Source organism: Caulobacter sp. SSI4214 (assembly GCF_012184455.1).
In the GTDB taxonomy this organism is placed as follows: Bacteria; Pseudomonadota; Alphaproteobacteria; order Caulobacterales; family Caulobacteraceae; genus Caulobacter; species Caulobacter vibrioides_E.
In genome coordinates, this window is sequence record NZ_SZWJ01000035.1 from 1 (window position 1) to 44,014 (window position 44,014).

Genomic DNA, 44,014 nt, shown 5'->3' on the forward strand with positions numbered 1-44,014 from the left:
GCCGCGGCGCCGCCGGGGTCTGGGACGGGGCCCTGCCCGCCAGCAGCGCCGCGACCAGAAGAAGGATGAGCGCGGTCCCCCAGACGAGGGCCTGGATGAGGCGCGACGGGGTCATGGCTGGGGCGATCCGCCGTCGGCGCGGCCCATGAAGCGGCCGAACCTGGCCTTGGCGTCGGCCCGCGCGGCGGCCCGATCGGCCGCCTCCAGCGCCTGCGCCCGCCCCTGGGCGGCGACCATGGCGGTGAGGTCGGCCAACTGCTGGGCCTGGAGCGCCAGGAGCTGGTTGCCGGCCTGGGCGGCCTGCAGGGCTCCGCTGGCGCCCTGGCTGGCCTCGACCAGCTGGCTCATCTCGTCGGCCCCGCCGCCAAGACCGCCCATCACCCCGGCCTGGACCTTCAGGGCGTCCTCGAAGGCCGCCACCGACCCGGCCCAGCGCGCGTCGGCCCGGGCGGTCAGCTCGGCGTTGGTCGCGTTCGGCGGCGCGGCGCCATAGCGCCCGACGAAGGCGTCCTGGATCTGGCCGACGTCATAGGCCAGCCCCCGCGCCTGCCCGATCAGCTGGCGGGTCCGGTCGACCTGGACTCGCAGCGTCGCCAGCGACGAATAGGGCAAGCTGGCCAAGTTCCGGGCCTGGCCGATCAGCATCTGCGCCTCGTTCCGCAGCGAGGTGATCTGGTTGTTGATCGTCTCCAGGGCCCGGGCGGCCTGCAGAACGTTCTGGGCGTAGTTGCTGGGGTCGTAGACGGCGATCTGAGCCAAGGCCGGCGGCGGCGCCAGCAGGCCGAGCAGCAGCGCCGCCGCCAGGCGGCGTCGGGAAAACCTCATGGCGAAATCTCCGAAGCGGAAGGTTGGAGGCTGGCCGGATCGGCGTCCGGCGCGGGCAGCAGCTCGGCGGCCCAGGGCAGACCGCGGTGGCGCAGCCAGGCGCGGGCGAAGCCGTCCGGCCCGTGGGCGGCGAGCAGCCCGGCGATGGCGTCCTGATCGGCCTTGGAGGACGCCGCGCAAAAGGCCAGGGCCACCGGCCCCAGGCCCAGCTCGAACAGGCGGTCGCCGTCGCGCGAGCGAACATAGTAGTCGCGCTTGGCCACGGCCCGGGCGAGGATTTCCAGCTGGCGATCGTTGAGCCCGAAGCGCCGGTAGACCGCCGCGCCGAGCGGATCGAGCGCCCAGGCGTTGGGCAGGAAGATCCGGGTCAGGCAGAGCTCGACCAAGGCCGGCGCGATGGCGCTGGCCTCGATCTGCGACAGCGACAGGGTCGAGAAGACCACCGCGCCGTTCTTCTTGCGCACGGTCCCGAGCCAGGTCCGCAGCTGGGAGCCAAAGGCCGGATCATCGAGCGCCAGCCAGCCCTCGTCCACCAGGATGAGGGTCGGCCGGCCGTCCAGCCGCCGCTCGATGCGATGGAAGAGATAGGCCAGGACCGCCGGCGCGGCCGGCGTGCCCAGCAGGCCCTCGGTCTCGAAGGCCTCGACATCGAGATCGACATCGAAGCCGGTCGCGCCGTCCAGCCCCTCATGGTCGGCGTCCAGCAACCGGCCCCAAGGTCCGCCCAAGACATAGGGCGCCAGGGCCGCCTTCAACGACCCGTCGGCCAGCAGGGCCACCAGGCCCGTCAGGGTGCGCTCGCCCACCGGCGCGCCAGCCAGGCTCGCCAGGGCCGACCACAGATGGGCGCGGACCTCGGGGGTGACCGCAACGCCCTCGCGGGCGAGCATGGCCGCCAGCCAATCGGCGGCCCAGCCGCGCTCGGCCTCGTCGTCGATGCGGGCCAGAGGCTGCAGGGCCACCGCCGGCCGCGTCTGGTCGAGCAGCACGCCGCCAAGGTCGTGGAAGGCGCCGCCCATGCCGAGCGCGGCCGCGCGGATCGAGCCGCCGAAGTCGAAGGCCAAGACCCGCGCCCCGTGATAGCGGCGAAACGACAGCGCCATCAGCGCCAGCAGCACGCTCTTGCCCGCGCCAGTCGGGCCCACCACCAGGGTGTGGCCGACATCGCCGACATGCAGGTCCAGCCGGAAGGGCGTGGAGCCCTCGGTGCGCGCCATCAGCAGCGGCGGGCCGCCGAGGTGGCCGTTACGCTCCGGCCCGGCCCAGACCGCCGACAACGGCGCCATGTGGGCCAGATTCAGGGTCGACAGCGGCGGCTGGCGGACATTGGCGTAGGTCTGGCCAGGCAGGGTCCCAAGCCAGGCCTCCACCGCGTTGACCCGCTCGCGGATGACGGTGAAGTCGCGCCCCTGGATGACCTTCTCGGCCTGGGCCAGACGCGCCTGGGCCAGGGCCGGATCGGCGTCCCAGACCACCAGGGTGGCGGTGACATAGGCATAGGCCACCGCGTCGGCGCCGAGATCCTGCAGGGCCGCGTCGGCGTCCAGCGCCTTGTTGGCCGCGTCGTTGTCGACCAGGGCCGACGGCTCCTGGGTCAGGGCCTCCTTGAGCAGCGCGCCGATCGACTTGCGCTTGGCGAACCACTGGCGGCGGATGCGTCCCAGGAGGGCCGTGGCCGCCGTCTTGTCCAGACAGATGGCGCGGGTGGTCCAGCGATAGGGAAAGGCCAGGCGATTAAGGTCGTCGAGCAGACCCGGCCAGGTGGCGCTCGGAAAGCCGACGATGGTCAGGACCCGCAGATGCGCCTCGCCCAGGCGCGGTTCGAGACCGCCGTCCAGCGGCTGGGTGGCCAGCAAGGCGTCCAGCTGCATGGGCGTCTCGGGAACCCGCACGCCCTGGCGATCGGTCGTTACCGCGCCATGCAGGAACGACAGGGTCTCGGCGTCATCGAGCCAGGCGGCCAGCGGCATCAGTCCGTCGAGCAGGGCCAACAATCGGTCGGTCTGGTCGACGAACCCCTTCAGCTCGGCGCGCCAATCAAGCCGCGGGTCGGCCCGCCCCTCGACGAACAGGCCTTCGAGCCGGCCGGCCCGCTCGACCGGCGGCAGATAGACCACGGTCAGGAAGTAGCGGCTCTCGAAGTGGACGCCGTCGGCCTCGAACTGGGCCCGGCGTTCGGCGTCGACCAGACCCGAGACCGGGTCGGCGAACACCCCGTCCGGATAGGCCAGCACCGGATCGCGCCGCGCCTCGACGAACAGCGCCCAGCCCGAGCCCAGCCGCCGCAGGGCGCCGTTCAGTCGCGCCGCGACCGCGGCGACCTCGGCGTCGCCGGCCGAGTCCAGGTCCGGTCCCCGAAAGCGCGCGGTGCGCTGGAAGGACCCGTCCTTGTTCAGCACCACGCCGGGGGCGACCAGGGCCGCCCAGGGCAAGTAGTCGCAGAGCGCCCTGCCCCGGCGATTGTAGTCGCGCAGGTCCAGCATCCTAGACCTCCAGCCGGGCGGGCAGACTCACGTGGCGGCGGGCGACGTCGAAGACCCGCAGGTCGTTGCGCGCGGCCCAGACCGCCAGGCCGTGGCCGATCAGCCAGACGGCCAGGCCCGCGCCCCACAGGCGCAGGCCCACGCCCACCGCCGCGGCCAGGGTGCCGACCACCAGGGCGATGGTCCGCGGCGCGCCGCCCAGCAGCATGGGCTCGGTCAGAGCGCGGCGGACGGGCGCGGAGAACCCCGGGGCCATCAGACCAACGCCCCGCCGCCGAACGAGAAGAACGACAGGAAGAAGCTGGAGGCGGCGAAGGCGATCGACAGGCCAAAGACGATCTGGATCAGCTTGCGCGCCCCGCCGGAGCTGTCGCCGAAGGCCAGGGTCAGGCCCGTGACGATGATGATGATCACCGCGATGATCTTGGCGACCGGCCCCTCGATCGACTCCAGGATCCGCTGCAGCGGTTCCTCCCAGGGCATGGACGAGCCGGCGGCCTGGACCTGGCCGGCGCAAAGGAGCGCAAGGCCGACAAGGCCGATCCGCAAATCGCGCGCGGCCGGCGGCGGCAGGCGACGCGGATCGCGCCCCGCATGACCGGCGCAAGGGGTCGAAGACCGCGCGCGAGCGCGCGGCGGGGTAAGGTTCGTCAACACGAGCCGTCTCCTTCAGGTTTTCAGGGGAAAAGCGTTGGGCGCCAGAGGCTCAGAGCGGAGCGAGCCGGTAGGCGCCGTCGGGGCCCAGACCCGACACGCGCGAAAGGTCCGTCAATCTTCGCTGTCGCCCCCGTCCGGAGAGGACGACGATGACGTCGATGGTGTCGGCGATCAGGGCGCGCGGCACGGTGACCACCGCCTCCTGGATCAGCTGCTCCAGACGCAGCAGAGCGCCCAGGGCCGATCCCGCGTGCAAGGTGCCCACGCCGCCCGGATGGCCCGTGCCCCAGGCCTTGACGAGATCCAGGGCCTCGGGCCCGCGCACCTCGCCGATGATGATCCGGTCGGGTCGCAGGCGCAGGGCCGAGCGGACCAACTCGGCCAGGGACGCCGCCCCCTCCCCGGTCCGCAGGGCCACGAGGTTGGGCGCGGCGCACCGCAGCTCGCGCACGTCCTCGATCATCACCACGCGGTCGCCCCCCGTAGCGACCTCAGCCAACAACGCGTTGACCGGGGTGGTCTTGCCGCTGGAGGTCGGCCCCACCACCAGGATGTTCAGACGCTCCCGCACCGCCCCGGCCAGTTGCTCGGCCTGCGCCCCGCTCATCACCCCGGCGGCGACATAGTCGGCCAGCGCGAAGACCTGGCTGGCCGGCTTGCGCAGGGCGAAGGTCGGCCCGCCGACCAGCGGCGCCAGCAAGCCCTCGACCCGCTCGCCCGTCCCCGGCAACTCGGCGGCCAGACGCGGCCGGCCCGCATGCAGCTCGGCCCCGACATGGTGGGCGACCAGACGCAGGATTCGCTCGCCATCGGCGGCCGACAGCACCAGCCCCGTGTCGACAAGCCCGACATCGAAGCGGTCGACCCAGACCCGGCCGTCCGGGTTCAGCATCACCTCGGCGACGCCGGGATCTTCCAGCCGCGCCAGCAGCAGCGGCCCCAGGGCGGTGCGCAGCATGCGATGGCTGCGCGACATCAGGTCGGATTGGGAGGGTTCCACGGCGATCCCCGTTGCTCTCGGGGATGACTAAGAAGACCCTGTCGGAGCCCATCTCAACAGCCAAATCGGCCGATCGCACCCTGGCGTGGAAAGGCAGGCCCATGTCGGTCTTGCGCCAATAGCTGCCGTTCGCACACCTCCAGGAAGGCGACTTTCAGCGAGCTTGTTAGAGTAGTCGGTCGGATCCGCTCGTCAGCGGCAAGGAATTCGGGGAGTTCGAAAGCAACTGCCTCCGCTTCTGAGGGACGCGAGGTTGATATGCTTGCCGAGGGGGCGGCATTCACCCTAGCGGTAAAGGCGTCGCGTCCCGGTTCGCCTTGCCGCGGCGCCGTAGCTCAGCAGCGACGCCAAGAGCCACGACAGGGCCGCCAAGACAGACCTCGTGACGTCGCAGAGGCTCGGCCGCGAGACGCTCGAAATCCTGTGCCGTGACCGGCTCGTACTCCTCCAGGATCTCGGCGACGTCGAAAGCCACGGCTTGACCAAGATCAGGCGCGTCATCGTTGTGCAGGCCAGGCAGGTGATCAGTCTAGCCCTGACGAAGCGCCTAGCCTAGGTTTGCCCCATGCCCGACAGTCAGCCAGACGCCGCCTTCTTCATCCTCGACCATGACCCGTCGCTCTGGTCTCTGGCCTGGGTGGCGCGAGCGGAGATTGCGCCTGCCGAGGGCGGCCCCGAGGGCGAGAAGCATGTCCGTCTGTGGTTCCGCCGCGGCGAGACCCCCGGCACGGTCTCGTCGGTGGCGCCCAGCGTCCCCGATCGCCCCCACGATCTTGAGGCCTACAACGAAGGCCATGCCCCGCCGACGGTCTTCTGGCACACGCACCCGCGCTTGGAGGCCTACGAGGTCGAGTACGACCAAGACGACGGCGCCAACTGGTGGGCGCGCCTCTGGCTGAAGGCCTGACCGGATGTGCAACCTTTACAGCTTCCAGCGCGGGCAGGCCGAGGTCCTGGCGTTCATCGAGGCCATCGACGGCGTCGGCAACCTGCCTCCCCTTCCCGGTATCTTCCCGGACTACCCCGCCCCGATCGTTCGCCACCTCGCGGACGGCTCTGGCGATGAACTCGTCATGGCGCGATGGGGCCTCCCATCCTCATCTGGCGCGATGTTCAATGCCACTGAAAGGCGGGTCGCCAAGCTCAGAGCCAAGGGGCAGGCGGTCAGCGACGCCCAATTCAAAGAGCTTCTCGCCCAGGAGCCGGACGGCGGCACGACCAACGTCCGAAACACCTCAAGCAAGCACTGGACGCGTTGGCTTGACCCCGAGAACCGGTGCCTCGTCCCGCTGACATCCTTTGCCGAGCCGAACCAGGTGGGCGAGAAGAACAGCGAAAACGTCTGGTTTGCATTGGGTGAAGATCGACCTCTGATGTTCTTCGCTGGCGTCGAAATTCGAGGCTGGACCAGCGTTCGCAAAAAGAGCATCGGCTTTGAGACCCTGGACCTTTTCGCCTTCCTGACGACCGAGGCAAATGGCCTGGTGGGAGCCGTGCACGACAAGGCCATGCCGGTCATCCTGACCACGGCCGAGGAGCGCGACGTCTGGATGCGGGCCCCCTGGGAAGAGGCCAAGGCCCTTCAGCGGCCCTTGCCAGACGACGCCCTGATGATCGTCAGCCGCGGCGTTGGCCAAAGGCAGGATCCTCCCAGGGACGCCGAGGCGATGCTTCTATGATCATGGGCCTTCGCTCCGCTCTATTCTGCGCCAAGGTCGAGATGCATCGCGACGGCCAGGCAGACTATCTGGGCATTCTTGGCGCGGAGATATCCGCAGACAGCCGGCCGGGCGTGGTTCAAGCTTGGCTGACCCTGCAGCTGGAGCTGGATCGCAAGACCACGGTCGGCCGCGTGGTGGTCGAGTGCGAGGGCTTGAAGCAGGACTTTCCGTTCGAGGCTCCCGCCGGCCATGCCGAGGCGGCGACCGCCTTCCCGTTGATGATTCCGGTGCTGAGGGAAGGACCGCTGTGGGTCACCGTGATCGACGACAGCGCCCGGACCAAGCCGATCCGCCAGAAGTGGCGGCTGAAGTTCAGGCCCGACGCCCAGGTTCTCGAAGATCGTGGCGCTGGCCAGCAGATCGCCGACAGCTGCCAGCGCGCCGCTGCAACGGTGGCGGCGGGGTCAAAGCGCGCTGAAGTGGCTCGCCACTAGGCCTTCGGCTCGAGCGGAAAGTAAGGCGCGCCCGCATCCTGGTCTTCGGCGCGGTTCAACACCCTGCCCTCGCGGGCCCGGGCGACGAGCACCTGAACGCCCCGGTAGCGGATCCCCAGGAGAATGTTCGTGCAGCGCATGCCCGCGTCCTTGGGAATGCGCCCCCAGTTGTCTACGCTCAGGCTGATGGATCCCGGCAGAAACGCTTCGTCTGCCTTGTCTTGCGCCTCCTTGGCCATGAGGTCGAGAAGGTGGTCGATGTCTTCAAGGGTCATACGGCAGGCTCTATGACGAGTCGGCGCCGGGACCAGCGCCCCGCCCATGGTCGGGCCAACACGACGCGTCTCCGATCCCCAAATCGCGCCGGCCCCACCTTGACTCTTTTCGGCCCCAGAATGAGAACAAATAAGGAACTTCGGAGCCGCCGCCATGCCATTTCCACGCGTTCAGGAGCGCGCGATGTCGCTTAGCTCCAAGCCAGATGAGGCCACCGGCCATCTGGTGATCAAGCGTCGATGGCTTTGTCAGCTTGGAGGTTCGGAGCGCGGCCAGAGCTCGAAGATCAAGGTCGACGGCGACACCCGGCGCGCCGAGCGATCTCGGTCTGACCTTGGCGAACGGGAACGCCTGCATGACTTCGAGGCCGATGAAGCTTGGCTCGACTTTGGCGCGGTCAGCTTCTGGCGTCGGACCCGCCAAGGGGGGCCGCCGACCGATGCCTGAACTCAGTGAGCAACAATTGCGAAAGATGGTCGAGCTGGAGCCATGGTTCGCCGCTGCCCGCCTTATCGACGCTCTGGAGCGCCGTTGGGAAATACACTTCCGATGCGCAGCCTGCGGAGCGACGAAGACCTGGCGCCGGGACACCATGCTGGGCAGGGCGCGCAGCTTGCTGGGCGCGACGATGGCGGAGGTCCAGCGTCGCGTACCCTGCCCTCGCTGCGGCGCCCGCCTTCCCGCCATGAGCGTCTCCGGCGCGATGGAAGGCGGGCCTGACGCCGACCGTCTGCGCTGGGAACTCATCAACACCTTGATCGACGCAGGTCTGAAGCCGACGGATTACGGCATCGGTTGGCAGCCGCCGACGCGGTCGTAGGCCATGGCCGATATGGACCCTCGCACCGGCAAGCTGAGCGTGCTGACGATCCGTTGCCCGTGCGGCTACTCCGTGACGTGGCCGCGGCAGGCCATCCTGGCTAAGGCCGGTCCATGGCGTAGACCCATGGATCTGGCGCGCGGACTGCGTTGCACGGTCTGCGGTGTGAAGGGCAAGGCACACATCACTGGCGAGAAGCGGTAGATCGTCTGCACCCGATGCTCGAGGGAGGCTTCAGCAACGCGCCAATTGCCGCCGTTGGCGCGCCTCCAGAAAACGGACACTCAGCGTTCTAGGCGCGGCGTTGAGGCCTGGCCAAAAAAGGCCACGGCCTCGTCGCTCCGCGGATAGATCTGGGCCCGGAGCGGCCACACTCCGAGGGACACCAATTCTTCCTTATGCCTAGGTAGGCGCCCGCTGCGTCAGCGCGGCGAGGCGGAGATGACGATCTTGTCTTCCTCCTGCCGTAGGGCGAGGTGGAAGACCTCGTTCATAATGCGCCCAAACGCCTCAGGTTCGTCCGCCCTGAAGCGGCCGCTGACCTGCATGGCGGCCGTGCTTGCTCCCTCGACGACCAGTTGACGCTGATTGTAGCGATTGAACTCGGCCGCCGCCTCGGCCAGGGTCGCGTGGTCGAACGCCAGCATGCCGTCGCGCCAGGCCAAGTCGTTGGCGACCTTCTGCGGCGCGTTCAAAGACAAGCGAGTCCGCTCACCTTCGCTGAGCATGATGTCGCCCGGCAACGCGATCGCCCCGTCCACGCGAACCCGCCCCTCCACCACCGCCACCTCGACCCGCTCGCCGTCGCGGCGAACCGAGAACTTGGTGCCAAGGACAGTGATTGTCTTGGGCCCCGCATGCACCACGAAGGGGCGGGTAGCGTCGTGCGCGACGTCGAAATAAACTTGGCCGGCCTCGAGCCACACCTCGCGCCGCTCCGCGCCGATCTTGGCGCGCACAAGCGTGGCGGTGTCCAGATCAAGCTTGCTGCCGTCTTTGAGCGGGGTGGTCTGCCGCCCCCCCTTGTCGGTGCGATAGGTCTGGGCGCTCAGCGACCAGGGAACCGGTCCAGCGACCATGAACACCAGACTGGCGGCGAGCAAGACCGCCGCGGCGGCCAAGGGCCAGCGCCGGACCGAACCTGACCGCAGTCGCCCAACCTGACTCCAGCTGTGCTCCAGCTCCCAGAAGGTCACCTTGTGCCTGGGGTCGAGCGCCAGCCACGCCTGTAGGCGGGCTTCGTCCTCGAGGCTCCAGTCGGGCTCCTCACGCCGCATGACCCAGACGGCCGCGACCTCTTCGATCTCGCTGGCCTGGCTCATCGGCGAAACACCTTTGGGCTGAGGGTCGTGACCGAAGCCATGCGCTGGATCTTGCCCGATCCGCCGCGCATGAAGTCGTTGAGGGCGCGTATGCCATAGAGCGTCTGCTGCTCCACAGTGTTGACCGTGACGCCGAGCTTCTCAGCGACCTCGCGGGTGGAAAGACCCTCGACCTTACGCAGATAGACCACCTCGCGGCAGCGGGGCGGCAGGCGGCTAAGCCCCTGCTCCAGCCGCCGCAGCTCATCGCGCGCCAGCAAGGTCCGGTCGGGAGTGATGAAGTCGGCCAGGACGGGCGCGCTTTCCAGATCGGTCACGTGGCGCATGGAAACCACATGGGCGCTCTTGGCGATGTCGATCATGTGGTTGCGCGCCACGGCGTAGACGAAGGCCTTGGCCTGGGCCGGCAGGCCCTCGCGGGCGGCCAGATAGACGCGGGCGAAGACTTCTTGGCGCAGGTCGGCGACGTCGGACTCATTGGGCCACTTGCGGCGAATGAAGCGCGTCAGCCCTGGCGCGAGAGGCAGGACCTCGCGCTGAAACCAAGCTTTGATCGCCGCATCCGTGTTCATGCTAGGGGATTAAGACGACAGAGCCGCGCAAACCCCGAACAGAATTTTTCCGTTACCAGTTCGCGTGATCGGCTCGTCTCAGCTCGATGCGGCCATAGGAGGCCGCATCAGAGGGGGACCGAATGCATCGGGGACTTAAGACGGCGCTGATCGCGGGCGCGGCGGCCATGGCGCTGACCAGCGCGGCCTGGGCGCAGACCACCACCTTCAACGTGCCGGCGGGCGAAATGGCCACGGCCTTGGACGCCTTCGCGCGCGCCAGCGGCGCGCCGTTGATCTATCGTCCGCAGGACGTGACGGGCTTGAAGACGGCAGGTCTCAAGGGGAGCTACACGCCCGAGGACGGGCTGCGTCGGCTGGCCGAAGCCGCAGGCTTGGCCGTCACCAAGGACCGCTCCGGAGCGCTCGTGGTGTCGCGCCCCCAGGCCCAAACGGCGGTCGTCGCGACCGCCGCTGAGCCCGAGGCCGTCAGCGAAATCGTCGTCACGGGCTCCAATATTCGCGGCCTGAAGAACCCCACCAGTCCGGTTCTGGTGTTCGACCGAGGCGCGATCGCGGCCACGGGCGCCAGTACCGTGCAGGACTTCATGCGGACCTTGCCGCAGAACTTCATCGGTGGGCCGAGCGGTGCGAGCCAGGATGGCGTTCTGGGTTCGGGCGCTTTGCGCAACACCAACAACGAAGCGGCCAGCGGCGTGAACCTGCGGGGCCTGGGCAACAAGGCGACCCTGGTTTTGCTCGATGGCCATCGGATGGCCCCCTCGGCCTTCGGCGCCTTCGTCGACATCTCGGCGGTTCCCCTCGCGGCGGTCGACCGGATCGACGTGCTGACGGACGGCGCCTCCTCGATCTATGGCGCGGACGCCGTGGGGGGCGTGGTGAATCTGATCCTGCGAAAGGATTACAAGGGCGCGGAGACCTCGGCCCGCATCGGATCGGTGACCAATGGAGGATTGCGCCAGCAGACGATCAGCCAGCTGGCGGGCACGAGCTGGTCGGGCGGCGCGGCGATGGCCAATCTGCAATACGAGCATCAGCATCGCCTTTCGGTGACCGAGCGCAGCTTCACCCAAGCCTCGCCCAGCCCCACCGACATCATGCCGACCTATCAAAAACTCACCGCGATCGTCAGCGCCCATCAGGACCTGACCGATCGGGTGACGGTCTATGGCGACGTGTTGGCGGGCCAAAATCTTCAATGGCGTCAAATCACGTTCGGCCCGACCTCGCGCGACATCAACAAGGCCAGAATCGAGGACACCAACGTCCATGCAGGGGTGCGCGCCGCGTTTGGCGCCTGGCGCGGTGATCTCTCGGGCACGCTCAGCAAACAGGTGCTCTGGAAACGCAACTCGGTGCTCACGCCGCCGCGCGTCGGTTACACCCTGGGCGAGGTTTCCATCAAGAACGCGCAGGATGTCAGGTCGGTCGACCTGAACTTTGATGGGCCGCTGTTCGACCTGCCGGCCGGGACCGTTAGGCTTGCGGTCGGGGCCGGCTACCGGAAAGAGGCCTTCCGAAGCCTCCTGCCCTATTCCACCGTCCCGACGAGCCGACTGCGGACCATGGACCGCACCGTGCGAGCGATCTATGCCGAACTCGCCGCGCCGCTGGTGGGGGACGCCAACGCCCTGCCCTTCGTGCGATCCCTCGATCTATCCGCCGCCATTCGCTACGACCGCTACTCGGCGTTTGGCGGGACGACCAATCCCAAGATCGGCCTGCGCTGGGAGCCGGCTGCGGGCCTGGCGGTGCGGGGGGCGTGGGGCACGTCCTTCCGCGCGCCGGCCGCCGATGAGGTGCTCAACCAAGGCTCGGGCCTGCTGCTGGCTAGCTTCCCCTTCACCAACCCCAATGGCCCCGGCACGATCCCGATCTTCATCGAACAGGGCCAGAGCGCCGACCTTGGGCCAGAGACGGCCGACACCCTCAGTCTTGGCCTCGACTATCAGAGCCAGCGGCTACCCGGCGCGCGCCTGCAGTTCAACTATTACGACGTCGACTACCGAAACCGCATCGTCACCCCGCCGTTCGACACCACCGCCCTCCTCCACCCCAGCACCTATGGCGCCCTGATCAGCACCTTCGCCAGCGACGCCGAGGCGATCGCCTATTGGAAAGCGCGCGAGGCCGATGGCCTTCGGCTCTATGACTACGGAGGGACCACCGGCGCCGGCGTGCGCTACCTCTACCGCGCCAGCACGCTCAACGCGGCCTTGGTCCGACAGAGGGGGCTGGACGGCTCGGCGACCTATCGCTTCGCGCGGGGCGCCGACGCCTACGATCTTGGCCTCAACGCGAGCTGTATCCTCAAGATCACCTCGCGCCTGGCCAAGGGCTCGGACCCGCAGGACGTTCTGAACAATCTGGGCGAGCCCAATCGCTTACGGCTGCAGGGCAATCTGCGCTGGTCACGCGGCGGGTTGTGGGTGAACGGGCTGATCAACCACGTTGGCGCCTATCACAACAGCTTCGTGATCCCCACCGAACGGGTCAAGGCCTGGACCACGGCGGACCTGGTGATCGGCTTCAAGCCGGATGCGGACCGGAACGCGCTTATGCATGGCCTGAGCGTCACCTTGTCGGCGACCAACCTCTTCGACCGCGAGCCGCCCTACGTCAACGCCAGCAGCGTCATGACCACGGGCGTCCACTATGACGCGGCCAACGCCGATCCGCGCGGGCGCTACGTCTCGCTTGAACTTCGCAAGTCGTGGTGATCCGGATGCGTTGGCTTCCTCTCGCCCTCTTCGCGCTGCCGCTGGCCCAGGCGGCCGCGCCCTTTTCTCCCGCCCGAGCCGCCCCGGCGCCCGCGCCGGTCGCGCGTCCCTGGACGATCGCCGACGTCGCCCAGGCGCCCGAGGTCGTTAGCCTGGCCCTCTCGGCCGACGGCCGCGAGGCGCTTTATGTCGTGCGTCGCGGGGACTTGGCGACGAACGAAAAGGTCTCGCGCCTGCGGCTCGTCGACCTGGAGACCGGCCAAGGCCGTGATCTCCTCAAGGCCCGCTGGATCAGCGATGTCCGTCTCCAGCCCGGGAGCCAGCGATGGATGCTGCTGGCCGACGTGGGCGCCGGGACCCAGCTCTACAGCCTTGATCGCACCGGGCGCCTAGAGCCCCTGATCGTCAGCCCCTCCGTCGATCAGGTTGGCGGCGCCATGGAGCGGCTTCGCCCTGTCGGCGTGTCGGCCTATGGCCCCCTGAGCGAGGCGGCGGGCTTCTGGTACGAGCAGCGCTCGGCGCCGGACCCCGAAGCCGTGGTGGTGAATCCGCAGTTCTCGCCGCTGTTGCGGATCTACGGGACAGGCCAACTCCAGTTGCGCCTCCGCTTGGCGGACGGCCAGGACGCCTTGGTCGATCAGATCTCGGCGGCGGACGGTCTGTTCGCCAACCCCATCTGGGATCAGGGCTCAAGGTCCCTGACCTACAGTCGCCTCCTCTGGAAGGAGGGGGTCTGGTCAACCTGGCGATGGGCGAATGGCGAGAAGGCGCAGCGGACAAGCGCCTCGGAGATCGACCGTCTCTACAGCATCCCCCTGGGGCTCGACGGCGGCGAGTTCGTGACCGTCGGTTATGGCGACGCCATGCGGCTGGTGGAAAAGACACCAGACGGCGGACAGGTCGACTATGGCCCGATGAACGTCGTGCTGAACCTCTATTGGTCCTCGGGCGTCTTCGTCGCGCCCGATAGAAAGACAGCCCTGGTCGGCTACCTTGATCGACAAACCGGACGCGCGGGGCTCTTGCGCGTTCACCGCGGCGGCGGCGTGGAACGGATCACCGCCGATGGCAGCCTGACGGGATGCACGGTCGACAAGACCTTCACCAAAGCCGCCTGCATCCTGCAGTCGCGGGAAAGGCCGCCCGTCCTGGTAAGGCTCGATCCGGCGACCGGCCAGATCACGCCCGTCGACCACCTCGCGCCCGATCTGGAGACGATCTCACCGTTGAAGAGCGCGGCGCGGGTCTGGACGACGCGCGACGGCTTCAAGGCTTCAGGCTTTGTTGTCTATCCGCGCGACTATCGTCCGGGCGTTCGCTATCCCACCATTCTCGTCACCCATGGCGGCGATGGCCTCGATCGCTTCGCCGACGCGGCTTTCCAGTGGCAGTATCCCGTCCAGGTCCTGGCCGAGCGCGGCTATCTGGTGGTGGCCGTCAATGATCCCTCGCGGCGCGAGAGCGAGGCGATGGACCAGGCCCACAAGCAATGGTCGGGCGCGAGCGGCCCCCTTGATAAGGCGCGGCTCAGAGACCTCCTCTGGCTAAGCTCCACCCACGCGTTCGAGGACGCGATCCAGTCCCTCGCCAAGGAGGGCCTGGTGGATCTTGGCCGCGTCGGGATCGCTGGTTATAGCCGCGGCTCCCAGGTCACCAACGTGACCATGACCCAGTCCAAGATCTTCAAGGCCGCGTCCAGCGGCGATGGCGGGTATCTCGAGCCCGCCGGCTACTTCTGGGTGGAGCCTTACAAGATCATCTTCGGCGGCTCGCCCTACGACCCCGCCGCCGCGCCGAACTATCAGCAACTTTCACCGACCTTCCGCGCCGCCCAGGCGGCGGGTCCGATCCTGCAGCAGGTCGCCGACAGTCGGGCGCCCTTCATCCAACTCCACGTGGCCTTGCGCGAGGCGGGCGTGCCCTCGGAGACCGTGGTCTATCCGGATGAGAGCCACATCTTCGCCAAGCCCAGCAATCGCGAACGCGCCATGGCGGAGAATGTCGCGTGGTTCGATTTCTGGCTGCGCGACATCACCCAGTCGGCGTTCATATCGCCAGAACAGGCGGAACGTTGGGGAGGTTTGAAGGCGATTTGGGAAGCAAAACGCGCCGCCGAAACCCGACAGCCAAAGTGAGGACAAACTAACCCCAACGGCGCTCCTCTCTCGGCCGGTCACGTCGATAAACTTGGTGACCGGCTCGCGCCAGTAGCTGCCGTTGGCGGATCTTCCCAAAGGCGACGTTCAGAGGTGCGAACCAAGCGACCCCAGCCTGTTCTAAAGATCGACTCAAATGCGCGCGGGACAACGGCTTGGATCTACGGGCGTGGTCCTGAAGAGAAGGGTTGGCGCCTCCTGCGCAAAAGCAGGTTCAACGAACAGCGCAAGCTCCCGGAATTCGACATCGTTGGCGCGACCGAAGAGCCGGGGGTTCTTCTGGTCTGTTCCCGACCAGAAGGCGCGGACAAGGCCATCATCCGCACCTTTGACGCGCGCAACAACGCATTCGGCTCGACGATCTGCCAGCGCGATGACGCGGAAATCACGGATGCTTTTATCGACAAGCGGCGCCGCTTTCTTGCAGGCGTCTACACTCAGGATCGGATCGCTTATGAGTTCGCTGATCCGTCGCTGTCGGCCCACTTCAAAGCGCTGAACACCTATTTCGGCAACCGCTCTAACGTGCGAATCCATGACGTAGACACGGCGCAACAGAGCTTCGTCCTTGCAGTGAGCGGGCCCACTGAACCGACGACCTTCCATCATTACGATCGGCGCTCCCGCAAGGTAACACCGCTGGGATCTTCGCAGCGGCGCCTTAGCGCTGACCGGCTAGCACCTATGCGCACGCTGGACGTAACGACTCGGGACGGCGCGCGGATCACCGCCTACCTCACCACCCCCTTGTCGTCAGCCGGCCCACCTCCGCTTGTCGTCCTCCCTCATGGCGGTCCGGAGGCACGAGATGTGTACGACTGGAACATCTGGGCTCAAGCGCTTGCTTCACAGGGGTGGGCGGTGCTTCAGCCTAATTTTCGCGGCTCTGGGGGTTACGGCAAGGCGTTCGCTGACTTGGGTCGCCGCCAGTGGGGCGGTCGCATGCAGGATGACGTCGAAGACGCTCTATCCCAGGTGCTCTCCCTGCGTCTGGCCGACCCTACTAAGGTTGCGATCTGCGGCCTCAGCTATGGTGGTTACGCCGCACTCGAAGGCGCGGTGCGGAATCCACAGCTCTACAAGGTCGTGGTTTCGATTGCGGGGGACGCCGACCTTATCCAGACTCTCCGCTCGTCACGTGAGGACGACGGAGCCGACTCTCGCGCCTACGAGTACTGGACGAGCTCCATTGGCGACCCCAAGCAGGACGAAGAGATGCTTCGAGCAGCTTCTCCCGCACTGCACGCGGAGCGTATGCAGGCACCAGTCCTCCTCATCCACGGCACTGAAGACGACGTTGTCGATCCCAAGCAGTCGAAGTTGATGGCGAAGGCGCTGGAGACCGCCGGCAAACGCTTTGAATACCTTGAGCTCAAGGGCGAAGGCCACACCGGTTGGTCAGATGACACGCTGAAGCTGGTGCTCAAGACCACCTGTGACTTCATTGCCAAGGCGTTGACCGCATAGCTTAGGTGGCCAAAGTACCCCCGTTATGTAACGGAAGCGTGACCGTTCTGAGCATGCCAGCCTATGGTCGATTGGCCGCCGACCTCTATGAGGTCGACATCACCCGTATTCACATTTCCACGGTAGAGTGCTTGCGCTCCAAGCCTGCGGCTCCAGACCTGCAGCAGCACATGATCCGGGTCGTCGGGCATGGTGTCGATAATCCGCGCCAAGCGGGCCTCGGCTTTGAAGAGATCCTTCTCCTTGCTGAACAAAACGACGGGATCGTTCCCGTCAGCTCCAACTGCAACCAGCCGGCTGCCGGGGGTGCGGATGAAGGAGCCCTTCCAAGCAAATCCAAGCCGTTTTCCGTAAGCGTCTTCCCATACGCGAATTCGCAGCAGCAAGCGGTTCTCGCTGGCCCATGAGATCTGCTCTACATCGTAATTGCCGATTGGCACGACCGTTGGCGGGATGCCGCGGCCTTCCATGGAAAGAACATAAAGGCGCGCTTCTCGCTTATCCCCCAGCTCGACGGCGTGCAGGACGGCCAAGCTCTTTCCGCTCGGGGACAAGCTTGCAGACTTGACTCCTTCAAGCATGAGAAGCTCATCGATGGTCGGCAGCGGCGGTGAACCTCCAGGCGCAGCTACGACCGACACAGGCCAAGCCAGTGCGGCGATGACGAGGCAGCGACGGGTCAACATTCCTGGGATCTCAATGCCTAAAGCTCGATAAAACTAGACCATTCTGGGTTGCCCCATCAATGGGCACAAGCTCCGCGTTCAGCCTGAGCATTGCCGCTCTGTGCCATCCGAAATCCTTCGGGTTTCACCAGCGCTGCGCCAACTACAGACGTTAGCACCCCTCCAGGAATCCGACGCTCGGTCACGAGCCATGGGGACTATCCTAGCCTTTTTAGCGCAGCAATTGGCACCCGCCCCTGCGCACCCGACTGCGGGGTGGAATCGCGCGTTGCCGCGGTTTGCACATCAGACGGTCAGCCCGAGTTCTTCCAGCGCGGGTCGTCTTACGCCAAGGCCTCGCCAGAATGATCCGACGCCGGTGGCCAGGGATCGACATGGGTCATCAGATTGAGCACGCGGTGCCCTTCCAGAACTCGGCGGCGGGCTTCGAGGGCGATGTCATGCCCCTGCGCGACGGTCATGAGAGCGTCGATGTCGAGATGCGCGTCCACCAGGATCATGTCGCCCATCCTGCGTCCTCGTAGGTCGTGGACGCCCATCACGCCAGGGGTGCCGAGTATCGTGGTCTCGATCTGCTTCATCTCCGTCTCGTCGGCCGAGCGGTCCATGAGATCGTGCAGGGCCTCCCACCCGAACTCCCAGCCCATCTTGGTGATCATGGCACCTACGACCAGCGCGGCGATGGGGTCAAGAAGCGGGAAGCCGAGCAGGTTGCCGATGATTCCCACCCCGACCACGAGCGACGAGGCCGCGTCGGAGCGCGCATGCCAGGCGTTGGCGACCAGCATGCTCGACTTCACGCGCCTGGCCGCCGCCAGCATGTAGCGGAAGAGCGTCTCCTTCGCGATCAGCGCGGCCAAGGCGATCCAGAGCGCGACCATGTGGACCCTGGCGATCGTCTCGGGATGCTCAAGCTTGAGCACGGCGGACCAGATCATTCCCAGACCCACGGCCAGCAGGATCAACCCCAGCGCTAGAGACGCCGCAGTTTCGAAACGATGATGCCCATAGGGGTGGTCGGCGTCGGCGTCCTTCTTCGAGTGGGCGCTGACGAACAGGACAATAAAGTCCGCGACCAGGTCGGACAGCGAATGGATGCCATCGGCGATCAGGCCTTGTGACTTAGAAAGCAGTCCTACGGCGATCTGCAGGCTGGTGAGCACAAGGTTCACGACGACACTGACCAGGGTCGAACGCTTTGCCGCCGCCGCCCGCGCCTCCAGGGTGCTCGCGTCGTCTTCGCCGGCCTCTAGAGCGAGCATTTCTCTCACGAAGCTCTCCCTCGCTGACTGTATGGCGCGCGATGTCGCACACCTAACCTGGACCGGTTCGCGTTCAAAGACGCGGCGAGGGTTCATCCCCGCGATGCAAGGCAGGCCCGCGCGTTACAGAACGCGCCCCGCGCGAGCCCGCGCGCCCGGCTACCGGGTCTTGAGCTTGGCCAGCGCGGCCTCGTACTTGGCCTGGTGATCGGCCTCGTCTTCCGCGATCTGGCGGAACATCGCGGCGACCTTCGTATCCCCGGCCTTGTCAGCGGCCCGGGCGAAATCGACATACATGGTCGTGGTCTCGTAGGTTTCACCGGCGATGGCGTCGGCCAGATTGGCCTCGTCGCTGCCAGCCAGTTTAAGGGCGTTGGCCTCGCGGGCGAAATGCTCGTCGCCTTCGACCTTCGCCGCCTGCTCGAAGAGCTTGGCCAGGTCTTGGCGGCCATGAGCGCGGGCGACCTCGGCATAGGCTTGGTATTTCAGATGGGCGAAGGCCTCGCCATGCATGGCGGCCTGCAGATTCGCTCGGGTTTCCGGATTCAGGGCGTCGGCCGCGACGGCGGGGGTCCCCGCAAGGACCAGCGCTGAAAGGCCGGCGGCCAGGGAAAGCTTGACGTTCATGGGACGTCTCCAGATCACCGCCGTTCGCGGCTCGGAGACCTTGACTTTCAAGCCTGACCCAAACCTGACCGACACACGGCTTCGGCGTCAGGTTTGGGTCAGGGCGCGCCTCTATCACCGTTATCACCGGGCTCCGGCCCCAACGGGAACAAGAGGTACAACATGCGCAAGCTGACAATTTCCGCGCTCCTGGCCATGGGTCTTCTGGCGGTCGCCGGCCAGGCCGCCGCCAGTCCGACCTGCACCAAGGAGCCCCAGAGCAAGTGGCTGCCAGAGGCCCAGATGAGAGCCAAGATCGCCAAGATGGGCTACACCGTGAAGGTGTTTCAGATCAGTGGCAGCTGCTACGAGATCTATGGTCGCGCCAAGGACGGCAAGAAGGCGGAAGTCTATTTCAACCCGGTCACCGGCGAGATCGTTCGCAACAACGAGGACGACTAGGCCGATGACGTCGCGCCCTACAGCAGACGCCACGCCGCGCCTTGACCGGAGCGCGCCCCCCGAGGCCCAGCGCGTCAAGGTCTGGGACCCGCTGGTGAGAGTGTTCCACTGGACTCTCGCCTTGGGCTGCATCACCAACCTCACCGTCCTGCGTGACGCCGAAGCCCCCCATCGGTACGTAGGCTATGCGGTGGCGACGGCCCTGGTGGTTCGTCTCCTGTGGGGCGTGATCGGCACGCCCCATGCTCGCTTCGCAGATTTCGTTACGACCCCGCGCCGCCTCCTTGGCTACCTGAAGGCCCTCCTGCGCGGGCGCGAGCCCCGATACATCGGACACAACCCCGCCGGCGCCGTCATGATGCTGGCCTTGATGGGGCTCGGCGCGACCTGCGCGGCGACCGGCTGGATGATGGGGCTGGACGCCTTCTGGGGCGATCGCAGGGTGGAGGCTATCCACGAGGTCGCGGCGAACCTGATCCTGGTCATGGCGGTCGTGCATGTGCTCGCGGCCCTTGTCGAAAGTTGGCGACACCGCGAAAACTTGGTCGGGGCGATGATCACCGGTTTGAAGCGCGCGCCCAGCGGAGATGACGTCGATCATGCGGCTCTTACTCATCGAGGATAATCCGCGCCTTGGCGAAGCGATCGTAGCGGGTTTGAGCCGCGATGGCTTCGCCATCGACTGGAGCCGGTCGATTGAAGAAGCCGACGAGGCGCTCGACCTGACGGACTATGATCTGTTGCTGCTGGACCTTGGCCTGCCGGACGGCGATGGCCTGGATCTGGTGCGCCGGCTCCGGCGGGATCGCGATCCCACGCCCATCCTTGTCCTGACTGCCCGTGGAGAACTTGGGGACCGGGTCAAAGGGCTCGACCTCGGGGCCGACGACTATCTGGTCAAACCGTTCGAACTCTCGGAAGTGGCCGCGCGTTGCCGGGCTTTGATGCGTCGCCCAGGGGCTTGCCTTGGTGCGACCCTTTCTGCGGGCAACCTCAGCTTGGACACCAGCACCCGCACAGTTCGCGTCAACGGTTCGATGGTGGCGCTTCAGAGGCGCGAAACCACCCTGCTCGAGCAGTTGCTGCGCAGGGTCGGGCAGGTCGTGACCAAGCCCTCCCTTGAGGACCAGATCTACGCGATGGATGCCGAGGTTACGCCCAACGCCTTGGAAGCAGTCGTATCCCGCCTGCGACGACGACTGACGGCGGCGGGAGCCGACGCTACCTTGAAGACCGTGCATGGCGTGGGCTACGCGCTGCTGGAGCCACGCGTATCGGGTGGAGCCAATGGCTAGACCAGCGCGAACGGGAGCGGCTTCCTCGACCCTGTTCTCCCAACTCGCGGTGCGCCTGGGCCTGCTCGCGATCTCCTTCGGCGTCTTGAACGCCCTTATCGTCATCGCAAGCTACGCGCTCGATCAGCAGGAGATGGCCGGGGACTTCATCGGCGGCCAGGCCATCCGGCTTGAACGGGTCTGGCGTGAAGGCAGGGGCGACGCGATACCCGCCCCGATGGGCGTCACCCGTTGGGGCTATACCCTGTTGGACCCTCAGGGGCACGTGCTCATGTCCAGCGCGATCGGGGCGCCGCGGTCGGTCGCGCCGGACCTGATCGAGGAGACACGTCGCACCTGGACGGGCGGCCATCTACGGATCAGCGGCGCCCGTCGGCTCGAACATGGCGGGTGGGCGGTGCTCTGGGCCGAGGCCAGCGGCTTTTCGGTTTACCTGCCAGCGATTGGCGGCGAACTCCTCGACCATGTCGCCCTCCCGTTCATACCCCTGACGGGCCTGCTGCTGGCCTTCAACATCATCGTGGTTCGACGGCTGCTGACGCCGCTTCGCCAGGCAGCAGCGGAGGCCGACAGGTTAGACGCTAAGAGCGAGGCCCTGAGGCTGACCGAACCTGAGGGGCCAAAGGAGGTGGCCGCGCTTGTCGCCGCCGTGAATGGCGCTCTGGAGCGTCTGCGCCAGGCCCTTGGGTTGCTAAAGGCCTTCACGGCGGACGCTGCTCATGAACTGCGAACCCCGCTCGCGGTGCTCAAGCTGCGTGTCGGCCAACTGCCCGACAACCCCGTCAAGGAAGAGATTCGCGCGGATCTCAACACCATGACGCGACTGATCAACCAGATGCTCGACCTTTCTCAGGCCGACGCCTTGCAGATGGAGGGCGCGGAAATCCTGAACCTCTCCGACATCGCCACCCAGGTGATCGCCCAGACCGCGCCGCTGGCGTTCTCGGAAGATGTTGACCTTCGCCTCGTTGATCGCTCACCCGCACCCATCCGCGGTCACGCCGACGCCATCGGCCGCGCCCTGCGAAACCTCATTGAGAACGCCGTCAGGCACGGGCGCGGCGCCGGCCCGGTCGATATCACCGTTGGCCCCGGCCCGCTCATCTGCGTGCGCGACCATGGTCCTGGGCTGGCAGGCGCCGACCTTGAGTTCCTATTCCAACGCTTCTGGCGTTCGCGTCGAGATCAAGGTGAGGGCGCGGGCCTGGGCCTTGGGATCGTCAAGAGCATTGTCGAGGCCCATGGCGGATCGGTGAGCGCTCGGGACGCCGAAGGCGGTGGCGCGGAGTTCATCCTGGCATTCCCCGACGCCTCCACATTCCCCTGAGTCAACTTCCCCATCGCTGGGAACCGCGCCGCTCGCTCTCCAGGCTTCCAGGAAACGGACCTTCCCAACGTCAGCGATGAGTCAAACCCCGCCATTCGATAGATCGCTACCGACCTCCTCTCGTAGAAGCTTACCGCTCGCCAATCTGCGCGCCAGCACCTCCAGGAACCGGGCATAGCGTTCCCGCCCAAGGTCACCTGAAGCCTGGTCTTCGGTAGCCAAAGCCGGCGAGTTCCTGAGCCAGGTCCGCACGAACAGCGCCACCGCCTCGTTGGCGATTGTCAGATCCCGCTCCAGCCGCTCGATCTGACGGCTCATCCGGTCCAGCCGCCGCGTGACCGCCGCCTCCCCGGCCTCGGCGCCATCGGCTGACAGATAGGACGCCACCGCCGCCCGCACGATTTCCGATTTCGACCGCCGCAGCCGCCGCGCGGCCTCGTCGAGCTCACGCACGAGATCGCCGGGCAGGAACACCTTGGCCTGGACCTTCGCGCCCGCCGTCACAGCGCGATCCCGTCGTCGGGATCCAGCGAGGCCCGCCGGGCCGCCGCCCGAAATCGCCGCTGAAGATCGGCGGCCTGCAGGATGTCCTCGTCCTCGACCATATCGCCCCCGATCAACGGCTCCGGAGGCGTCGCCGGGCGCTGGGGCTCCAGGTTCAGCTCCGGCGCGATCTGGTGACCGCCGTCATCCGCCTGACCGGCGCGCGGTCCGCCGTCGGCGCTCACCGCCAGCACGGTCGTCCAACCACCCGCCTCCGTCCGGTCCGGCAACCTGCTTACCTTGGGCGGAGGTCCGACCCGGCCGACCAGCGCGTGGTCCAGGAAGTATCGCACCTTGAGGCCCCGGATCGGCGGCGCGCCCGAGACCAGGACCAGGGCCTCGTTCTGCGGTAGCTGCATGACCTCGCCGGGCGTGAGCAGCGGCCGCGCCGTCTCCTGACGGCTGACCATCAGGTGGCCGAGCCACGGCGACAGCCGATGCCCGGCATAGTTCTTCATCGCCCGCATCTCGGTGGCGGTCCCCAGACTGTCGCTGATCCGGCGCGCCGTCCGCTCGTCGTTGGTCGCGAAGGCGACGCGGACGTGGCAGTTGTCAAGGATGGAATTGTTGGGTCCGTAGGCGCGTTCGATCTGGTTCAGACTCTGCGCGATCAGAAAGGCCCGGACGCGGTATCCCGCCATGAAGGCCAAGGCCTGCTCGAAGAAGTCCAGGCGTCCGAGCGCCGGAAACTCGTCCAGCATCAGCAGCAGCCTGCGCCGTGAATGCGCCGCTTCCAGGCCCTCGGTCAGCCGCCGGCCGATCTGGTTGAGGATCAGTCGGATCAGGGGCTTGGTGCGGCTGATGTCCGAAGGCGGCACCACCAGATAGAGGCTGACCGGCCGGTCGGCGTCCACCAGGTCGGCGATACGCCAGTCACAGCGGGCGGTCACGGCCGAGACGACGGGATCGCGATAAAGACCCAGGAAACTCATCGCGGTGGACAGCACCCCTGAGCGCTCGTTGTCCGACTTGTTCAGCAGCTCCCGCGCCGCGCTGGCCACGACCGGGTGGACCGCGTCGCCCAGATGACGGGTGCGCATCATCGCCTGCAGGGTGGCCTCGATCGACCGTTTCGGATCGGCCAGGAAGTTGGCGACACCGGCCAGGGTCTTGTCCGGCTCGGCATAAAGAACGTGGAGGATCACCCCGACCAGCAGGCTGTGGCTGGTCTTCTCCCAGTGGTTCCGCCGCTCCAGCGCCCCCTCCGGGTCAACCAGGATGTCGGCGATGTTCTGCACGTCGCGCACCTCGGTCGGGCCGCGCCGCACTTCCAGCAGTGGGTTGTAGGCGCTGCTGGTCGGGTCGGTTGGATCGAACCGCAGGGCATGGCCGATCCTGGCCCGGCAGGCGGCCGTCAACTGCCAGTTCTCCCCTTTGATATCGTGGATCACCGCCGAGCCCGGCCAAGTCAGCAAGGTCGGCACAACCAGACCGACACCCTTGCCTGAGCGGGTCGGCGCAAAGCACAGGACGTGCTCGGGACCGTCGTGCCGGAGATAATGCTGACCGAACCGGCCCAGCACGACGCCGCCGTCGCCGAGCAGGCCGGCGGCGCGGACCTCCGCCTCCTCGGCCCAGCGCGCCGAGCCGTAGGTCGTCACCCTGCGCGCCTCCCGGGCGCGCCAGACCGACAGAGCGATGGCCACGGCGAAAGCGACCAGGGCCCCGCCAGCGGCGATGAACGCGCCGCGGACGAACACCGACGGCGCATAGGCGTCGTAGACGAACCACCAGACGAAGAACGCCGGCGGCGGATAGATCGGCCAGTCGCCGAGCCAGAACCATGGTGGCCCCAGGCGCGCCTGATAGGCCAGCTGCCAGGCCGTCCACTGGGTCGCGGCCCAGACGCCGGCCAGGGCTAGCAGGCCGACGACCAGAATCTGACCCCAAAGGATCTTCGTGCCGCTCATGATTGGGTCGGGCTCCTCATCGTCCCAGCCCCCGCTTGCGTCCCAAGGTCCAGTCGACGCCGCCGCCCGGCGTCAGCACGCCGCGCACCGGCTGGCCGAGATGCTGGTCCAGCCCCCGGGTCCACGGGACCAGCTGGAAGCCCAAGCCGTCCTCGATCATGGCAAAGCGCCCCGAAACCAGGTCCAGACGGCGGCGATAAACGCCCTCGACCCGATCGCCGGTCCCGCCCTCGATCCGCGCCGCCCCCGTTTCGGCCCTGAGGTTGTCGGAGACGCGCGCCAGCTCGCGCGCCCGCAGCGTGGCGATAAGGTCCTTGGAGAGCACCGTGCGGCCGGCCCCCATGCGCGCCAGCCCCATCGCTTCGAGTCTGGCCCGGCGCTTGCCCAGGGCCACGCGGACCTCCTGCCCGAAGCCCGAGGCGGCGAGATCCTGTGGCTCGCGGGCGACCATCTGCCGATCGAGCCAGGTCGCGCCCTGGGCGCCGACCTGAGCATCGAGGCCAAGGTCCGACCGGTGCACGAGTTCGGCCCTCGGCCTGGCGCCTTCGACCAGACGGGTCCGCACTTCGACGAGCCCACCGATCGGGGTGTCGCCGGTCTCGGCCAAGTCCTGGAACCGGACGTGATGCAGCCGACCGTCGACGCCGTCGACGATCGCGTAGGCCTGGCCGTTCAACTCGTCGTGCAGCCCGCGCTCGACCAGACGCCCGAACACCGGCCAGGCCGGCGCACCGCCGTCTAGGGCGATGGCGGTCGGGTCGCGGCCGGGCCCCATGACCCGGTGCAGGGTCTTGATGATGTCACCTCTTTCGGCCAGGGCGCGCAACCTGGCTTCGAGATCGGGCGCCAGCGTCCACCGCCCCGGCCCATCCGCCTGGACCAGCCCCAGACGCTCAAGCACTTGAGCGCGCCCCACCAGACGCCTGTGATGGTTCTGGTGATGGCCTTGGCCGCGCAGATCGACATGCCCGTCGGGTCCCTCCGCCCGCTCGCGTAGGGCGCGGTCCAGGCTGGTCCAACGATGGGCGGCGACCTCTCGGTCCAGACCAGCCTCGATCTCCTTCTGGCTGCGGGGCCCCAGTTCCAAGGACACCAGCTGCTCGGCCCGCGCCCGCAGGCCACGGGCGATGTAATCGCGGTCGATGACCAGATCGCCCCCGTCGTCGGCGGCGCCGCGCACCAGGACGTGGACGTGGGGGTTGTCGGTGTTCCAGTGGTCGACCGCCACCCAGTCCAGGCGCGTTCCGAGGTCGCGCTCGGCCTGGGCCATCAGATCCCGGGTCGTGGCCCGCACGTCGGCGAGCTGGCCCGCGTCCTCCGGCGAGACGATGAAGCGGAAGTGGTGGCGGTCATCCTCGCAGCGGCCAGCGAAGGCGTCCGGGTCGGCGGCTCCGTCGCGGTCGAACATCTCGCCGAGCGCGCCGTCACGAGAGACCCCCTCGCGCCGCAGGTAGCGAAGGTGTGTCGCCAACGGCGCGGCGCGATAGCGCGCCCCGCGATGCTGGACGATGCGGGCCTTGATGACGACCTTGCGCCCGCTCGATGGGCCGCCCATCAAGGCGGCGCGCCCTCGCCCCAAACGCCCCCGCCCGCTTCGACCGCCAAGATCCAGCGCGCCCTGGCCCGACCGGCGCGCCGCGCGCAGCACCTCGCCGACGAAGCCACGCTCCTTGCCGCCACGGTCGCCGATGCGGCCAAGCCGGGGCCGAAAGTCGTCCTCGCCGCTCAAAGGCCCCTCCAGCGCGAAAGGTCCCGGTCAAGTCGTTGTCGCCGCTGCGTATTTCGTCCGGCGCGGGACCCGCCCGCTCCGCGAGGTCCCGGAAATTCTCCAGCACCACCAATGACATGGGCCTGAAAGGTCCCTGTCCTTTTATCTTGCCGTCGTCCCCTGCCCGACGTTCCGGCATCCCCGCCCCACTCCTGGCGATTCATCGCCGCGGCTCCGCTCGCCGAACAACGAACACAGAAGGCGCCCGCGACGTCGACACGTCCGCCATCGCCTCATCGGGCGCCTGGCCCGGAAACAGCGGCGACCACCGCCAGGCGGACGGGGTATGACGACCGGTCCCGCCGATCCCCGCGACCTCGCCCGAGACGCGCGCGACGTAGCGCGCCGTCTCCGCCGGCAACCGCGCGGTTCCCGCCAGATAGCGCTCGTAGCGCCCCGGCCCCGCGTTGTAGGCCGCCAGAAAGCCGCCGGCCCCATAGGCGTCGCGCAGACGCCGCAGATAGGCCGCGCCCGCCAGCACGTTGTCGCGTGGCGCGAAGGGATCATCGCCCAGGCTCAGTTCGGCGCGCATCTGCCCCCAGGTGGCGGGCATCAGCTGCATCAGGCCCATGGCCCCCTTGGGCGACACCGCGTCCAGACGCCCGTCGCTCTCGGCCCGGACCACCGCCCGGATCAGGGCTGGCGGGAGACCAAAGCGCCGCGCCGCCTCCTCGATCGCCGCCTCGACCCCGCCGCTGTCCGCAGGCCTGCACCAGGCCGGACTGGCGGCGGCCGCGATGCTGACCGCCGTCAGCCGAAGGAGAAGAAGACGCGTCACGGACGCGCGCTGCGCGCGCGGCGCCTCTGTCGGCGCCCGGCAAATCCGGAGCGTGCGCCCGGGCTCGCGATCGTCAAGGGAAGCGCGAAGATCGCGCCGGCCGGACGGCCGCCCTGGACGACCGCTCCGCGCGGACGCCGACGCGGTCTTGGCCGGGACGAGGAAAGGCGCGGCAGACCGACCGAACAAGGAAAGGCGATGTTGCGTGACGGGCGGGACCATCTCAGCGCTCCGTTGCCGTCCAGAGCGGCGTGGCGCGTCCGATCACGCGCGCGATGGACACCGGTCCGAAGTAACGACCGTCCAGGCTGGCGGGGGCGTCGGCGTTCAGCAGGAAGATCTCGCCAGCCGCGAGGCGACGGCAGCCTTCGTACGGCCGAAGCGGGCGTCCCAGACGGTCTTGCCGCCGCGCCACGGCGACGAACCGCCCGTCGATCGTGACGCGTCCCGCGCGGCCGCAAACCCTTTGTCCTTCGGTCGCCGCCAACACCTTGAGAAGCGGGACGTTGGCGGGCAGATAGCCGCGCCGAGCCATCCAGTTCGCCAGAGAAGGCGGGGGCTGGAAGACGACAAGATCGCCAATCCTGGGCGGCCGCTGATCGACGCCATAAAGGCCGATCGGCGCGCTGGCGGTCGTATTGAGGAGCAGACGAGGCGCCGGCCGCGCCAACCATGGGCCGATCAGCAGCAGGGCCGCGACACCCGCCAGGCCCAGCACGCGCAGACGGGCGGCGTTCATGCGCCCAGCCTCCGACGCAGGAGCCAGGCGCGATGGCGCGCGCGCGAGTAAGCGCGCGGCGCCAATCCCGCCAGGACGCGGGCGTGCACGTGCCGCCAGTAGTCCGGCGCGGCGTCCGCCGCCTGCACGCCCAGCGCTTCGACGCCGTCGATGGCGCCGAGCACGATCTGCACCTTGGCCCAACCGGCGATATCCAGCAGCAGTTCGCCGCCCGGCGCGACGAAGGGCGCGGTGGTGAACGCCGCACCCGGCGCGACGGCGCGCAGGACGCTGATGCGCGACTCCACCGTGCCGTAGTCGCCGGACCGCCAGCGGACGAAGGCGAAGACCGCGCCTGGCGCGAAACCGACGATGCGGCGGCGACGATCGATCAGCCGCTCGCCCGAGGCGCGACCAAAGCGGATCCACCGCTCGATCTGGCCTTCCAGCCACAAGAGCTCGACCTGGGTGTCGGCGGGGCCGATCATCGGCCGCCGCCCGACTTCGCGTAGGCCGGCGACACGGCGGCGTGGCGCTTGGCCGGCCGCACGACGTCGGCGGTGACCTCACTGGTCGAGGTGCGCGCGCCCCGCGCCGTCCAGGCCTCCAGGTCGGCCAGGGTGTAGATCACCCGCCCGCCGATCTTGCGGTAGGTCGGCCCGGTCCCGTAGGTCCGGTGTTTCTCCAGGGTGCGCGTCGAGAGGCTCAAAAAGCGCGCGGCTTCAGGCGTGGTCAGATGCCGTGGCGGCATGACCGATGTCGGCTGCGACATGTGTGTGTTCCGGATGCTGCCGGCGCGGCCTGGCGTGGCCCCGTCGTGACCCGGTCACCCTGGCGAGCCGGCGGCGGCCCCAGGGATGGCGAAGACCGGGGGTGCGCCCTTCGCCACCCCCGGGCGGCTGCTAGAGACCTAGCCGGAGAAGCTTGAGATAGCCGCCGCGCATGAGGGCCTTGCCGGTCCGCACCAGGCGGATGGTCACGTCCCTGACCGAGGCGGTGCGCCAGTCCTCCCGCTCCAGCGCCTCGCCGCCGAAGACCGTCCTGGCGATGTCGCGATAGCTGTCGTGGCGCAGAGACCCGTCGAGGGCCACCAGGCTGCGGGCCAGGCGCGTGCGCTGGGCGCGCGTCAGGCGCGAGCGTGGCTGCGCCCGCCCCGCCGCCAAGCGCTGCAGGGCCTCTACGGCGCGCACCCTAAGGCCGAAGTCCTGGTCGAAGCCAAGCACGACCAGCAGCGGGCCATCCGCTCGAGCCTCGCCGCGAAGCAGCAGTTGCAGGCCCGCCGCCAACCGCATGTGCAGCCCGTCCTCGCCGCGCCGCGGACGCCCCAGAGCCGGCGGCGGACGCGCGGGACGCCCCTGCCCCGCCAAGTCGGCGATCATCGGGACGACGAGGCCTGGCGCGACATCCTCCCGCCAGAACACCTCGGCCCGCGGCGCTGGCAGCGCTGGATCAACCGGAAACCGCAGGCCCCAGCGGTCATCCAGGCGCGCCTCCCCCGCCCCGCCCGAGGTCCAGTCGCGCGCGAACTCGGCGCGGTAGTCGGGATTGCGGCGCAGGAACTCCCAGGCAAAGCCCGGTACGGTCAGCCGCGTGAGCGACGGCCAGCCGCCCTCGCCTCCGCCGCCCGGCGGCCCATCCGGTTCCGATCGGGCGTGCGGCGCGGCCATGAGGGCATGGCGCCAGAGGCACCAGGCCAAGCCATAGCGAAACCATGGGAATTAACCCTGCCAGCCCCGGTTGCGGCGCCGTTCGTCACCTTACGGATGAATTTCCGCCGGTCCTTTGTCGATCGACCGCGCGCTTCAGGCCAAAAGCCCGCGCACTCCAGCGCAGCTAGACGTCAGCCTCAAGATTTCCGGCTAAGCGCCAAGGCGAACAACTTGTCCGCCCACTCGATGTCTTCATCGCTCAAACCCGCGAGGCGATCGAGAACGCGCGGAAGCGGATCATTCCGACGAGCCTTCGCCGCGAATTCCCCCGCTCCAAAGAAATCACGGACATCGACTTCGAGGACTTCGGCGAAACTCTCCAGCGTGTCGAAGCTGGGAGCAGCTTGCCCGCGCTCGATACGTCCGATCGTTTCCAACGCCTTGCCGACACGATCAGCGAGTTCGGCCTGCGTGAGGCCGGCGCGCTCACGGTGGTGTCGAACCATCGCTCCTACTTGCCGGCGCAACGTCGACATCAACCCGCTCACTCCAGACTCCGAGAGCAGGAATGTCCGGCAGCGTCACAAGCGGTCTAAGGACACATTAATGCACATTTGCACCAAATATGACTTTTAATGACACATAGAATGAAGGATTCTGTGGGGCAATCCTAGGTTGGGATCATCATCGTGGACGGTTCTGCCCCGCCCGCCGCGTCCTCCGCGGCCCTCATCGCATCCCTCGACACGCTCTTTCGGCGTTACGACCGCTGGCTGCGCGGCGCGCTCCGTCGGCGCTACGGCCGCGAGCTGGCCGACGAGGTCGCGCAGGAAACCTATCTGCGCGCCGCGCCCTACGACGTCGCCGGCGAAGTGCGTCACCCGAAGGCTTTCCTGATGCGGATCGCGGACAATCTGGCGCGCGACCGACTGCGCCGCCAGCGCCTGGAGACCGAGGTGAACGGCGATCCCGCCGCCGTGCCGTCCGAGCCCCTGTCGCCGTCCCAGGACCAGATGCTCACCCTCAAACAGATCGTGCTGGCCCTACCGCCGGAGTTGCGCGATGTTTTTCTCCTGAACCATATCCAGGGTCTGACCTATCAGGAGATCGCGACGTTGCGGAACATCCCCGTGACGACCGTCCACCACCGGATGCGCCAGGCCCTGGCGCGGACGGCGGCGGCCATGCGCGACTAAGGCGGAAGCTCGTGATGATCGAAGATCGACAAGGCGCGCGCCAGGTCGACCGCGAGGCGGCCGACTGGTTCTCGCGCCTCAGCCAGACCCGCATCGAAAACGAGGATCTAGCCGCCTTCGCCGAGTGGCGCCGCGATCCGCTGAATCTCGCCGCCTACAACCGGATCGAAGACATCAGCCGCGCCGTCCGCGGCCTGGCGGACGATCCCGAGATCCAGGCCGCGGCGCGCGAGGCCCGCGCTCGCCCGCCCGAACGCCGCGACCGGCGGGCCGTCTTGCGCCTTAGCCCCAAGGCCTGGGGCCCGACGCTCGGCCTGGCCGGCGTCGTCGCCGCGTCGCTGATCGGCTGGCTGATCGTCACGGCCCCCACCTATTCCACGGCCGTCGGCGAGCAGGTCAGCGCGCGGCTCGAGGACGGCTCGCGCGTCCAACTCAACACCGATACGCGGCTGCGCGTGCGCTTCACCGGCGGCGTCCGCCGTGTCGAGCTGCTGCGCGGCCAGGCCTTTTTCGAGGTGGCGCACGACACCGCCCGACCGTTCATCGTCGTGGCCGGCTCGACCGAGGTACGCGCCGTCGGCACCCGGTTCGACGTGCGCCGGGACCCCGGCGAGGTGCGCGTCACGCTCGCCGAAGGCAGGGTGGCGGTCCACGATCGCGCCAGCGGCGGCCGGGACTGGACCCTGACGCCCGGCCAGTCGCTCGACCTTGGCGTTCGCGCCAAACTCACGGGCCCCACCGCCGTCGACGTGCCGGCGACCACCGCCTGGACGACGGGGCGCCTGGCCTTCCACGACGTGACGCTGGCCGACGCCGTGACCGAGATCAACCGCTATACGCGCGACAAGATCGTCCTGGGCGCCGGGGTCCCGGCGGACCGCAAGGTCAGCGGCGTGTTCCCGACCGGCGACACCGGCGACTTCCTCGCCGCGGTCACCACGCTCTACGGCCTGAAGACCACCGTCCGTCCCGGCGGCGGGCTTGAGCTGAGCGCCAGCCGCGAGCCCGCCGCCTGACGTCATAATTTTTTCACGAGGTCGCTACCAAGGGATGCCGCCCCCCGCGTCTCACCCCCAAAACCACGACGGTTCCAGCGCTTCCTTCGAAGCGCCCGTCGTCACCGGGGGAAGCTTCATGGGACGCGTTGCAAACCTATTTGGGGGATCGTCGATCCTGGCCCTGGTCGGGGCCGCGGCGTTGGCCGTCGCGCCGATGACGCCGGCCCGAGCCGCCGAGCCGCCGGCGCCCGTGACCGTGCAGGCCGGGCCCCTGGACCGCTCGCTGATGACGCTGGCGGCGCAGACCAAGGTCCGCATCCTGTTCGAGAACGCGCTGGTGGCCGGCAAGACCGCGCCGCCCATCCGGGGCGTCTACACCGCGCGCCAAGCGCTCGAACAGATGCTGACCGGCAGCGGCATCGAGATCATCGAAGCCAAACCCGGCGTCCTGGTCCTGCGCCCGCGCCGTGTTGCGATCTCGACCACCGAGAACATTCCCGACGCCCTGTCCGGCGCGCGCCTCGCAATGGATCACGCCTCGCCGAACACGACGGCCGCCGCGATCGCCGATCCCGAGCCGGTCGTGGTCTCGGAGATCGTGGTCGGCAGCAACATCCGCGGCGCGGGTCACGGCGCCTCACCGGTGCTGATCATCGACCGCGCCGACATCGATCGCGCCGGGTATAGCAGCGTCGCCGAAGCGCTGTCGGCCCTGCCGCAGGCTTTCGGCGGCGTCGCCAGCGAGGACGCGTCAACCACCGGCGCCGATCCCACCGGGACGAACGTTTCCGAAGCCACCGGCGTCAACCTGCGCGGCCTCGGCGCCGACGCCACCCTGGTGCTGGTCAACGGCCGCCGGCTGGCGGGCGCCGGGTCGAAGGGCGACTTCGCCGACGTCTCGTCGATCCCGCTGGTGGCGGTCGAACGGATCGAAGTCCTGCTGGACGGCGCCTCGGCGCTCTATGGTTCGGACGCGGTCGGCGGCGTCGTGAACATCGTGCTGCGCACCCGCTTCCAGGGTCTGGAGACGCGCGCCTCGAGCGACCTTGCCACCCAGGGCGGCTATCGCCGCGACCAGTTCGCCCAGGCGGCCGGCCACGCCTGGGCCTCGGGCGACGCAATGATCGCCTACGAGTATCAGGGGCATTCGGCGCTTCGGGGGAGCGATCGCGACTTCACCGGCGACGCCGACTTGCGGGGCCTCGGCGGCAGCGACCGACGGCTGTTCTATAGCCGTCCCGGCAACGTCCTGAGCGCCAGCCTCATCCCCGCCTTCGCCATCCCGGCCGGCCAGACGGGCGCGGCGCTGAAGCCCGGCGACTTCATCGCCGGCCAGACCAACTTGGAAAATCAGCGCGCCTATTACGACGTGCTCGGCCGCCAGCGTCGTCACAGCCTCTACGCCGTGTGGCGCCAGGACGTCGGCAAGATCCTGTCGCTGTCGGCCGACGCGCGCTACAGCCAGCGCAAGTTCCACGAGCGCGGCTCGGCCTCGCTGGCGACCATCAATATCAGCCGCAACAATCCCTGGTTCGTCTCGCCGACCAACGCGGCGAGCGACGCGATCGCCTACTCGTTCGGTTCCGAGCTCGGCCCCAAGATCACCGACGGTCTGGCCGAGAGCCTGGCCTTCAGTCTCGGTGGCGACGTCAAGCTGCCGGCCGGTTGGCGCATGGACGTCTATGGCGCCTACGCCCAGGAGCGGGCCGAGACGCGCCTGAGCAACGCGGTCAACGCGGCCTATCTCAACGAGGCGGTCGGCGCGACCGCGGACGACCCCAAGACCGCGTTCAGCACGGCCGCCAACGGCTTCTTCAACCCCTATCTGGGGGCCGGCTCCAACCCGCGGTCGATCCTCGATTTCATCGACTCCGGCTACGAGCACCGCAAGACCCGCGGAGAGACGATGTCGCTCAACGCCAAGGCCGACGGCGCGCTGCTGGACCTCCCGGGCGGTCCCCTGCGGATGGCGCTCGGCGGCCAACTGCGACGCGAGACGCTGAAGACCGGCGGCGAAAGCTTCCTGAGCGCGGCGACCGCCACGCCCATCACCCGCCGCGATGTCACGCGCGATATCGAGAGCGTCTTCGCCGAACTGAACGTACCGATCTTCGGCCCGGGCAACGCCCGCCCCGGACTGCAACGCCTGGAGCTCAGCCTGGCCGGCCGCTACGAACACTACGAGGGCGTCGGCTCCAGCAGCGATCCCAAGGTCGGCGTCGTCTGGACCCCGACCTCGCAGGCGACCTTCAAGGCCAGCTATGGGACCTCGTTCCGGGCCCCCTCGCTCCCGGAGCTGAACGATCCCTATGTCATCGCGCCGACCATGCTGCCTGGGCCAGGCGGCGGCAACCTGCTGACCCTGATCCTGATCGGCGGCAATCCCGATCTCAAGCCGGAGACGGCCACGTCCTGGACAGCGGGCGTCGACCTTACCCCCGCGCGCTGGCCCGGCCTCAAGCTCAACGCCACCCTGTTCGAGACGCGGTTCAAGGACCGGATCGGCCAGCCGGCGATCGACAACCTGCTCACCGTGCTGTCCACGCCGGAGTTGTCCAGCTTCCGGACCTTCGTCTCCCCCAACAGCAACGCCGCCGACCGGGCGCGGGTCCAGGCCCTGCTCGACGACCCGGCCACGCTCTTCGCCGGCCTGTTCGATGTCACCGCCTATCGCGCGATCGCCGACGCGCGCAACGTCAACACCGGCCAGGTCCGGGTTCAGGGCCTGGACCTCACCGGCGGCTACCAGACCCGGCTGGCCGGCGCGCCCTTCAGCGTGCAGGGCAATCTCTCCTGGCTGCTGGCCTATGATCGCAAGGTCACGCCCACCTCGCGGTCCGTCGCCCTGGCCGGCATGGCCGGCTACCCCGCCGACCTGCGGGCTCGGCTCTCGGCGACCTGGACCCGCGGCGCCCTAGACTACACCGTCGCGCTCAACCACGTCGGCGACAGCCATGACGACGCGGGCCGTCGGATCGCCAGCTGGACGACGGGCGACGTGCAGTTGCGCTGGCAATCGAACGCCGCCAGCGGCCCCTGGAAAGACCTGTCTCTGTCCGTGACCGTGCAGAACGTCCTCGACACCGATCCGCCGTTCTACGACTCCCCGCTGGCCGTCGGCTACGACCCGGCCAACGCCGATCCCATCGGGCGGCTCGTGGCGGTCCAGCTCAGCAAGCGCTGGTAGCCCCCGCGCCTTTCCCCTCTCATCGCGAGTCCCTTTCATGCGACGCTTCACGCCGTTGGCGCTTTGCTGCGCCTTGATCCTGGGCGCTCCGGCCCAGGCCGAGCCCTTCACCGTCGACCACCTGCTGGCCCTGGAGGAACTGGGACCGGTGCGCATAGACCCGTCCCAGCGCTGGGCGGTGATCCAGACCTATCGGCGTTGGGACCAGGCCCAGCGCTACGACCTCGACTACTGGACGCTCTACAGCCTCGGCGACTTGCGGGTGGTGGACTTGGCGCGGGCCACAACGCCCCGCCGCCTGTCACCCGACGACGGCGCGGGCTACGTCGCGGGACCATTCTCCCCCTCGGGGCGGTCCATGGTGATCCTGCGGGTGCGCGATGGAGACTGGGAGCTGGGCGTCGTCCGGCTGGCGGACGGCGACATCCGCTGGCTGGGCGTAGCCCCGGAAATCCCCTCCTGGGGACGCAGCATCGTCTGGCGCGGCGAGACCGAGCTGGTGGCGGCGGTGCGCGCCGGCGACCATCTCAATCGCGCCTTCGGAATCGGCTGGCAGGCCCAGGCGCGCTTGACCCAGCAGTGGGCCGCCCAAGCCCGCGGAGAGACGACGGCGGCCGTGGCCGGCAGCGGCCGTTATCGGGCCATCACCCCGCGCACCCCGCAAGGTCGCCTGGTGCGCGTGACCTGGGACGCCGCGCCCCGTGTCGAGACCCTGGCGGTCGGCGACTTCGTCGATCTGGAACTGGCGCCGGATGGTCGGAGGGTGGCGGCCTTCTCCCAGGGCGCGGAGAGCCAGGCTGGTCTGGAGGGTCCGGTCTACAGCGGCACGGCCTATCGGCGGCAGACCCTGACCCTGGTCGATCTGACCACCGGGCGGGCCTCCCAGCCGTGCGGCGACTGCGATATCATGGCCCGCCTGATGGCTTGGTCGGGCTCGGGACGCGAGCTGATCGTCTATGCCCGGCGGGGCGATGTCGGCTGGTCCAAGGGCGGTTTCCTGCGGATCTCCGAGGGCGGCGCCACGCCTCTGGCCATGCCCGGCCTGGAGCCCGCGCTCGGCAAGGCCGCCGACAACAGCGAACTGGCGTCGGCCACATGGCTGGGAGAGACGCCCGTGGTCTATGCGCGCCCGCTCGGTTCAGCGCAGGGTCGCGCGGACTGGCGGCAGCTGACGGCGAACGGCTGGCGCAATCTGACGGCCAAGCTCCCCGAACCCTCGCGGTTTCTCGTCGCCAAGGACGCCGAGACCCTCACCTTAAGGGCGGCCGATGCGATCTGGCGGGTGAGCGCCGATGGCAAGACCGCGCGGCTCGACGGCGATAGCCCCCTCGGCGATCTGTCCGATCCTCCCCAGTCCGAGCGCCTGCTCGTCAACGCGCCCCGGCCGCTCGCCAATCTGACGCGGGTCAGCAAGACCGCTGGGCGGATCCGCTTGGCGTCGGGCGCGCCTGGCGGTCCGACCATCGTCCTGCCGGCCGCCGATGGCGCCGAACTCCTGGCCGCCAGTCCGATGCGGCGCGGTGCCATCATGCTGGATCGCTCCGCCGCCGGCGTTCAGCGCCTTTCCCTGGTTCGTCCTGGCCAACCGCCGCTGGCGCTCGTCACGCTCAATGGGTGGCTCGACAAGGTCGAACCCGCGCGGCGGATCGCCGTCCGCCACGCCAGTCCCGATGGGAAGGCGCAAACCAGCTGGCTCTACCTTCCAGCCCACCCCAGCTCCGAGCGCTCGCCGCTGGTGGTCATCCCCTATCCCGGCGACAACGCCAATACCCGCTTCGCCGACCAGAGCCCCGGCCTGGCGCGACTATTGACCAACGCCCAAGTCCTCGCCGGCCATGGCTACGCCGTGCTGGTCCCGGCCCTGCCCTACCAGACCGACAAGGAGCCGGCCGAGGGCTTCGCCGCCCAGGTCGAGACCGCGGTCGACGCGGCGGTGGCCCAGGGCGGCGTCGATGGCGCGCGGGTGGCGGTCTGGGGCCATAGCTACGGCGCCTACGCCGCCCTGCTGCTGGCCACCCAGAGCAAGCGCTTCGACGCCATCGTCGCCTCGGCCGGGCCCTCGGACCTGGCGAGCTTCTACGGCAAGACCGGCGTGCATGCCGCCGCCTTCCCCGAACTCGGCTCTCCGATCGCCGCCTCCGCGGCCTGGGCCGAAACCAGTCAGGGACGGATGATGGTCCCGCCCTGGGTCGACCCGGAGCGCTACATCCGCAACAGCCCGTTCTTCGCGGCCGACAAGGTCACCGCGCCGGTGATGTTGATCTATGGCGATCTCGACAAGGATCTGGGCCAAACCCAGCAGATGTTCGCCGCGCTCTATCGACAGAACAAGGACGCTCAGCTGATCATCTACCGGGGTGAAACCCATGTGATGATCGCTCCGGGCAACGTCCGCGATCAATATGCGCGCATCCTGGCGTTCCTGGACGAAGCTTTCGCCAAGCCCGCCGGCGCGGCGCAGACGACGCCCTAACCGGTCCGCGCCTCGATCGTCGCCGACCAATGCCGCGCCCAGGCCTCCAGGATGGCCGCCACGGTCAGTTCGCCCGAATGGTCGAACCAGATCAGATGGTCACGCCGCAGGACGGCGTCGAGCTTGTGGCGATCGAGCAGGCCCGCCTGGACCAGCCGGCCATCCATCAGCCAGGGTCGTAGGAAGTCCAGGCTGGCGGCCATGCTCCGCGCGAAGAACACCGAAAGGTCGCCCTTGTAGCGGCGATCGCGGATGGAGGCTGGCAGGCGCGCGGCGAAAGCCGCCCTGGCGTGGGCGCGATCGCCGTCGCCAGCCGCCAGGATCGTCGCCGGCACGGCCAGGCAATGTTCGACCACGGGCTGGCTAAGCAAGGGATGCAGGATCGCCGCGCCCCGTCCGCGAACACTGGCCCCAAAGACGGCCTGGTTATTGGTGATCGCCTGGATTTGCAGTTGCTTGGCCAGGCTCACCCCGGCGACGTCTTCCAACCATGGATGTCGCTCCGCGCCTTCAGCCTGAGCGGCGGCCTCCGTCAGAAGGCTCGAACTGGGCATCGGCGCGACATGCGCCGATCGCGCCGCACAGGCTTCGGCGATCAGCCCCCAGACCGAGCGGCGCATGCGCCGCGCCAGGGCGGAGAGCGCCGCCAGGCGGCCGCCGACCACCGGGCGGCCGCAAAGCAGTTCGGCGGCCAGACCCGCCGTCGCCATCTGGAAGAACACCGCGTCCCCGCCTTGGCCAGTCACCAGGGCGTCAGCCTCGAAGCGGCCAAGGGCCCGCGCCAGGGCCCGGTCGTGGTCCGGATCGGCGGCGTTGAAGCTGGGACGCGGCGCGGCGGCGACATCGTCGAGTTTGTCGGCGTCCAGCACCAACAGCCCGCGCATCTCACAGTCCAGCCTAAGACCGGCCAGGTCCGCCGCCGCTCGAGCATAGGCCCGCTCGTCCGCCTCGGGCTCGGGCCAGGCATGGTTCAGGCCGGCGATCACGGGCGCGCCGGCGCGCTGGAGACTGGCCAGCACGATCGCGGAATCCAAGCCGCCCGAAACCTCGGCGAGGACGCCCCTCCGCCCGGACGCCAGCGCCGCGACGGCCCCGTCGACCACGCGCTCGAGCGCCCGGGGATCGCTCGAAGCAGCGGGTCCGCGCACACAGGCGCCGGGCGTCCAGAACCGGTCGATCCGATCGCGTCCCTGATCGAGCGCGCCCGGCGAGGCTGGCCGTACGCCCTGCAGCGGGATCAAGGCGCTCGACAAGTTCTTCTGGCGCAGCAGGCGCGCCAGGGCGGTCCAGTCAATCGCCAGATGGCCGGGCGACAAAGGTCCGTGCGTCAGGAGCGTTGACGAGACGATCTCGACGCCGCCCCTCGACCAAAGGACAGCTTCCAGGCCGCCCATCGGATCGCGGAAGACACCCAGAGGCGCCGCCGGCGACGGCAGCACCGCGACATAGGCCCCAAAGACCCGCGCCGCCAGCTTCCGGGCGATGGTCTCAGGATCGCCGCCAAACCCGGCGAGGTCGGCGCGCTGGCCGTGACCTTCACGCGCGGCCTGGCTGTCGAACGCCTCGCCGATCAGGAGACCGCCCTGCCCTGGTAGTCGCTGGACCACCGGCTCGCGCGGTCCGCGGGTGAAGGCCGCCAGTCGATCGGTCTCGACCCGGACGGTCCAGTCGCCCTCGCGCGTCAGCCAAAGCCGTTGGTCGGCGGCGGTGGCGGCGGCCTCCGCCGGCCAGGCCATCGCCAGATAGTCGCCCATGTCAGGCCGCCATGATCGGGTGATAGGCCACCAGCCGTTCGAGATCGTCGTCGAGGGCCATGTCGCCGACTTGCAGCCAGCAGTGGGCCATGAACGGCCAGACCCTCACCCCGAACACCCAGCGCGGATCATGGCCGCGCGCGCGCAGAAAGAGGCGCAGATGGTAGCTGCGCGACAGGCACTCGCCATCGATCGGCAGCCAGGGCCGCAGGCGCTCGAAACCCGCCAGATCGGCCGACAGGTCCGAAACAGACGCGATGGGCGTTGAAGGCGTCCCTGAGCCGATCAGGTCCAGAAACGAAAGGTCGGCCAGTCCCCGCCTCGCCCTGAAGGTGGCCTGCAGCGCCGCCAGGAGTCTCGGCCCGACGGACGCCGTCGCGCGTGGCGGCCACATCGAGCGGGTGGGACGCGGGGGAAGCGACGGACGGACGGTCGACCTGGGCGAGAGAAGCCCGGCCTCGACCAGGTCATCGAGCGCCGAAGGATCGCGCGCCAACACATCGCCGGACGGCGTAAAAGCCAGATGGCGCGCGCCATCGGTGATGCAGAAGTACATGTCCGTGCTGGCGTCGAGTAGGACCACATCCTCGTCGATCACGACGGCATGGACGTCCTTGGCCAGATAGAGCCGCCCGTCGGCGCCGCTCGCCTCCATCTTAGACCATCCAGCGATAGAGCGGACGCGTGGGCTTTGGCGCCCCATCGAGCATGCCCCGCGCGCGGGGCCGGGCTTGGCCCAGGACGGGCCGTCGCGACCGGGCGGAGGGGGTGGTGAGCTTGGCGCGGTATGATGTCATCGATCTCTCCCGGTCGCGCCGCGCGACGCTGGCGCCGCGCGGCGGCTGGCCCGTTCACATGTACTTTTCGATTGGGTTCAGCGGCTCGGGGATGGCGCCGCCGCCGCCGGAGCGGGTCAGGCGCGAAGCCGCGCCAAGGCGCAGCAGGCAGGACGGGCGGACGGGCGTTTTGGTCGCGCGAGGCATGAAACCTCTCCTGGATAAGCGGCCAGGCGGCGCCCGGACGCATTTTTGGATGGACAGTCGTCGCGCCACGCGGCGGGAAGTCTCGCCGCGCGGCGCGGCGCGGTCAGGCGAAGCGCTCGACCGGGTTCAGCGGCTCGGGGATCGAACCCTGGGTCGACGTGCGGGTCAGGCGCTTGGCCGACCCGACACGGATCAAGGTGGTGGTGGTGTTGCGGGTCATGGCGACCTCCTTGGGGTTGAACTACCGCCCATTGCGGCCCCACAAGCAGGCGTCCCTCAGGTCGTATATTCAAATCTATATTCGCGGGGGCCTGAGGAGCCCCAACGAGGCCGCCAGGATCTTGCCGCTGGCTACCGCCCGTCGGTCGAAATAACGGGCGATCGCCCGGCCGCCTCGCCCTGCGGCCAGAGCCGCGACCATCCGATCGCGTTCCGCGGCCAGGTCCGTGAACACGCTGGCCTCCGCCGCGGCGAACGCCGCCAACTGAGCCCGCACCCGCTGAAAGGCCTGGCCCAGCGCGCGGCCGCCGTCGGCCTGTTCCAGCCAGCGCATCGGATCATCGCCGGAGCACGGCGGCGGCGACGGGGTCGCGGCCGCCAGGGCCAGAGCCAACACCCGCGCCAGGCGATAGAGCTCGGCCAGGCTGGTCGGGTCGTGGACGACGCCGGCATAGCCGGCGCTGGTCCGCGCGATCAGTCCCTCTCCCGCCAGCCGCGCAAGAGCCTCGCGCACCGGGGTGGGACTGACCCCCAGTTCGGCCGCCAGGCCATTGATCGGCAGCACCGCGCCTTGCAGCGGACCGGCCCGCGCCAGTCGCGCGCGCAGCGCCGCTATCGTCCTGTCGAAGGGATCGCGATCTCGGCCCACACCCTGCTCCCGAAGAAAGCGGAGTGTTCTCCGTGGCGATCGTTGGCGTCGAGAAAGATCCCCCGACGATCGCCGTCGCGCCCGGACGAATCCCAGGCGGACCTTGCGGCGCGCGGCGTTTCAGGGGACCAACCACGATCCGCCGCGTGCGTCACGCGCGATCTCCGCCGGTCGAACGGCAGCGCCATCCATCCGGCGACGGATCAATACGCGCCCACTTTTTCACGGATCGCCAAGCCCTTTCGCAACCTCGTCGGTTGCTCGACGAAGCGAAGTAAAGTCTGCTACGCCATCTAGAGTTGTTTATAGTGCGGAGCGTTGCATGTTTGGCTCGCCCTCGACGCCGCTCGCGCGCCAGGCCCAGTTGCTTCGCCAGGTCCTGAGGATGCTTCGAAAGGAGCGAAGGATGACAGCGGCGGAGGTCGCCGCCGGCATGGGTATCGCGGTGCGGACCTATCAGGATTTCGAAGCGGGCAAGGGCGACCTTGATCTCAACAAGATCCTACTCTTCGCGACGGCGACAGGCACCGACGCGGTGTCGATCATCCTGGCCTTGCTCTTCCGCGACCCGGATCTGGCCCGTCAATCGATGGACAACAAGCTGCCCACGACCTTCTGGATCTCCTTCAGGGAGTTCCGCGACGACGTTGGCGAGCAGCTCAACGTCGTGCCGCCCGCCCTGCTCCTGGAAGGGTTTCGACGCGTCTATGAGGAGATCAGGCTCTACTTGCGCAAGCGGGCCGACAGCGCCGAGGACTGGCTTGAGCGGGCGATCGCCGAGGCCTATCGACCGCCCGATGACAACGAGACCGACGATCAGGCCTAGCCTGGCCCAGGCGGCGGCGCGGCCGGTTGGGTCGGGGGCTCGACCTTGCGCATCCAGGTCAGCGGCAGCACGCCGTCCTCGGCCGCCATCAAGCGGGCATTGATCGGTTCGGGCCAGCTGGGATCATCGAGCTTGAGATTGAGCAGGGCTCCAGAGGCGTCGGCGACCCGCCAGGCCGCTCCACACTCCTTGTCGCCGATGAGGGCGACATAGTCCGGCGCCTTGCTGGAGAACTTCTCGCTCGGCGTCAGGCGCAGGTCGGCGTCGAGGGTCAGGGTGGTCAGGCGTCCGGCGAAGCCGTCGCCGTCGCGCCGGAAGTGTCCGATGGTGTTCATGGAGATGCTCTCGCCGCTCGCCGGGCCAAGCCTTCGACGGCGGTCCAGGAGCCGGCGGGGGGAGAACCGGCGTCGTCCTGGACCGCCGCCGCCGACCACCGCGGGGGAGACGGGGCGATCGGCCGCGCGGGGTGCGAAAGGGACGCTTGGCGGGCGGGTGGAAGCGTCCTCGCGGATCCCGCAAAACCGTTCTGTCGCAAGGCCTTACCCCTATCAATACCGTCGGTCCGTCGAGCGTGCAGAGGCAGGCTCTGGCGTAGAATCGGCGAGGACGGCAATCCTGGCCGTGGCGAGAACGGACTCCACAAGAGACAAATGTTCTGCTTATGTTCACACGAAACGAGGGAGGCCGATATGCGGGACGACACCATCATCATCGACGGCGTGGCGTTCATGAGCCTCTACCATCACGACGGCCGCTTCGTGCGCGGCGATGGCCTGTTCGCCTTCGCCCGACGCGACCCCGACGGCGGGCGCACCATCCTGCACTTCGAGTTGGCCCAAGACATCCATCGCGTCGCGGGCCCTGACCATCCGCGCTGGGCCTACGCGGTAAGCCAAGGCATGAACGAGCTCCTCGTCCATTTGGCCGGGTCGCAGCAGCGCCCGGGTGAGACCGCTCCCGATGCGGTCTCGCGCCCGATCCGGTGGGCCATTCATCCAGACGACGTCGTGGAGGACGCCTCGGAGGCGGCGCATGCCGCCGATGGCGGCGAGGCGTTGATCGCCAGCATGGCCTAGCCCTGAAAAGATCTGGCGCCCGCCGCATGGCGGCGGGCGCTGCTGGCCGTCAGACCTCCTCGTCGTCGGGCTGACCAGGCTTGGTCGGACGGCTCCAGACCAAATCGAAGCCCTCCTCGGCCGCGTGCAACCGGGCGAACACCGGGGCCGGGAAGCTCGGGTCGTCGAGCTTGAAGAGCAGATAGTCGTTGCCCGCGCGCGACTTGCGCTTCCAGGCCGCCCCCAGCTCGACCGTGCCGGCGCTGATCCGGAAGGCCGGCTGCTTCTTGGCGTCGTCGCACTCGACCGCCCGCAGGCGGACATTCTTGATGGAGAGCTTGAGCGAGCGAATGGCGCCCGTGTAGCCGTCGGGGGTGGCGGTGAAGTGACCGATGGTGGACATCTGAAAAGCTCCTGCTGGTTTGCCTGGCCGCGCCGATCGCGGCCTCGATGGCGATCCATGGACCGGGGCGATCGGCCCGGCGCGCAGGACGCGGCACGCGGCCCCGCAGCACCGCGAAGGACCGCGGGCGGCGGCTGTCTTGCCTCGCGAGGAATGGACGAAGGTCCAGGGGAAGACAGTCGCCGACTAGGTTGCGGGCGGGCCCGCCTCGGTCGGATCAAAGCCGGAAGAGGACGTGAGATCGGGTCGGCCAGGCCGACCAGCCGGGGCGCGAAGCAACCCGCCATCGGTCTCGTCACCCCGCCCCCCGGGATGGCGCCAACCATCATCAGCTGATCAAGCGCGCCTTCAAGAACGCGCCCGCGTGGTCGCCCGCGACGACGCCAGGAAGCAACCGGCCCTGGGCTTCGGCGCCGGCGCGGTCGCGTCGGCTGCGGCCTGGAAGCGTAGATGGCGGACGGGGAAGATTTCCCTGCCGCCCATGCGCCAAACCGATCCTCCCGCCTCGATGTCCGCCGGCGCCCGCGCCGGGGCGGTGTCCGTCAGATCTGGCGCCCGCCGAAGCCGGCCAGCCCGACGACGAGGAGGTCTGACAGCCAGCAGCGCCCGCCGCCATGCGGCGGGCGCCCCTGACCTCTTCATCCGCCAGGCGGGCGGACGCGCCGCCCCGCTCTCTGACTACTCGGCGGCGACCAGGTCCCGCGCCTCGTCCGGGATGTCCTGTTCGACCGACGTACCGCCAGCCGGCGCGACGCCCCCGAGCGCCGCTTCGCCCGGCCCCTCCGGCTCGGCCCTGGCCGTCCGCAGCAATTTG

44 protein-coding genes are annotated in these 44,014 nt (G+C 68.5%); 18 read left to right on the forward strand and 26 right to left on the reverse strand.

All coding sequences use genetic code 11. The annotated features are described in order from the left end of the window. Positions 1–111: 111 nt before the first annotated feature. From trbJ to trbB, 5 genes are all read right to left on the reverse strand, one after another. Positions 112–825 carry a P-type conjugative transfer protein TrbJ gene (trbJ, locus tag FCU40_RS12015; RefSeq protein WP_168075181.1) on the reverse strand — a complete coding sequence of 238 codons (714 nt, stop codon included), beginning with the start codon at positions 823–825 and terminating at the stop codon, positions 112–114. After that, entirely contained in the window at positions 822–3,308 is a 2,487-nt protein-coding gene (gene trbE, locus FCU40_RS12020) for a conjugal transfer protein TrbE (protein WP_168075183.1), read from the reverse strand. The genes trbJ and trbE overlap by 4 nt, the downstream gene beginning before the upstream one ends. A gap of 1 nt (position 3,309) precedes the next feature. Then, on the reverse strand, positions 3,310–3,564 hold the full coding sequence (locus FCU40_RS12025; protein ID WP_168075185.1) for a VirB3 family type IV secretion system protein: 255 nt from the start codon (positions 3,562–3,564) through the stop codon (positions 3,310–3,312). Beyond that, positions 3,564–3,857, reverse strand: coding sequence for a TrbC/VirB2 family protein (locus tag FCU40_RS12030; RefSeq protein ID WP_241693602.1), 294 nt, complete (start codon positions 3,855–3,857; stop codon positions 3,564–3,566). Before FCU40_RS12030 ends, FCU40_RS12025 begins: the two co-directional genes overlap by 1 nt. A gap of 157 nt (positions 3,858–4,014) precedes the next feature. Continuing rightward, entirely contained in the window at positions 4,015–4,923 is a 909-nt protein-coding gene (gene trbB / locus FCU40_RS12035; RefSeq protein WP_206677339.1) for a P-type conjugative transfer ATPase TrbB, read from the reverse strand. A 607-nt stretch (positions 4,924–5,530) separates the two neighbouring features. Here trbB and FCU40_RS12040 point away from each other — a divergent pair. The 3 genes from FCU40_RS12040 to FCU40_RS12050 are packed head-to-tail and all read left to right on the forward strand — an operon-like array spanning position 5,531 to position 7,120. Continuing rightward, positions 5,531–5,872 (forward strand): hypothetical protein, encoded by a 342-nt coding sequence (locus FCU40_RS12040; RefSeq protein ID WP_168075187.1) that lies wholly within the window; start codon positions 5,531–5,533, stop codon positions 5,870–5,872. Between the two features lie 4 nt (positions 5,873–5,876). Further along, on the forward strand, positions 5,877–6,644 hold the full coding sequence (locus tag FCU40_RS12045) for an SOS response-associated peptidase (protein WP_168075189.1): 768 nt from the start codon (positions 5,877–5,879) through the stop codon (positions 6,642–6,644). Continuing rightward, positions 6,641–7,120 carry a hypothetical protein gene (locus tag FCU40_RS12050; protein WP_168075191.1) on the forward strand — a complete coding sequence of 160 codons (480 nt, stop codon included), beginning with the start codon at positions 6,641–6,643 and terminating at the stop codon, positions 7,118–7,120. Before FCU40_RS12045 ends, FCU40_RS12050 begins: the two co-directional genes overlap by 4 nt. On the opposite strand, the gene FCU40_RS12055 is transcribed toward FCU40_RS12050, so the two are convergent. Then, positions 7,117–7,395 carry a hypothetical protein gene (locus FCU40_RS12055; protein ID WP_168075193.1) on the reverse strand — a complete coding sequence of 93 codons (279 nt, stop codon included), beginning with the start codon at positions 7,393–7,395 and terminating at the stop codon, positions 7,117–7,119. The genes FCU40_RS12050 and FCU40_RS12055 overlap by 4 nt on opposite strands. A 184-nt stretch (positions 7,396–7,579) precedes the next feature. On the opposite strand from FCU40_RS12055, the gene FCU40_RS12060 reads away from it, so the two are divergent. Together FCU40_RS12060 and FCU40_RS12065 are read left to right on the forward strand one after the other, a co-directional pair. After that, the gene (locus tag FCU40_RS12060) at positions 7,580–7,843 is read left to right on the forward strand and encodes a hypothetical protein (protein ID WP_168075195.1); all 264 of its coding nucleotides are present in this window, start codon (positions 7,580–7,582) and stop codon (positions 7,841–7,843) included. Continuing rightward, positions 7,836–8,216: a hypothetical protein gene (locus tag FCU40_RS12065; RefSeq protein WP_168075197.1), complete on the forward strand. Its 381-nt coding sequence runs from the start codon at positions 7,836–7,838 to the stop codon at positions 8,214–8,216. Before FCU40_RS12060 ends, FCU40_RS12065 begins: the two co-directional genes overlap by 8 nt. A 422-nt stretch (positions 8,217–8,638) precedes the next feature. On the opposite strand, the gene FCU40_RS12070 is transcribed toward FCU40_RS12065, so the two are convergent. Then, entirely contained in the window at positions 8,639–9,538 is a 900-nt protein-coding gene (locus tag FCU40_RS12070; RefSeq protein WP_168075198.1) for a FecR domain-containing protein, read from the reverse strand. Beyond that, complete coding sequence (locus FCU40_RS12075) at positions 9,535–10,110, reverse strand: RNA polymerase sigma factor (RefSeq protein WP_168075199.1); 576 nt, start codon at positions 10,108–10,110, stop codon at positions 9,535–9,537. Before FCU40_RS12075 ends, FCU40_RS12070 begins: the two co-directional genes overlap by 4 nt. A 122-nt stretch (positions 10,111–10,232) precedes the next feature. Between FCU40_RS12075 and FCU40_RS12080 the strand changes: the two genes are divergently transcribed. The 3 genes from FCU40_RS12080 to FCU40_RS12090 all read left to right on the forward strand — a co-directional run bounded on the left by FCU40_RS12080 (position 10,233) and on the right by FCU40_RS12090 (position 16,453). Then, positions 10,233–12,830 carry a TonB-dependent receptor gene (locus tag FCU40_RS12080; RefSeq protein ID WP_168075201.1) on the forward strand — a complete coding sequence of 866 codons (2,598 nt, stop codon included), beginning with the start codon at positions 10,233–10,235 and terminating at the stop codon, positions 12,828–12,830. 5 nt (positions 12,831–12,835) lie between these two features. Further along, complete coding sequence (locus tag FCU40_RS12085) at positions 12,836–14,965, forward strand: prolyl oligopeptidase family serine peptidase (RefSeq protein WP_168075203.1); 2,130 nt, start codon at positions 12,836–12,838, stop codon at positions 14,963–14,965. A 114-nt stretch (positions 14,966–15,079) separates the two neighbouring features. Continuing rightward, complete coding sequence (locus FCU40_RS12090) at positions 15,080–16,453, forward strand: S9 family peptidase (protein ID WP_168075205.1); 1,374 nt, start codon at positions 15,080–15,082, stop codon at positions 16,451–16,453. Positions 16,454–16,476: 23 nt separating this feature from the next. Here FCU40_RS12090 and FCU40_RS12095 read toward each other — a convergent pair whose 3' ends face one another. The 3 genes from FCU40_RS12095 to FCU40_RS12105 all read right to left on the reverse strand — a co-directional run bounded on the left by FCU40_RS12095 (position 16,477) and on the right by FCU40_RS12105 (position 19,028). Beyond that, positions 16,477–17,139 (reverse strand): hypothetical protein, encoded by a 663-nt coding sequence (locus tag FCU40_RS12095; protein WP_168075207.1) that lies wholly within the window; start codon positions 17,137–17,139, stop codon positions 16,477–16,479. 323 nt (positions 17,140–17,462) lie between these two features. Continuing rightward, the gene (locus FCU40_RS12100; protein ID WP_168075261.1) at positions 17,463–18,401 is read right to left on the reverse strand and encodes a cation diffusion facilitator family transporter; all 939 of its coding nucleotides are present in this window, start codon (positions 18,399–18,401) and stop codon (positions 17,463–17,465) included. Between the two features lie 159 nt (positions 18,402–18,560). Then, on the reverse strand, positions 18,561–19,028 hold the full coding sequence (locus FCU40_RS12105) for a rubrerythrin family protein (protein ID WP_168075209.1): 468 nt from the start codon (positions 19,026–19,028) through the stop codon (positions 18,561–18,563). Between the two features lie 162 nt (positions 19,029–19,190). Here FCU40_RS12105 and FCU40_RS12110 point away from each other — a divergent pair, with 162 nt between their 5' ends. Genes FCU40_RS12110 through FCU40_RS12125 form a run of 4 tightly spaced genes read left to right on the forward strand, consistent with a single transcriptional unit; the run spans position 19,191 to position 22,091 of the window. Further along, entirely contained in the window at positions 19,191–19,469 is a 279-nt protein-coding gene (locus tag FCU40_RS12110) for a PepSY domain-containing protein (protein WP_168075211.1), read from the forward strand. Positions 19,470–19,473: 4 nt separating this feature from the next. Next, the gene (locus FCU40_RS12115) at positions 19,474–20,094 is read left to right on the forward strand and encodes a cytochrome b/b6 domain-containing protein (RefSeq protein ID WP_168075213.1); all 621 of its coding nucleotides are present in this window, start codon (positions 19,474–19,476) and stop codon (positions 20,092–20,094) included. Further along, positions 20,069–20,764, forward strand: coding sequence for a response regulator transcription factor (locus FCU40_RS12120; RefSeq protein WP_168075263.1), 696 nt, complete (start codon positions 20,069–20,071; stop codon positions 20,762–20,764). Before FCU40_RS12115 ends, FCU40_RS12120 begins: the two co-directional genes overlap by 26 nt. 49 nt (positions 20,765–20,813) lie before the next feature. After that, complete coding sequence (locus tag FCU40_RS12125) at positions 20,814–22,091, forward strand: HAMP domain-containing sensor histidine kinase (RefSeq protein ID WP_168075215.1); 1,278 nt, start codon at positions 20,814–20,816, stop codon at positions 22,089–22,091. A gap of 81 nt (positions 22,092–22,172) precedes the next feature. Here FCU40_RS12125 and FCU40_RS12130 read toward each other — a convergent pair whose 3' ends face one another. The 9 genes from FCU40_RS12130 to FCU40_RS12170 form a co-directional block, all read right to left on the reverse strand. Then, a complete protein-coding gene (locus FCU40_RS12130; protein ID WP_168075217.1) occupies positions 22,173–22,595 on the reverse strand; it encodes a ribbon-helix-helix protein, CopG family in 423 nt (140 codons plus the stop codon). Then, positions 22,592–24,544 carry a conjugal transfer protein TraG gene (locus FCU40_RS12135; RefSeq protein WP_168075219.1) on the reverse strand — a complete coding sequence of 651 codons (1,953 nt, stop codon included), beginning with the start codon at positions 24,542–24,544 and terminating at the stop codon, positions 22,592–22,594. The genes FCU40_RS12130 and FCU40_RS12135 overlap by 4 nt, the downstream gene beginning before the upstream one ends. 16 nt (positions 24,545–24,560) lie before the next feature. Next, positions 24,561–26,273, reverse strand: a complete 1,713-nt coding sequence (locus FCU40_RS12140; RefSeq protein ID WP_168075221.1) for a DUF3363 domain-containing protein — start codon at positions 26,271–26,273, stop codon at positions 24,561–24,563. Between the two features lie 199 nt (positions 26,274–26,472). Then, the gene (locus tag FCU40_RS12145; RefSeq protein WP_206677338.1) at positions 26,473–27,090 is read right to left on the reverse strand and encodes a lytic transglycosylase domain-containing protein; all 618 of its coding nucleotides are present in this window, start codon (positions 27,088–27,090) and stop codon (positions 26,473–26,475) included. Positions 27,091–27,313: 223 nt separating this feature from the next. Beyond that, on the reverse strand, positions 27,314–27,829 hold the full coding sequence (locus FCU40_RS12150) for a S26 family signal peptidase (RefSeq protein WP_168075225.1): 516 nt from the start codon (positions 27,827–27,829) through the stop codon (positions 27,314–27,316). Continuing rightward, entirely contained in the window at positions 27,826–28,296 is a 471-nt protein-coding gene (locus FCU40_RS12155; protein ID WP_168075227.1) for a DUF2840 domain-containing protein, read from the reverse strand. Before FCU40_RS12155 ends, FCU40_RS12150 begins: the two co-directional genes overlap by 4 nt. After that, positions 28,293–28,580 (reverse strand): helix-turn-helix domain-containing protein, encoded by a 288-nt coding sequence (locus tag FCU40_RS12160; RefSeq protein ID WP_168075229.1) that lies wholly within the window; start codon positions 28,578–28,580, stop codon positions 28,293–28,295. The genes FCU40_RS12155 and FCU40_RS12160 overlap by 4 nt, the downstream gene beginning before the upstream one ends. A 130-nt stretch (positions 28,581–28,710) precedes the next feature. Then, on the reverse strand, positions 28,711–29,475 hold the full coding sequence (locus FCU40_RS23345; RefSeq protein ID WP_241693601.1) for a DUF2285 domain-containing protein: 765 nt from the start codon (positions 29,473–29,475) through the stop codon (positions 28,711–28,713). 179 nt (positions 29,476–29,654) lie between these two features. Further along, complete coding sequence (locus FCU40_RS12170) at positions 29,655–29,993, reverse strand: helix-turn-helix transcriptional regulator (RefSeq protein ID WP_168075231.1); 339 nt, start codon at positions 29,991–29,993, stop codon at positions 29,655–29,657. A gap of 153 nt (positions 29,994–30,146) precedes the next feature. On the opposite strand from FCU40_RS12170, the gene FCU40_RS12175 reads away from it, so the two are divergent. From FCU40_RS12175 to FCU40_RS12190, 4 genes are all read left to right on the forward strand, one after another. Then, positions 30,147–30,653, forward strand: coding sequence for an RNA polymerase sigma factor (locus FCU40_RS12175; RefSeq protein ID WP_168075233.1), 507 nt, complete (start codon positions 30,147–30,149; stop codon positions 30,651–30,653). Between the two features lie 14 nt (positions 30,654–30,667). Next, on the forward strand, positions 30,668–31,669 hold the full coding sequence (locus FCU40_RS12180; protein WP_168075235.1) for a FecR family protein: 1,002 nt from the start codon (positions 30,668–30,670) through the stop codon (positions 31,667–31,669). Positions 31,670–31,787: 118 nt separating this feature from the next. Beyond that, complete coding sequence (locus tag FCU40_RS12185; protein WP_168075237.1) at positions 31,788–34,838, forward strand: TonB-dependent receptor; 3,051 nt, start codon at positions 31,788–31,790, stop codon at positions 34,836–34,838. 37 nt (positions 34,839–34,875) lie between these two features. Continuing rightward, on the forward strand, positions 34,876–37,311 hold the full coding sequence (locus FCU40_RS12190; RefSeq protein WP_168075239.1) for a prolyl oligopeptidase family serine peptidase: 2,436 nt from the start codon (positions 34,876–34,878) through the stop codon (positions 37,309–37,311). Here FCU40_RS12190 and FCU40_RS12195 read toward each other — a convergent pair. The 4 genes from FCU40_RS12195 to FCU40_RS12205 form a co-directional block, all read right to left on the reverse strand. Further along, positions 37,308–39,065 carry an asparagine synthase-related protein gene (locus tag FCU40_RS12195; protein ID WP_168075241.1) on the reverse strand — a complete coding sequence of 586 codons (1,758 nt, stop codon included), beginning with the start codon at positions 39,063–39,065 and terminating at the stop codon, positions 37,308–37,310. The two genes, FCU40_RS12190 and FCU40_RS12195, sit on opposite strands and share 4 nt — an antisense overlap. A gap of 1 nt (position 39,066) precedes the next feature. Then, on the reverse strand, positions 39,067–39,720 hold the full coding sequence (locus tag FCU40_RS12200) for a lasso peptide biosynthesis B2 protein (protein ID WP_168075243.1): 654 nt from the start codon (positions 39,718–39,720) through the stop codon (positions 39,067–39,069). Positions 39,721–39,916: 196 nt separating this feature from the next. After that, complete coding sequence (locus tag FCU40_RS23535) at positions 39,917–40,048, reverse strand: hypothetical protein (RefSeq protein ID WP_275052051.1); 132 nt, start codon at positions 40,046–40,048, stop codon at positions 39,917–39,919. Between the two features lie 295 nt (positions 40,049–40,343). Continuing rightward, positions 40,344–40,916: a GntR family transcriptional regulator gene (locus FCU40_RS12205; protein ID WP_168075245.1), complete on the reverse strand. Its 573-nt coding sequence runs from the start codon at positions 40,914–40,916 to the stop codon at positions 40,344–40,346. Between the two features lie 385 nt (positions 40,917–41,301). On the opposite strand from FCU40_RS12205, the gene FCU40_RS12210 reads away from it, so the two are divergent. Next, positions 41,302–41,742 carry a helix-turn-helix transcriptional regulator gene (locus tag FCU40_RS12210; RefSeq protein ID WP_275052052.1) on the forward strand — a complete coding sequence of 147 codons (441 nt, stop codon included), beginning with the start codon at positions 41,302–41,304 and terminating at the stop codon, positions 41,740–41,742. On the opposite strand, the gene FCU40_RS12215 is transcribed toward FCU40_RS12210, so the two are convergent. After that, a complete protein-coding gene (locus FCU40_RS12215) occupies positions 41,739–42,077 on the reverse strand; it encodes a DUF736 domain-containing protein (protein ID WP_168075249.1) in 339 nt (112 codons plus the stop codon). The two genes, FCU40_RS12210 and FCU40_RS12215, sit on opposite strands and share 4 nt — an antisense overlap. 354 nt (positions 42,078–42,431) lie before the next feature. Between FCU40_RS12215 and FCU40_RS12220 the strand changes: the two genes are divergently transcribed. Beyond that, positions 42,432–42,818 (forward strand): hypothetical protein, encoded by a 387-nt coding sequence (locus FCU40_RS12220; RefSeq protein ID WP_168075251.1) that lies wholly within the window; start codon positions 42,432–42,434, stop codon positions 42,816–42,818. A gap of 49 nt (positions 42,819–42,867) precedes the next feature. Here the strand turns inward: FCU40_RS12220 and FCU40_RS12225 are convergent, their stop codons facing one another. Then, positions 42,868–43,200: a DUF736 domain-containing protein gene (locus tag FCU40_RS12225; protein WP_168075253.1), complete on the reverse strand. Its 333-nt coding sequence runs from the start codon at positions 43,198–43,200 to the stop codon at positions 42,868–42,870. Positions 43,201–44,014: the final 814 nt, after the last annotated feature.

Excerpts from the sequence above, each read along its gene's own strand:
- FCU40_RS12100 (WP_168075261.1), bottom strand. The coding sequence starts at position 18,401 with ATGCTCGCTCTAGAGGCCGGCGAAGACGACGCGAGCACCCTGGAGGCG.
- FCU40_RS12105 (WP_168075209.1), bottom strand. The coding sequence starts at position 19,028 with ATGAACGTCAAGCTTTCCCTGGCCGCCGGCCTTTCAGCGCTGGTCCTT.
- FCU40_RS12160 (WP_168075229.1), bottom strand. The coding sequence starts at position 28,580 with ATGTCGCAGCCGACATCGGTCATGCCGCCACGGCATCTGACCACGCCT.
- FCU40_RS12055 (WP_168075193.1), bottom strand. The coding sequence starts at position 7,395 with ATGACCCTTGAAGACATCGACCACCTTCTCGACCTCATGGCCAAGGAG.
- FCU40_RS12080 (WP_168075201.1), top strand. The coding sequence starts at position 10,233 with ATGCATCGGGGACTTAAGACGGCGCTGATCGCGGGCGCGGCGGCCATG.
- FCU40_RS23535 (WP_275052051.1), bottom strand. The coding sequence starts at position 40,048 with ATGCCTCGCGCGACCAAAACGCCCGTCCGCCCGTCCTGCCTGCTGCGC.
- FCU40_RS12065 (WP_168075197.1), top strand. The coding sequence starts at position 7,836 with ATGCCTGAACTCAGTGAGCAACAATTGCGAAAGATGGTCGAGCTGGAG.
- FCU40_RS12120 (WP_168075263.1), top strand. The coding sequence starts at position 20,069 with ATGCGGCTCTTACTCATCGAGGATAATCCGCGCCTTGGCGAAGCGATC.
- FCU40_RS12195 (WP_168075241.1), bottom strand. The coding sequence starts at position 39,065 with ATGGGCGACTATCTGGCGATGGCCTGGCCGGCGGAGGCCGCCGCCACC.
- FCU40_RS12185 (WP_168075237.1), top strand. The coding sequence starts at position 31,788 with ATGGGACGCGTTGCAAACCTATTTGGGGGATCGTCGATCCTGGCCCTG.
- FCU40_RS12220 (WP_168075251.1), top strand. The coding sequence starts at position 42,432 with ATGCGGGACGACACCATCATCATCGACGGCGTGGCGTTCATGAGCCTC.
- FCU40_RS12025 (WP_168075185.1), bottom strand. The coding sequence starts at position 3,564 with ATGGCCCCGGGGTTCTCCGCGCCCGTCCGCCGCGCTCTGACCGAGCCC.
- FCU40_RS12115 (WP_168075213.1), top strand. The coding sequence starts at position 19,474 with ATGACGTCGCGCCCTACAGCAGACGCCACGCCGCGCCTTGACCGGAGC.
- FCU40_RS12135 (WP_168075219.1), bottom strand. The coding sequence starts at position 24,544 with ATGAGCGGCACGAAGATCCTTTGGGGTCAGATTCTGGTCGTCGGCCTG.
- FCU40_RS23345 (WP_241693601.1), bottom strand. The coding sequence starts at position 29,475 with ATGGCCGCGCCGCACGCCCGATCGGAACCGGATGGGCCGCCGGGCGGC.
- FCU40_RS12225 (WP_168075253.1), bottom strand. The coding sequence starts at position 43,200 with ATGTCCACCATCGGTCACTTCACCGCCACCCCCGACGGCTACACGGGC.
- FCU40_RS12180 (WP_168075235.1), top strand. The coding sequence starts at position 30,668 with ATGATCGAAGATCGACAAGGCGCGCGCCAGGTCGACCGCGAGGCGGCC.
- FCU40_RS12050 (WP_168075191.1), top strand. The coding sequence starts at position 6,641 with ATGATCATGGGCCTTCGCTCCGCTCTATTCTGCGCCAAGGTCGAGATG.
- trbB (WP_206677339.1), bottom strand. The coding sequence starts at position 4,923 with ATGCTGCGCACCGCCCTGGGGCCGCTGCTGCTGGCGCGGCTGGAAGAT.
- FCU40_RS12210 (WP_275052052.1), top strand. The coding sequence starts at position 41,302 with ATGCTTCGAAAGGAGCGAAGGATGACAGCGGCGGAGGTCGCCGCCGGC.
- trbJ (WP_168075181.1), bottom strand. The coding sequence starts at position 825 with ATGAGGTTTTCCCGACGCCGCCTGGCGGCGGCGCTGCTGCTCGGCCTG.
- FCU40_RS12200 (WP_168075243.1), bottom strand. The coding sequence starts at position 39,720 with ATGGAGGCGAGCGGCGCCGACGGGCGGCTCTATCTGGCCAAGGACGTC.
- FCU40_RS12045 (WP_168075189.1), top strand. The coding sequence starts at position 5,877 with ATGTGCAACCTTTACAGCTTCCAGCGCGGGCAGGCCGAGGTCCTGGCG.
- FCU40_RS12070 (WP_168075198.1), bottom strand. The coding sequence starts at position 9,538 with ATGAGCCAGGCCAGCGAGATCGAAGAGGTCGCGGCCGTCTGGGTCATG.
- FCU40_RS12155 (WP_168075227.1), bottom strand. The coding sequence starts at position 28,296 with ATGATCGGCCCCGCCGACACCCAGGTCGAGCTCTTGTGGCTGGAAGGC.
- FCU40_RS12110 (WP_168075211.1), top strand. The coding sequence starts at position 19,191 with ATGCGCAAGCTGACAATTTCCGCGCTCCTGGCCATGGGTCTTCTGGCG.
- FCU40_RS12190 (WP_168075239.1), top strand. The coding sequence starts at position 34,876 with ATGCGACGCTTCACGCCGTTGGCGCTTTGCTGCGCCTTGATCCTGGGC.
- FCU40_RS12060 (WP_168075195.1), top strand. The coding sequence starts at position 7,580 with ATGTCGCTTAGCTCCAAGCCAGATGAGGCCACCGGCCATCTGGTGATC.
- FCU40_RS12075 (WP_168075199.1), bottom strand. The coding sequence starts at position 10,110 with ATGAACACGGATGCGGCGATCAAAGCTTGGTTTCAGCGCGAGGTCCTG.
- FCU40_RS12150 (WP_168075225.1), bottom strand. The coding sequence starts at position 27,829 with ATGAACGCCGCCCGTCTGCGCGTGCTGGGCCTGGCGGGTGTCGCGGCC.
- FCU40_RS12215 (WP_168075249.1), bottom strand. The coding sequence starts at position 42,077 with ATGAACACCATCGGACACTTCCGGCGCGACGGCGACGGCTTCGCCGGA.
- FCU40_RS12085 (WP_168075203.1), top strand. The coding sequence starts at position 12,836 with ATGCGTTGGCTTCCTCTCGCCCTCTTCGCGCTGCCGCTGGCCCAGGCG.
- trbE (WP_168075183.1), bottom strand. The coding sequence starts at position 3,308 with ATGCTGGACCTGCGCGACTACAATCGCCGGGGCAGGGCGCTCTGCGAC.
- FCU40_RS12040 (WP_168075187.1), top strand. The coding sequence starts at position 5,531 with ATGCCCGACAGTCAGCCAGACGCCGCCTTCTTCATCCTCGACCATGAC.
- FCU40_RS12170 (WP_168075231.1), bottom strand. The coding sequence starts at position 29,993 with ATGTCGACGTTGCGCCGGCAAGTAGGAGCGATGGTTCGACACCACCGT.
- FCU40_RS12095 (WP_168075207.1), bottom strand. The coding sequence starts at position 17,139 with ATGTTGACCCGTCGCTGCCTCGTCATCGCCGCACTGGCTTGGCCTGTG.